The sequence below is a fragment of the Streptomyces griseochromogenes genome, assembly GCF_001542625.1.
GTDB lineage: Bacteria > Actinomycetota > Actinomycetes > Streptomycetales > Streptomycetaceae > Streptomyces > Streptomyces griseochromogenes.
On the sequence record NZ_CP016279.1, the window covers coordinates 7,600,656 to 7,658,326 of the forward strand.

48 protein-coding genes are annotated in these 57,671 nt (G+C 72.5%); 26 read left to right on the forward strand and 22 right to left on the reverse strand.

From position 1 onward, the window contains the following. Positions 1-238: 238 nt before the first annotated feature. The 10 genes from AVL59_RS32740 (at position 239) to AVL59_RS32785 (ending at position 6,742) form a co-directional block, all read left to right on the forward strand. Positions 239-640: a hypothetical protein gene (locus AVL59_RS32740; protein WP_067311882.1), complete on the forward strand. Its 402-nt coding sequence runs from the start codon at positions 239-241 to the stop codon at positions 638-640. 54 nt (positions 641-694) lie between these two features. Then, the gene (locus AVL59_RS32745; protein WP_067311885.1) at positions 695-1,333 is read left to right on the forward strand and encodes a hypothetical protein; all 639 of its coding nucleotides are present in this window, start codon (positions 695-697) and stop codon (positions 1,331-1,333) included. Between the two features lie 83 nt (positions 1,334-1,416). Beyond that, positions 1,417-3,024, forward strand: coding sequence for a ParB/RepB/Spo0J family partition protein (locus tag AVL59_RS32750; protein ID WP_067311887.1), 1,608 nt, complete (start codon positions 1,417-1,419; stop codon positions 3,022-3,024). Positions 3,025-3,151: 127 nt separating this feature from the next. Then, positions 3,152-3,574 carry a hypothetical protein gene (locus tag AVL59_RS32755; RefSeq protein ID WP_067311889.1) on the forward strand — a complete coding sequence of 141 codons (423 nt, stop codon included), beginning with the start codon at positions 3,152-3,154 and terminating at the stop codon, positions 3,572-3,574. A gap of 65 nt (positions 3,575-3,639) precedes the next feature. Further along, the gene (locus tag AVL59_RS32760) at positions 3,640-4,128 is read left to right on the forward strand and encodes a helix-turn-helix domain-containing protein (protein WP_067311891.1); all 489 of its coding nucleotides are present in this window, start codon (positions 3,640-3,642) and stop codon (positions 4,126-4,128) included. Then, positions 4,125-4,496, forward strand: a complete 372-nt coding sequence (locus AVL59_RS32765) for a hypothetical protein (RefSeq protein WP_067311892.1) — start codon at positions 4,125-4,127, stop codon at positions 4,494-4,496. The genes AVL59_RS32760 and AVL59_RS32765 overlap by 4 nt, the downstream gene beginning before the upstream one ends. 485 nt (positions 4,497-4,981) lie before the next feature. Continuing rightward, entirely contained in the window at positions 4,982-5,398 is a 417-nt protein-coding gene (locus AVL59_RS56750) for a DUF6283 family protein (RefSeq protein ID WP_372450413.1), read from the forward strand. Between the two features lie 98 nt (positions 5,399-5,496). Further along, positions 5,497-5,811 (forward strand): hypothetical protein, encoded by a 315-nt coding sequence (locus AVL59_RS32775; protein ID WP_067311897.1) that lies wholly within the window; start codon positions 5,497-5,499, stop codon positions 5,809-5,811. 103 nt (positions 5,812-5,914) lie between these two features. After that, positions 5,915-6,397, forward strand: a complete 483-nt coding sequence (locus AVL59_RS32780; protein ID WP_067311900.1) for a hypothetical protein — start codon at positions 5,915-5,917, stop codon at positions 6,395-6,397. A 60-nt stretch (positions 6,398-6,457) separates the two neighbouring features. Continuing rightward, positions 6,458-6,742, forward strand: a complete 285-nt coding sequence (locus AVL59_RS32785) for a hypothetical protein (RefSeq protein WP_159400174.1) — start codon at positions 6,458-6,460, stop codon at positions 6,740-6,742. An 822-nt stretch (positions 6,743-7,564) separates the two neighbouring features. On the opposite strand, the gene AVL59_RS32790 is transcribed toward AVL59_RS32785, so the two are convergent. Both AVL59_RS32790 and AVL59_RS32795 read right to left on the reverse strand, forming a co-directional pair. After that, positions 7,565-10,555, reverse strand: a complete 2,991-nt coding sequence (locus AVL59_RS32790; RefSeq protein WP_067311905.1) for an AAA family ATPase — start codon at positions 10,553-10,555, stop codon at positions 7,565-7,567. Beyond that, positions 10,552-11,715 carry an exonuclease SbcCD subunit D gene (locus AVL59_RS32795; RefSeq protein ID WP_067311908.1) on the reverse strand — a complete coding sequence of 388 codons (1,164 nt, stop codon included), beginning with the start codon at positions 11,713-11,715 and terminating at the stop codon, positions 10,552-10,554. Before AVL59_RS32795 ends, AVL59_RS32790 begins: the two co-directional genes overlap by 4 nt. A 290-nt stretch (positions 11,716-12,005) precedes the next feature. On the opposite strand from AVL59_RS32795, the gene AVL59_RS32800 reads away from it, so the two are divergent. The 8 genes from AVL59_RS32800 to AVL59_RS32835 all read left to right on the forward strand — a co-directional run bounded on the left by AVL59_RS32800 (position 12,006) and on the right by AVL59_RS32835 (position 21,335). After that, positions 12,006-12,404 carry a hypothetical protein gene (locus AVL59_RS32800; protein WP_067311910.1) on the forward strand — a complete coding sequence of 133 codons (399 nt, stop codon included), beginning with the start codon at positions 12,006-12,008 and terminating at the stop codon, positions 12,402-12,404. A 173-nt stretch (positions 12,405-12,577) separates the two neighbouring features. After that, positions 12,578-14,917: a hypothetical protein gene (locus AVL59_RS32805; protein ID WP_079147477.1), complete on the forward strand. Its 2,340-nt coding sequence runs from the start codon at positions 12,578-12,580 to the stop codon at positions 14,915-14,917. Positions 14,918-14,970: 53 nt separating this feature from the next. Continuing rightward, positions 14,971-16,437, forward strand: a complete 1,467-nt coding sequence (locus AVL59_RS32810; protein ID WP_067311916.1) for a hypothetical protein — start codon at positions 14,971-14,973, stop codon at positions 16,435-16,437. Beyond that, a complete protein-coding gene (locus tag AVL59_RS32815) occupies positions 16,434-17,720 on the forward strand; it encodes a PP2C family protein-serine/threonine phosphatase (RefSeq protein WP_237281758.1) in 1,287 nt (428 codons plus the stop codon). The genes AVL59_RS32810 and AVL59_RS32815 overlap by 4 nt, the downstream gene beginning before the upstream one ends. Beyond that, positions 17,717-18,907 carry a protein kinase domain-containing protein gene (locus AVL59_RS32820; RefSeq protein WP_067311919.1) on the forward strand — a complete coding sequence of 397 codons (1,191 nt, stop codon included), beginning with the start codon at positions 17,717-17,719 and terminating at the stop codon, positions 18,905-18,907. The genes AVL59_RS32815 and AVL59_RS32820 overlap by 4 nt, the downstream gene beginning before the upstream one ends. Positions 18,908-18,963: 56 nt before the next feature. After that, positions 18,964-19,668 (forward strand): vWA domain-containing protein, encoded by a 705-nt coding sequence (locus AVL59_RS32825; protein ID WP_067311921.1) that lies wholly within the window; start codon positions 18,964-18,966, stop codon positions 19,666-19,668. Beyond that, on the forward strand, positions 19,665-20,090 hold the full coding sequence (locus AVL59_RS32830; protein ID WP_067311924.1) for a hypothetical protein: 426 nt from the start codon (positions 19,665-19,667) through the stop codon (positions 20,088-20,090). Before AVL59_RS32825 ends, AVL59_RS32830 begins: the two co-directional genes overlap by 4 nt. Positions 20,091-20,915: 825 nt before the next feature. Beyond that, the gene (locus AVL59_RS32835; RefSeq protein WP_067311927.1) at positions 20,916-21,335 is read left to right on the forward strand and encodes a hypothetical protein; all 420 of its coding nucleotides are present in this window, start codon (positions 20,916-20,918) and stop codon (positions 21,333-21,335) included. 1 nt (position 21,336) lies between these two features. Here the strand turns inward: AVL59_RS32835 and AVL59_RS32840 are convergent, their stop codons facing one another. From AVL59_RS32840 to AVL59_RS32860, 4 genes are all read right to left on the reverse strand, one after another. Further along, entirely contained in the window at positions 21,337-21,963 is a 627-nt protein-coding gene (locus tag AVL59_RS32840) for a YigZ family protein (protein ID WP_067311929.1), read from the reverse strand. Positions 21,964-22,467: 504 nt separating this feature from the next. Then, on the reverse strand, positions 22,468-22,887 hold the full coding sequence (locus AVL59_RS50970; RefSeq protein WP_159400175.1) for a hypothetical protein: 420 nt from the start codon (positions 22,885-22,887) through the stop codon (positions 22,468-22,470). Between the two features lie 106 nt (positions 22,888-22,993). Continuing rightward, a complete protein-coding gene (locus tag AVL59_RS32855) occupies positions 22,994-23,554 on the reverse strand; it encodes a SixA phosphatase family protein (protein WP_067311937.1) in 561 nt (186 codons plus the stop codon). Next, the gene (locus AVL59_RS32860) at positions 23,551-24,327 is read right to left on the reverse strand and encodes a hypothetical protein (RefSeq protein ID WP_067318043.1); all 777 of its coding nucleotides are present in this window, start codon (positions 24,325-24,327) and stop codon (positions 23,551-23,553) included. The genes AVL59_RS32855 and AVL59_RS32860 overlap by 4 nt, the downstream gene beginning before the upstream one ends. A 147-nt stretch (positions 24,328-24,474) precedes the next feature. On the opposite strand from AVL59_RS32860, the gene AVL59_RS32865 reads away from it, so the two are divergent. Further along, positions 24,475-24,882: a CoA-binding protein gene (locus AVL59_RS32865; protein ID WP_067311940.1), complete on the forward strand. Its 408-nt coding sequence runs from the start codon at positions 24,475-24,477 to the stop codon at positions 24,880-24,882. A 202-nt stretch (positions 24,883-25,084) separates the two neighbouring features. Continuing rightward, a complete protein-coding gene (locus AVL59_RS32870) occupies positions 25,085-26,728 on the forward strand; it encodes an APC family permease (protein ID WP_067311943.1) in 1,644 nt (547 codons plus the stop codon). 150 nt (positions 26,729-26,878) lie between these two features. Here the strand turns inward: AVL59_RS32870 and AVL59_RS32875 are convergent, their stop codons facing one another. Both AVL59_RS32875 and AVL59_RS32880 read right to left on the reverse strand, forming a co-directional pair. Next, on the reverse strand, positions 26,879-27,436 hold the full coding sequence (locus AVL59_RS32875) for a YbaK/EbsC family protein (protein WP_067311946.1): 558 nt from the start codon (positions 27,434-27,436) through the stop codon (positions 26,879-26,881). 32 nt (positions 27,437-27,468) lie between these two features. Next, positions 27,469-28,041, reverse strand: a complete 573-nt coding sequence (locus tag AVL59_RS32880; protein WP_067311949.1) for a helix-turn-helix domain-containing protein — start codon at positions 28,039-28,041, stop codon at positions 27,469-27,471. A gap of 103 nt (positions 28,042-28,144) precedes the next feature. Here AVL59_RS32880 and AVL59_RS32885 point away from each other — a divergent pair, with 103 nt between their 5' ends. Next, positions 28,145-29,002, forward strand: a complete 858-nt coding sequence (locus AVL59_RS32885; protein ID WP_067311951.1) for a DMT family transporter — start codon at positions 28,145-28,147, stop codon at positions 29,000-29,002. Position 29,003: 1 nt separating this feature from the next. Here AVL59_RS32885 and AVL59_RS32890 read toward each other — a convergent pair whose 3' ends face one another. Continuing rightward, entirely contained in the window at positions 29,004-29,768 is a 765-nt protein-coding gene (locus AVL59_RS32890; protein WP_067311954.1) for an acyltransferase, read from the reverse strand. A gap of 109 nt (positions 29,769-29,877) precedes the next feature. Here AVL59_RS32890 and AVL59_RS32895 point away from each other — a divergent pair, with 109 nt between their 5' ends. Then, positions 29,878-30,405: a gamma carbonic anhydrase family protein gene (locus AVL59_RS32895; RefSeq protein WP_067311957.1), complete on the forward strand. Its 528-nt coding sequence runs from the start codon at positions 29,878-29,880 to the stop codon at positions 30,403-30,405. A gap of 64 nt (positions 30,406-30,469) precedes the next feature. On the opposite strand, the gene AVL59_RS32900 is transcribed toward AVL59_RS32895, so the two are convergent. After that, positions 30,470-31,114, reverse strand: coding sequence for a DedA family protein (locus tag AVL59_RS32900; protein ID WP_067311960.1), 645 nt, complete (start codon positions 31,112-31,114; stop codon positions 30,470-30,472). Positions 31,115-31,344: 230 nt separating this feature from the next. Here AVL59_RS32900 and AVL59_RS32905 point away from each other — a divergent pair, with 230 nt between their 5' ends. Beyond that, positions 31,345-32,397 carry a lysylphosphatidylglycerol synthase transmembrane domain-containing protein gene (locus AVL59_RS32905; RefSeq protein ID WP_067311963.1) on the forward strand — a complete coding sequence of 351 codons (1,053 nt, stop codon included), beginning with the start codon at positions 31,345-31,347 and terminating at the stop codon, positions 32,395-32,397. 7 nt (positions 32,398-32,404) lie between these two features. Here the strand turns inward: AVL59_RS32905 and AVL59_RS32910 are convergent, their stop codons facing one another. The 7 genes from AVL59_RS32910 to AVL59_RS32940 all read right to left on the reverse strand — a co-directional run bounded on the left by AVL59_RS32910 (position 32,405) and on the right by AVL59_RS32940 (position 49,720). Beyond that, positions 32,405-33,472, reverse strand: a complete 1,068-nt coding sequence (locus AVL59_RS32910) for a class I SAM-dependent methyltransferase (RefSeq protein ID WP_067311966.1) — start codon at positions 33,470-33,472, stop codon at positions 32,405-32,407. A gap of 10 nt (positions 33,473-33,482) precedes the next feature. Beyond that, on the reverse strand, positions 33,483-34,676 hold the full coding sequence (locus tag AVL59_RS32915) for a glycosyltransferase (protein WP_067311969.1): 1,194 nt from the start codon (positions 34,674-34,676) through the stop codon (positions 33,483-33,485). Then, entirely contained in the window at positions 34,673-35,479 is an 807-nt protein-coding gene (locus tag AVL59_RS32920; protein ID WP_067311972.1) for an alpha/beta fold hydrolase, read from the reverse strand. The genes AVL59_RS32915 and AVL59_RS32920 overlap by 4 nt, the downstream gene beginning before the upstream one ends. A gap of 3 nt (positions 35,480-35,482) precedes the next feature. Then, on the reverse strand, positions 35,483-35,803 hold the full coding sequence (locus tag AVL59_RS32925; RefSeq protein WP_067311974.1) for an acyl carrier protein: 321 nt from the start codon (positions 35,801-35,803) through the stop codon (positions 35,483-35,485). Further along, complete coding sequence (locus AVL59_RS32930; RefSeq protein ID WP_079147132.1) at positions 35,800-40,449, reverse strand: type I polyketide synthase; 4,650 nt, start codon at positions 40,447-40,449, stop codon at positions 35,800-35,802. Before AVL59_RS32930 ends, AVL59_RS32925 begins: the two co-directional genes overlap by 4 nt. Position 40,450: 1 nt before the next feature. Next, the gene (locus tag AVL59_RS32935) at positions 40,451-47,446 is read right to left on the reverse strand and encodes a type I polyketide synthase (RefSeq protein WP_067311977.1); all 6,996 of its coding nucleotides are present in this window, start codon (positions 47,444-47,446) and stop codon (positions 40,451-40,453) included. A gap of 432 nt (positions 47,447-47,878) precedes the next feature. Beyond that, positions 47,879-49,720: an RICIN domain-containing protein gene (locus AVL59_RS32940; protein WP_167549309.1), complete on the reverse strand. Its 1,842-nt coding sequence runs from the start codon at positions 49,718-49,720 to the stop codon at positions 47,879-47,881. Between the two features lie 332 nt (positions 49,721-50,052). On the opposite strand from AVL59_RS32940, the gene galU reads away from it, so the two are divergent. Beyond that, positions 50,053-51,015, forward strand: coding sequence for a UTP--glucose-1-phosphate uridylyltransferase GalU (gene galU, locus AVL59_RS32945; RefSeq protein WP_067311979.1), 963 nt, complete (start codon positions 50,053-50,055; stop codon positions 51,013-51,015). Between the two features lie 64 nt (positions 51,016-51,079). Here galU and AVL59_RS32950 read toward each other — a convergent pair whose 3' ends face one another. Beyond that, positions 51,080-51,532, reverse strand: coding sequence for a DUF4442 domain-containing protein (locus tag AVL59_RS32950; RefSeq protein WP_208870480.1), 453 nt, complete (start codon positions 51,530-51,532; stop codon positions 51,080-51,082). 116 nt (positions 51,533-51,648) lie between these two features. Here AVL59_RS32950 and AVL59_RS32955 point away from each other — a divergent pair, with 116 nt between their 5' ends. Further along, positions 51,649-52,653 carry a DUF8017 domain-containing protein gene (locus AVL59_RS32955; protein ID WP_067311986.1) on the forward strand — a complete coding sequence of 335 codons (1,005 nt, stop codon included), beginning with the start codon at positions 51,649-51,651 and terminating at the stop codon, positions 52,651-52,653. 55 nt (positions 52,654-52,708) lie between these two features. On the opposite strand, the gene AVL59_RS32960 is transcribed toward AVL59_RS32955, so the two are convergent. Further along, positions 52,709-53,050, reverse strand: a complete 342-nt coding sequence (locus AVL59_RS32960) for a hypothetical protein (protein WP_067311989.1) — start codon at positions 53,048-53,050, stop codon at positions 52,709-52,711. Between the two features lie 189 nt (positions 53,051-53,239). Between AVL59_RS32960 and AVL59_RS32965 the strand changes: the two genes are divergently transcribed. Next, complete coding sequence (locus AVL59_RS32965) at positions 53,240-54,532, forward strand: MFS transporter (protein ID WP_067311991.1); 1,293 nt, start codon at positions 53,240-53,242, stop codon at positions 54,530-54,532. Here the strand turns inward: AVL59_RS32965 and AVL59_RS32970 are convergent. From AVL59_RS32970 to AVL59_RS32980, 3 genes are all read right to left on the reverse strand, one after another. Next, on the reverse strand, positions 54,494-55,339 hold the full coding sequence (locus AVL59_RS32970) for a spermidine synthase (RefSeq protein ID WP_067311993.1): 846 nt from the start codon (positions 55,337-55,339) through the stop codon (positions 54,494-54,496). The two genes, AVL59_RS32965 and AVL59_RS32970, sit on opposite strands and share 39 nt — an antisense overlap. Before the next feature lie 113 nt (positions 55,340-55,452). Next, positions 55,453-56,625 (reverse strand): elongation factor Tu, encoded by a 1,173-nt coding sequence (gene tuf / locus AVL59_RS32975; protein ID WP_067311995.1) that lies wholly within the window; start codon positions 56,623-56,625, stop codon positions 55,453-55,455. 281 nt (positions 56,626-56,906) lie between these two features. Then, on the reverse strand, positions 56,907-57,629 hold the full coding sequence (locus AVL59_RS32980; RefSeq protein WP_067311997.1) for a DNA alkylation repair protein: 723 nt from the start codon (positions 57,627-57,629) through the stop codon (positions 56,907-56,909). Positions 57,630-57,671 lie beyond the last annotated feature (42 nt).

A 57,671-nucleotide genomic window follows, 5' to 3' on the forward strand; every position in this document is an offset into this window, starting at 1 on the left:
ACGCGCGTGCAGTAGTCGAGCACCGGGACGAGGTGGTCGGCAAGGCGCGGATCATCGCTGCCATGCGCCAGACCCAGCACCTGCTGGAGCGAGCTACAGCCGTCGCCGCCTAGCGACATCCCCACCCCACCTGACCTGCACTAACGCAGTTGACCCCACCCCGATAGATAGTAGAATAATTTCAAGAGCTGGGAGGGAAACCCACCACCCAGCCGACCGCAGACAGGAAGCAACCCTCGTGACCGACACCGTCCACGCCCTGCTCATCGACCCCACCGGCACCGTCAGCGACCTCCGCCTGAGCACCGATCCGCACACCCAGGCCCGGCAGGTCCACGATCTACTCGGAGACAACGCTGAGATCGTGGGCTACGCCCACCACGAAGGCGGCTCACACACCGTCGCCTTCGCCAGCGAACTCCGCGAGGACCTGCCGCCGAACCTGCCCGCGGCCCTCGCCCTGGTCCTCCTCACCGACACCTCCCTCATCATCGTCAACCTCAACGGGCCCGTCCTGTTCGCCGGCTTCGCCTCGTGCGGACACCTCACCGACCTGACCCCCACGGCGATCAGCCTGATCCGCACCGTCGAGCCCCGCATCCCCGGCACCTTGCCGAAAACCGGACACCCCCGCAGCTGACCCGCACACGAACTCGCCTACTGCCCACGCCTCTTGGCCAAAGGAACCACCCGCATGACCGCCACCGACACCGCGCCCACCGCCGAAGTCACGCACGAACCGACGCAGCACCTCCTCACCGAGATCGACCTGTACCTCCTGGCGAAGCCCATCGCGGATGCGCTCGGCGACGGCTGGAGCGAGGACGACGACGAGGCCCATGTGGACGTGGACAGAGCGATCAGGCTCCACCACACCGACGGCCGCGCGATCGGCATACGCCACCTGTGGCGTGGCCAGGCCGTGCAGACCTTCGCCATCGGCGCCCCGTCCCCCGAGTCCGGCGGCAAGACCGCCTCGCCCACCAGCAACAGGCTGCCTCCGGAAACCCGCTACAGCACCGGCGTCCGCTTCACCACCGACTCACCGCTCGACGAGATCCTCAACTCGATCCGCACCGTGCTGCTGCCCGCCTTCGACGGCAACCGCCCTCCCCTGAACGCCAACGGCACCCGCATCCTGCCCACCCCGGCAGGCGACCAGCAGACCGCCGCCAGCACCGACCCTTCCCCGAAGACCAAGGCGACCAAGGCGGCGCCCGCACCGGCGAACACCAAGAGCAGCACACGCCGGTCCACGGCACCGGCCAACCGGACAACGAAGTCCCCGGCCAACCGCAAGCCGCGCCGGGCTGCTGCCACAGCCGCCGCCTGACAAAGCCAGCCCATCGCAACCCGGGCGGGCACCGGCCAACCGGAACCCGTGCCCGCCCCGCGTACGAAAGAACCACACACCCCATGAGCACCACCGCCACGCGGCCGACCGCCGTCGAAGGCTTCACCGGCCGCTTCGCCTGGCTCGACCCCCACGACCTGGTCGTCGACCCGTACAACCACCGCAAGCACCGCGCCGATAAAGACACCACCCGACCCGATCCGGCTCTTCAGGCCAGCGTCGACGAACTCGGCGTCCTCACCCCGCTCATGGTGCGCCCCCAGACCGGCGACCGCGAAGGACAGCTCGGCATCATCTTCGGCCAGCGCCGCAACAACGCCGCCCTGGCCGCGGCGAAGAAGGCCAAGGCGAAGAAGAAGCCCTACCGGCTGGTCCCGGCGATCATCCGAGCGGACCTCGCCGGCGTCGACGACGAGGCCCTCGCCATGTCGTTCATCGAGAACAAGGACCGCGCGGCAGCGACGGTCCGCGACGACATCGAAGCCGCCCAGCAACTCGCCCTGATGGACGTCGCCAAGACCCGCAAGGCACGCCTCGCCCGCGCCATCGGCCTGAAGCCCACCGAACTCGCCGCCTCCATCAAGGCCGTCCAACTCACCGACGAGGGCCTCAAGGACGGGCTCGAATCCGACTTCAACTTGATCGAACTCGCCGAGTTCCAAGAGGTCGAGGACGTCGACGGCGCACTGTGGACCCTGAAGTGGGCCAAGCGCCGCGACCTGGGCGAAGACAACACCAAGCGCGGTCACTGGAAGCATGCCCTCGCCGAACTGCGGGCCAAGAAGGAGCTTCAGCGCGCACAGCACCAACTCGTCGAGGACCTCACCGCAGCCGAGATCCCGGTCCTCGAGTGGCGCTGGACCTGGACCGACACGACAACGCGCCCGCTCACCGACCTGCGCACCGCTGACGACGGGCCGATCACAGCCGACGAACACCGCGACTGCCCAGGGCACGCGGCGTGCATCTTCCCCCAGGAAGCCGAGGCGATATGGCTATGCACCGCATGGCGTCAGCACGGGCACGCCCTCAGCCCCGACGCCGCACCGGACAACACCAGCCAGACGGAAGACCAGGAAGCCGCTGCCCAGGCCCGCCGCGAGGTCATCGCGAACAACAAGGCATGGAGGCAGGCCCGCACCGTCCGCCACGAGTTCATCACTGACCTGTGCAGCCAGCCGGAGGCCAGCCTGCGCGTGTGGCCGCTGATTCTGACGACGATCACCGACACCAGCTACGCCTACTCCAACTACGTCAGCCGCTTCCGCACCGATCTGGTCGCCCAGTTCCTCGGCGTACCGGACCCCAACGAAGGCCACAGCAAGTTCAGCCGGGTCGACGATCCCTTCGCCGACGTCATCGCCCGCACCAGCCCGGCCCGTGCCTGGCACATCCTCCTCGCGCACGTCGCCGCCGCGCACGAAGTCGAGCACATGGACGACGCCGCATGGCGGGGCCGCATCGACCCGCAGACCGTCGGCTGGCTGTCGTTCCTCGAAGCGGAGGGCTACGTCCTCAGCGCCATCGAAGCGGCAACGGTTGCCGCCGGCCGCGCGCAGCAAGCCGAAGGCGAGCAGCAGGGTCAGGCGGAATCTGAAGCCGACCAGTCGTCCAAGAACACCGAGCGGCAGCCCGACCGGGCAGAAGGGGCTATGCCAGCCGCCGCCTGACCCATACCTGGTGGTCCGGCCACAGACGGGCCACCACCCACCACAGCTTTCAGCACGACCACAGATCGAGGATCACCATGCTCAGCACCGCCAGCGCCACCCACCTCGTCCCCGACCGGAACAGGTGATGGGCAGCTACATCTACGGCGCCTCAATCTCCGGGAAACCTCACCTGGTCAACCGCTCCGCATGGCCGACCATCCACAACCGGTTCGTCCTGGCACGCTGCGGCCGACCCACCATCCGAGAGGTCCCCGAGCCCACCACAGATGAACTGTGCGGAAACTGCCGCCTCCTTCATGAGGCCGACCAGCGCAAGGCCCAGCCCGACCCCGAGACCTGCGCACTCGAGACGGTGAGGCAGCAGATCGCGGACGAGATCACCCACCGCCGCCATCGCCTCACCTCCCCCACCGCAGCATCCTCCGCCGTCACCACGGAACGAGCCGCGATCATCGCCGGCCTCCTCATCGCCCTCACTATCGCGCTCGGCGCACCAGGCGATCAGCATGCCGCCGACCTTTACCTCCAGCAGCGCCTCGGCACCTGACCGGTCGCTGCCGCACACACCGTCACGTCCGGATCGGATGAGACGGCACTTCAAGGACACACCTCTTGCAATCCATCACCTGGCTTCGCCGCGAATACATCGGTCGCGAAGACGAACTGATCCACTTGGCCGCCGCAGCGAAGCTCGTCGGAGTCACTCGCTCCGCGGTCAGCAACTGGGCCAAACGCCATGACGACTTCCCGAAGGTCGCCCTCCTCACCGGCATCGGCCAGCGACGCAACAAGTACATCCCCCGAGAGGAGTTCCTCACCTGGGCCAACGAACAACTCGGCAAGAACCAGGGCGGCACACGGCCCGGCCCATGGCGGCCCACCACCGTCCGGCGCGCCGAAGAAGTCGCCTACCACACACGGCAGATAGCCCGCCTCACCGACATCGAGGCCCGTCAGACCGCGGCACTGAAGCGGACCAGAGCCTCGCTGCGCAAGCACCGAGCCGCACTGGAACGGGCACGCAAGGGCCTCTCAGCCGAAATCACTGCCGCCCGCGGCCTCGAAGACCCAATCGCACCGGACACGAGAACAACACCGTGATCACCTCGCATAACCCGCCCCACCCCAGCCCGCGTCAGGCCAAGGGCTTCCTCGTCACCATCTCGCTCCCGATGTCACTCCCTGCATCCCGTCTGCAGCAGCATGACGTCTTTGCTGTCCTCGAACAGGTTGACCTACCGTTCACTGTCGCCGACGTGACCCAGCACCCAGACCTCGAAGAACGCTTGGTGATCGCCCTTCAGGGCACGTCGGTACCGATCACCCTCCAGGCCAATGAGCCCGTCCGGCCCATCTCGATGCCCCGCCACATCGACATGAAGTGCCAACTGTGCGATGCCTCGACGACGACCGACATCGATCTCGTAGCGCACGGCGAACCGAAAACGTGGGTCTGCAATCGGCACTGAGCCGTCCACCACACGCCCGCCGGCCTCCATGAGCCGGTGACGGACTGTGACCGTTAGATAGTGGTGGCATGCCGAGATGCGTCCAAGCAGCACCCGACGCCGCCCTTCGCAGGCACCGAACGAAGCAGGGCGAAATTAGGCAAGACCCTAGCCCGGCGACGTTGGATCCGATGAGCAATGGCTGAAACTAGCCGCACCACACAGCACCACAAATACCGCATAAACAAATCAACCGAACAGGCACCCACCTCTGAGCCCCGCAGACCTCCACACACCCAGCCGCACGCCGACCAACCAAGCAGCCCCCTCAAGACCGAGGCCGCACCCGCCAAGGCCGACGCACCGGCGTCGGAGAATCTCCGATGCACAGGCGGCATGCTCGATCGCGCCTTCGGGGCAAATCGCGATTGGCCAGCGACCCACCCGAGCCATACTCGACTCATGCCCTCTTCGCTCCGCCCGCCAGCGCCGCGTCCTTGTAGCAGTTGCCCTTACCGGCGCGACGCCACCTCGGGAACTGGGCAAGCGAGGAGTACGAGAAGCTCCGCCGCTATGACGCTCCCACCCCTGACCAGCCGGCAGCCCTGTTCCAATGCCACCAAGCCGATGCCGACAGTGACGCTCGCCGCATCTGCGCAGGCTGGGCCGGATGCCACGACGGCGCACACCTGCTCGCACTCCGGCTGGCCCTGCTCGACGGCCACATCGACTCGTCAACCCACCAGGCCATACTCGAGTACGTATCCCCGATCCCGCTCTTCACCTCCGGCGGCGAAGCAGCCACTCACGGCCAGGCAGACGTCGATCTACCCAGCAACGAAGCCGTTCACCTGATCGCCAAGATCCGCCGAACACGCGGAGACCTTCGGCCCCACAGGCCGACCCAACAGCCCCACCAATAGCAAGCAACAGTCGTCGGAGTAATTTCACCCCACCCCTAGAGATAGTAGAATAATCTCAAGAGAAGGGTTCACCACCCACCAGCACCAGAAAGCAGACCATGACCAACCCCTGCCCCGACTGCTCCACCACCCCCGGCACCCTCCACGCCAACGGCTGCGACATCGCCCGCTGCGCCTACACCGGCCGACAGCGCGACAACTGCCACCCCACCAACCAGTGCAACACCATCTGGACCGGCCACCGGCCAGGAGAGGAGGAGTGCATCGAATACGGCTTCTATGCCCGCAGCGGTCCCAACGGCTACGAGCCGTGCAACGCAGACGACCCCGGCGCACTCCCCGACTACAACCGGCTCTACCGCGACTGCCAATGGGATATACGCACCCAGCGCATGATCCTCCGCACCACATGACCACCTGCACCCCGCTTCGGTGCAAGACCACGGTGATGTCACACCCGACGACTACCCTGGCCCCAGAACGCACCGACACGAGGCCACCAATACAGGGAAACCCATGACCACGCCCGATGCCCGCGCCGCCGGCCTCTTCCTGGCCGCCTTCAACGTCGCATTTGAAGACGACGAGCGCATGACGATCTCCGTCCACACCCAAGGCGGCACCGTCTCCGTCCACGGCCACCTCACCGACGGCATCATGACCTTCGTCCCCAAGGACGTCGCCTTCCTCCTCGACCGCCTCACCGACCTGCTCTCCCAGGACAAGCCACTGGGCACGATCACCGCCACCGTCCCCAACCACGAAGGCCGAGGAGCCCTCATCAGCGCATTCGCCTGGAGCCTCACCTCCGACGGCACCCAACCGCTCGATCCCGAACTCGCCGTCAGCCTCCTCCCGGAAAGCGCCGAGTTCCCCTGGCCCGACGGCGAACTCGGGGACGGTACCTTCACGAATCCCCCCTCCGCCGCCATGGACGACGCCACCTTGCAAGAACTACGCCGCAGGGGCCTGACCATCGAGGTCATCAACCTCGACTAGACGGCTGCCCTCGATCAACGCCAGCACGACTCCCAGAACCGGCGAAGGCCACCGACACACATGAAGATCCAAGTCCTGTCCCACAACTGCACCGGCCCCAACCCCCACTGCAAACGCGAAGCCCGCGACGGACGTCGAATCCACATGATCGCCCGCCTCGACTCCGGCTCCCTCGTCATGCCCTCCTACCACTACGCAACCGAAGAAGAGGGACGAGAAGCCCTTACCCGCGCATACGAGACCGCGCCCACCATCACCACGGACGCCGAACTCTACGCAGCCCGCGAGCAGGGCATCCCCCACAAACTCCCAGCAAGCTGGATCGACCCAAGCATGCGTCGCTAGGCACTCCCCAGCCGATCGGCACCCGAGTCACAGCCGAATCGACGGCAGCCGACCCTGCCCTGGAATGCGTACACTCCTCGCAGCACCGGCCAGCCACGACACTCACCCGCGAGCGCCCGCCGGACACAGATTGGCTCTAGGACCGGGATCAGCTTCGGTGCTTCATCCCACTACCTCGGCCTGGCCCGGGCCTTAAAACGGGCGGCGCCGCACCCCCTCACTGGCCAGGGGATCTTCGTCGTGAACGGGCCAGGCATGCGACCGATCCCCGCATCCGGAAGATGGCGGGCCGGGCGACGCTGGCGCCCAGCGTCCAGGTTCGCAGTTGCCGGGCTCCGACGGCCCGCTGGCGCACAACACGCCGCGGGTCCACGCTTACCGCGCTCCGGTCAATCCGGCCCCGCATCCGCGGCAGCCTGGACAGCACGACAACTGTCATGGCCGTCGGGGATGACGATCAAGAACCGTCTGCCATACACACTTGACGACATGGACCAGGCAGCGCAGCCCCGGGCCCGGCACAACGAGAGCCTGCCAAGCGCATAGCCCGCAAGTTCTTGCCTCAGCGATCGCTAGGCCGCGCTGCTCCCCCTGGATCGCGAACTCAAAGCGGTAGTCAATCGAATGCTTCACTGCTCGCTACCTGCGACGGCGGACACGCCCGCCGGTCCGACTCACGCGCCGGCTGGTCTCGGAGGCTCTCCGGGGGACACGCGGGGGACAGAAGGACAAAGAAGATCAAGGAAAGGGGCGGAAAGAGAGGGACAAATCCTCCTTGAGTGCTCACGATGTACTACCGGCGCCCGCAGTGTCTGATCGCCGTCAGACGCCCCGCTGCCGCAGCACCGACCCCGATCTGCCCTTCACGACCTCCAGTTGCGCGTGGATGCGGCGCCGCAGGTCAGGGACATGGCTGACGATGCCCACGCTCCGATCCCGCTCCCGGAGTGAGTCGAGGACGTCGAGGACCTCGTCGAGGGTCTGGTCGTCGAGGCTGCCGAAGCCCTCGTCGATGAAGAGGGTGTCGAGGCGGACTCCTCCGGCCTCGTCGGTGACGACGTCGGCGAGGCCGAGGGCGAGGGCGAGGGAGGCGAAGAAGGTCTCGCCGCCGGACAGCGTGGCCGTGTCCCGCTCGCGGCCGGTCCAGGCGTCCACGACGTGCAGCCCGAGGCCGCTGCGGCCGCGTCCGGTGCGGTCGTCGGAGTGGACGAGGGTGTAGCGGCCGGAGGACATGCGCCGCAGCCGTACGGTGGCGGCGGCCGCGACCTGTTCCAGGCGGGCCGCGAGCACATACGACTCCAGGCGCATCTTGCGTTCGTTGTCGGCCGAGGTGCCCGCGGTGAGGGCGGCCATGCGGGCCACGCGGTCGTACTCCTCGCGCAGCGGGGCGAGCAGGCGTACGCCCTCGGCGGCGCGGGCGGAGAGGCGGTCCAGCTCGGTGCAGCAGCGGGCGGCCGCGTCGCGCGCGGAGGCCGCCCCGCGCAGCCGCCGCTCCGCCTCGGCGGCGGTGAGCTCCGCCGCGGCGAGGTCGGCCCGCGGCCGCTGGGCGGCGGCCGCGGTGTCGGCCTCGGCCAGGACGGCCCGTACGGCCGCTTCCTCCGACTGCCGGTCGTCCAGGCGGTGTTGCAGCTCACGGTGGGCGGCGTCGTCCAGGAGGGCTGCGGCCGCGGCCTGCGGGGTGTCGAAGCCCGCGCGGTAGGCGGCGTCGGCGAGGCGGGCGTCGGCGTCCTTGAGCCGCTGGGCGGCGTCCTCGGCGGTGCGCGCGGCGTCGGCGGCGGCGCTGAGCAGCGCCGCCCGCCGCTCCAGCTGTGCGGCGCGGGCGGCCACACTGCCCGCGTCCCCGCGCGCCTTGGCCAACTCCTCTTCCAGCGCCGCCTGTTCATGTTCCAGGGTCTCGCGGCGGGTGAGCCGGGAGGCGGTCCGCACGGCTGCTTCCTGGCGGTCGGCCAGGCGCCGCTCGCGCTCGTGCTCGGCCCGTCGCAGCTCCTCGTGGGCGGTGTGCAGGGCGGAGGCGTCCCGGCGGGCGCGCGCGTACTCCTGCTCCAGTTCGTCGGCCTCGGCGGCGAGCCGGGCGGTGGGCGTGTCGCCGGCCTCGGCGGTGGCGGCGGCCAGGGCCTCGCGTACGACGCCTAGGCGCCGCTCGTCCTCGGAGTGCTGTTCGTCGGCCCGCTGGTGGGCGGCGAGGGCGCGTTCCTCTGCCTCGCGGTCGACGTGCCCGGCGATCTTCCGGGCGGGCGCGGGGTGTTCGGTGGCACCGCAGACGGCGCAGGGCTCGCCGTCGGTGAGGTGGGCCGCCAGTTCGGCGGCGATGCCGTTCAGGCGCTGTTCCTTGAGGTCGAGCCAGTGGGCGCGCGCGTCCAGTGCCCGCTGTCCGGAGGCGAGCGCCCGCCGCCGGGCCTCTTCCAGGTCGGCGGCCAGCTCGTCACGCGTGCGTGCGGCCTTGAGCCGCCGCCGGGCCGGTTCGCGCTGGACGGCGAGCTGTTCGGCGCGGGTGGCGGCCTCCTGGGCGGACTCGATCCGGGCCTGGAGGGCCGCGCGTGTGGTGTCCCAGTCGGCGAGCCAGGTGTCGGCCTCGCGCAGGACGTCCTCGTCGGCGCGCTCCTGCCGGTCGAGGCCGGCCCGCTCCTCCACGACCCCGGTGAGCCGCTGTTCGGCGCGCCGGGCCGATTCCAGGCCGCCCAGTTGCTCGGTGACGCCGCGCGCGGCGGCGGCGAGGCCCGCGGGACCGGCGTCGGCGAAGGAGCCGGGCAGCGTCCTGCGCGCGCGTGCCTCGCTCTCGGCCGCCGCGCGGTGTTCGGTCTCGACGGCGTCGCGCAGCTCCAGCGCGGGTGCCACGGTCTCCGCCTTGCGGGCGCGCTCCATGCGCTGCTGCGCCTCGCGGTGCGCGCCGGCCCGCTCCTCAAGCAGCTCGGCCCGCCGCCGCGCCTCGGCGAACCGGCCCTGCAGCCGGGCGAGTTCGCGTACGTCGTCCAGGGCGCGCTGGGCCGCGGCGTGGGCGGACTCGGCGGCCGAGAGGCGGCAGTGGGCGAGCGTGAGGCGTTCACGGGCGGTGCTGCGGGCGATCGCGGCGGTCTCCAGGACGGCCTCCGCGAGGCCCGGCTCGCCGGGGCTCAGCTCGGGCAGCTCCATGGCGTCGCCCGCCTCCTGCTGCATCCGGTGGGCGTCCGCGAGGAGCGTGGCGTCGCCTTCCCGTACCCGGGCCTCGGTCGCGCGCCGGCGCTCGGCGAGCCGCTTCTCGACGTCGGCGAAGCGCTGGGTGTCGAAGAGACGGCCCAGCAGGCGGCCGCGGGCCTCGGCGTCGGCGCGCAGGAAGCGGGCGAAGTCGCCCTGGGGCAGCAGGACGACCTGGCAGAACTGCTCGCGGCTCATGCCGAGCAGCTGGGTGATCTCCTCGCCGATCTCCTGGTGGGAGCGGCTGAGGTCCTTCCAGGCGGCGGCCGGGGCGTCGTACTCGCGCAGCCAGGTCTGGGCCTTGTCGACCGTCGTGCCCTTGCCCCGCAGCTTGGGCCGTTCCCACGGTGGCTGCCGGGTGATCTCCAACCGGCGTCCGGCGACGGTGAGTTCGAGCCGGACCTCGGTGCGGGTGCGCCGTTCGGCGTGGTCGCTGCGCAGGTTGATGCCCTGGCCGCTCTGCCGCGCGCCGGGCACGGAGCCGTAGAGGGCGTAGCAGACGGCGTCCAGGACGGAGGTCTTGCCCGCGCCGGTCGGGCCGTGCAGCAGGAACAGCCCGGCGGCGGTCAGCGCGTCGAAGTCCACCGTCCGGGAACCGCCGAAGGGCCCGAAGGCGGTGATGTCGAGCCGGTGCAGCCTCACCGCGCCACCTCCCGGACCGTGGCGTCGGCGCGCGCCGCGTCGAAGGCCTCGCGCAGTACGGCCGTCTCCCGCGGATCGGGCCCGGCGCCGCGCACGTGGGCCACGAAGTCCTGGGCGATCTGCTGGTCGCTGCGGCCCGCGAGCCGCCGGGCGTACGACACCTGGGGGTCGTCCTGGGCCCGCTCGGGGGCGAAGACGAGGCTGAGGGTGTGCGGGAAACGCTCGGCGAGCCGGGCCATGGGGTCGGCCGGGCGGACCGGGTCGGTGAGCGTCGCCTCGACCCAGGCGTCCTCGTGGCGGGCCAGACTGGGGTCGGCGAGGAGGTCGTCGAGGGTGCCCCGGACACGGGCCAGTGGCCGGGGCACCGGGCAGTCGACGGGCTCGGCGGTGACACGGCCGTCGGCGTCCAGGTCGACCAGCCACATGCTCTTGCGGTGGTCGGCCTCGGAGAAGGAGTACGCGAGCGGGGATCCCGAGTAGCGCACCCGCTCGGTGATGGTCTGGCAGCCGTGCAGATGTCCCAGTGCCACGTAGTCGACGCCGTCGAAGACGCCGGCCGGTACGGCGGCCACCCCGCCGACGGTGATGTCGCGCTCGCTGTCGCTGGCCTGGCCGCCGGTGACGAAGGCGTGGGCGAGGACGACGGAACGGGTGCCGCGCGCGCGTGTGGCGAGGTCGGCGCGGACGCGGTCCATGGCGGCGGCGAGCACGGCCTCGTGACCCGCCTTCTCCACCGTGAACTCGTCCCTGACCAGCGCGGGCTCAAGGTACGGCAGGCCGTAGAAGGCGACGTCGCCGTGGGCGTCCGGCAGCACGACCGGGGTGGCGACGGCGGAGGGCTCGGTGCGCAGATGGATGCCCGCGCGGTCGATGAGTCCGGCGCCGACGCCGAGACGGCGGGCCGAGTCGTGGTTGCCGGAGATCATCACGGTGGGCACGCCGAGGTCCGCCAGGCGGTGCAGGGCGTCGTCGAACAGCTCGACCGCGGCGAGCGGCGGCACCGCGCGGTCGTACACGTCTCCCGACACCACCAGCGCGTCCACCGCGTGCTCGCGCACGGTGGTGACGAGGTGACCGATGAACTCGGCCTGGGCCCCGAGCATGTTCACCCGGTGGAAGGCCCGGCCGAGATGCCAGTCGGACGTGTGCAGGAGTCTCATGATCCCCGAGACTAACGGCCGGGTCTGACATCACGGGCGGTTACTCCCGCGCCCGCCCCTTCATCCGTATCCTCTCGTGTCAGGGTTCCCGTCTCCCTCGGCCCGTCTTCTGCGGAGCCATCGCGTTCAAGCCACCGCTCCCGTACGGACCCAGAGAGAAGAAGCGGTCTCATCGCCCACGAACGCATAGAACTCGGCGCTTTTCGGCCAATGTGAGAAGAAGCACTCCGGAGGCCATACATGTCCCCTACATTGGCTGCCCTGTTCGAGCAGGATTTCGGGGGAACAGCATGGATCCGGTGACAGCCGTCGCAGCGGCGGGAGTGGCGCTCGTGGTGAAGGGAGCGCTGGAGACGGCAGGTCAGGAGGCCGGCCGTTCGGGCTGGGCCGGTGGCGCCCGCCTGGTCGAGCGGATCCGCGCCCGGTTCCGCGGCAACGCTGAGGCGGAGAACGCCCTGGACCTGGTCGCCGGCTCCCCGGACGACGAGGGCGCGCAGCAGGCCCTGGAGCGGCAGCTCGCCGCCCACATGCTGCTGGACCCGAACTTCGAGACGGAGGTCCGACGGCTGGTCGACGAGGCCGTTGCCGCGCAGGGCCGGTCCGGGGCGCAGATCAGCGCGGCTCTCATCAAGAACGCCCAGGTGTTCAACGGCAAGGTCGAAGTGCAGGGGGACTGGAAGACGTCATAGGGACGGCTCCGCCGCCGCGCGGGCCGGCCCCGGCCGTCCTCTCGCACGGCACATCCGTTGTGCTCCCCTTCCGATGACTCGTGCCCGGGCACGGGCACACGCGCGAGCGCGCGCCGCACCCGACGGTCACCGCACCGATCGCACCGCTGATTCGAAGGTCGAAGAACCAGATCATGAGCGAGGACAGCTCCTTGGAGGGACTCCGGCCCGCAGCCGCAGCCTCGGACCGCACGGAGGATCCGCCCCGGCTCAAGGAAAAGGAGCCCGCCAAGCGCGGCCCGGGCGTCGACACGGACGCGGCGGAGCCCACGAAGGACGACAAGGCGCGGGACGCAGAGCCGCCCAGGCATGCCGAGGAGCACGACGGCCCGGTCAGCGAGAGGGACGCGCTGCGCTCCCTGGCGGACGGCAGCGGGCGTGACGACACCGAGCGGTCCGAGGCACTGCGCGCCGGAGCCATCGCCGACGAGATCGCCCGACGGCTGAACGCGGACGCCTCCGGCACCCGCATCGGCACCCTCGCGCTGTTCAACGCGGACGTGAGCTTCGGCGGCGGCTTCCACACCGGCGGCTCCGGAACCGGCGGGTCACGGTCGGGCGGAGTGTCCGTGTCGGCCATGGACGCGACCGACATCGCGGATCACACCGAGCTCTTCGTCGCACCCGAGGGTTACGGCGATGCGCTGGACGCCCTGTGCGACCGGCGGCTGCTCGTGCTCACCGCCGCGCCCGGCAGTGGCCGTGAGGCGGTCGCCGTGAACCTGCTCGGTGAGGCACTGGCCATGGACGGCGGCGGCGAGGGCTGCCACCGGCTGCTGACGCCCTCGACCGTGCTCGGGGCGGGGTGGGAACCTCCGGTGAAGAACTCGGGCTACCTGGCCGCCCTCGACGACGGGTCGGCCGTCGTCGAGAAGTTCACCTCCGACTTCCTCGGCGGATCCGCGCACGGTACGGCCCAGTGGGCCGCCGTCGTCGCCACGCTGCGCGCCTCCGGCTGCTTCCTGATCCTGACCGGCGGACGCGACCTGGAGGTGCTCGCGGCCGGACCGGGCGGCGACCAGGTGGCCCGGCACACGCTCGTCCCCGTCGACCCGCTGGCCGTCGTCGAACGGCGAGTGCTCGGCCACGGCGGCAGCGCGGACGCGTGTGCCGATCTGCGCGGCCTGCTGGAGCGCACCGGGGCCGCGGCAGCACTGCGGGAGCAGCCCGCGGCCCGTAACGCGGCCCGCCTGGCGTCCGTGATCCGCGCGGACGGCGACGTGACCGCCGCGGTGGCACAGCTGCGAGACCCGAGCGAGCAGGTGCGCGCCTGGTTCAATCGGTACCGCGCGCCGGAGGCGGTGGCCTTCGCGCTGGCGGCGGCCGTGCTGGAGGAGTGCGGCTATCTCACCGTGGCCGAGGCCGCGGTGAAGCTGCGCGCGGCTCTCACCGAACCGGAACTCGCCCCGCCCGATCTGCGGTTCGGGGACCGACTCGGGCACGAGCAACAATGGATCCGGCTCGATCTGCCCGAAAAGGGTGGTTTCGGCGCGCCGCGCGTACGGTTCCGCAACACGCTTCTGGGCCAGGTCATTCTCACCTACGCCTGGAATCTGCTGGACGGGCGCCGCGACGCCGTACTCGCATGGCTGCGCGGCCTGCTGAGCCATCGTGACCTGGAAGTGCGCGCCCGCGCCGCGGTCGCGGCCGGGGTGCTGGCGCTCGCCGATCCGCACTACGCGGTGCACCGTTTCCTGACGGCGTGGGCGGGGAGCACCTCCTGGCCGCTGCGGCAGGCCGCCGCCACCGCCCTCGGCGTGGCGGGAAGCCGCCCGGAGACGGCCGAGGCGGTATGGAATCTGCTCGACCGCTGGGCACGTGGCGACGCGTCCGCCCACCAGCGCCGCCTGGCCGGCACGGCGGCGAACGCAGTGGGCGGGCTGCTCGGCCGGACGGAGCCGGACCGGGCGGTCGCCGTACTGCGCGGCGCGCTGGACCGGGAGGACGACTGGGGCACGCTCGCATCGGTGGCGTGGGGTGGGGTCCACCTCATCCACCAGGGACAGACCGCAGCGGTGTTGGATGCCTATCTGGACTGGTCCGAGCCACAGGACCTCTCCCCCATGGTCGTCAAGTCGCTGTCGGCGTTCGTGTTCGCCGTGTCCCAGCCGTACGAGGAGCCGGTCATCGACACCGCCGACGAGCGTGGCCACGCGCGCGTACCGGGCGTACCGGTCCTGCTCAGCGAACTGCCGTGGCACCACGACCGGCTCGCCGAGTTGTGGGTACGTGCGCTGGCCCGCCGACCGGTGCAGGACTCCGCGCTGCACGCCCTGCACGCGTGGATCGACGACTACGCCGGCAAGTGCCCCGGCTCCCTCGACGCCATCGGCGAGCTGCTGGTGTCCGTCGCCCGACAGCCCGGACGGCACCGCGAGCGGCTGACGTGGTGGCTGGAGAAGTGGGCCCGCGATCACGAGAAGCCTTCGGCGGGCGCCACCCGCCTGCTCCGCACACTCGGCCACGCCCGGTGAGGTCCACCGCGCCGACGGGGTCCCCGACAGCATTGGAAAGGAGAGGGGGAGACATGGAGGAGCAGACCTACGACCCGGTCCTGAGCAGCGACGACGTGCCCAAGTGGCGGTTGGTCAACCCGTTGCGGCCGCCGGCACCCGGCCGGGCCCTGGTCCTCGTCCGGGACAGCGGCCCCTCGCTGACGATCCGCAGCGGCGAGGAGATCCCCTCGTCCCGGTTCGGGGCGTACCGCACTGTGTTCACCATCGACATGACCGAGCACCGGCTGATCCTGGACATCCCACTGCTCAGCCGCGACCCCACGTTCTCCTTCCGCAGCCGGGTGGACCTCGTGTGCCGGGTCGCCGCCCCCGCCGAGGTGGTCGCGCGCGGCATCAGGGACATGAGCGGCGCGCTCTACGGCTATCTGCGCAAGACGCTGCGCTCGGTCGCCCGGGACTACGACATCGCCGAGTTCCACGAGGCCGAGATGGCGCTGAACGCCGCCCTGGCCGGGTTCAGCGGCGACGACGCGGTCCGGTTGCGCAACATCCAGATAGAACTCCTCGTCGACGAGGACGAGATCGCGGCCAGCGGGCGCGAGTTCCGGGACGTCGTGCGCGAGACCCGGCTGGAGGGCATGCGCCGCAAGCGGCACCGGGACATGATCCGCGAGGAGGGCATCGACGGTCTGATCGCCGGGATCATGGAGAAGGAGGGACCCCGTGCCGCCCTCGCCTGGATCGAGAAGCGCGAGGCGGAGAAGCACGAGATACGGCGCGAGGTCATGCGCATGGTCCTCGAACGGGGCGACGCCGACCGGGAGCCCTTCGAGCAGGCGGAGCTCGAGCGCGCCGTCCTGGAGGAGGTGCTCCGCGACGGCGACGGCCTGTTCGAGACCGCCACCCGGCGCGGACGGCTCCGCGGCACCCTCGCGCGCGCCCTGGAGCCGGGCTCCGACGACCGCGACGCCGCCCCGGACGGGCACGAGGACGAACGCGCGCCGCTCAGGGGAGAGGTACTGCGGGACCGGTACGGCGACGGTGCCGACCGGCCCCCGACCGGTGCCCGCCCGCGGGATGAGGACAGCACGCCCCGCTCGCGACTGTCCGGCTCCGGCAGTCGTCTGTCCGGTTCGGCGGCCCCTGCCGAACCGCCGGAGGACGAACCGCTGCCGGGCAGTCGGGACGGATGGGCCACCACCGGGTCCACCGAGCCCCGCTCCGGCGGCGCGGCCGGCCACGGGGACGGCCGAGGCCCGGCGCACCCCTGGCGGAAGTCGGCAGCCGGCCCGAGCGCCGACGGCGCCCGGCGGGTAGACGACGGCGACGGCGGCCCGGACGACGGCCATCGCACCGGGGGGCGTCCCGGCGACCGGGAAACCGGGGACCGGGCGGTCGGCGGCCGCACCGGCAGCCCCGCCGACGACGACCGCACCGAGCGACGTACGGGCGACACCGCCCCGAGGGTGAGCCGCGTGCGCGGGACCGCCAAGAAGTACCGACCGGACACATCCGGCAGCGACGGGGAGCGACGATGACCGGCCACTACGACCACGCGGCGCAGCCCCCGGCCCCGACCGGCACCCCGCCGGGGTACGTGCCCGCACCGCCTCCGCAGCCGGCCCGCGCCATCCTGCAGCCGCCGCGCCCGTCCACCCGCGCGGAGACCCCGGCCCCGGCCGCCCCACCGGACGGCCCGCGCCTCGTACCGGACGGCGGTCCGGCGGGCCGAGCGGTGCCGCAGCGGATCTGGTGTGTCGACCGGGACCGGATGGGACTGCTGGCGATGTCCGTGTGGACCGAGCGAGTGGCGGGCCGCGGCGAGGACGCGGAGCCGTTCGTCGCCCATCACATGGACAGCCACCAGGGCCTGCTCGCGGTCTTCGACGGATCGGGCGGCGCCGGCGCGGCGCCTGTGTGGCAGGCGGCCGACCGCGAGAGCCGCACCGGCGCCTGGGTGGGCTCTCGGGTGGCCCGGCTGGCCACGGACGTCTGGTTCCACGACGTCGCGGCGGAAGGCGAACCGGCCACGTCGGAGACGCTGCACGACTATCTCCAGTTCTTCCTCGGCCACGCCCCGCAGCGCCGCAGCAAGATCAGCGGCACCATGCGACGCCAGCTCCCCACCACTCTCGCCGCCGTGCACTACCGCCTGGTGCGTACGCAGGGCGAGGCGGGGCTGGAACTGACGCCGCTGTGGGCCGGTGACTCGCGCGCGTACGTCCTGCGTCCGGGAACCGGGCTGCAGGTGCTCACCCGCGACCACACCCGGGAGAGCGACGCCCTGGAGTTGCTGCGCTCGGACCCACCGATGACCAACCTGGTGTGCGCCGACCGGGAGTTCGAGATCGACGGCCAGCGGCTGGCGTATCCGCTCCCGTGTGTGCTGCTGGCCGCGACCGACGGGTTCTTCGGCTATGTGCACACCCCGGCCGACTTCGAGGCGTTGCTGCTGCGCACCCTGCACGAGGCCGGCACCGTCGACGAGTGGGCCGACCGGGTCCGCCGTGAGGTGCAGGCCTACACGGCAGACGACGCCTCCCTCGCCGTAGTGGCACTCGGCTACCACGGCTTCACGGACCTGCGGGACCAGTTCGCGGTCCGGCTGGCCGAGGTGACCGACCGCTATGTGCGCACCCGGCCGCGCGGTCTGGACCGCCCGTCCCCGGACGCCGGCGGGGCGGTACCCGTCCCGGCAGCCGCGCCGGAGGATCCCGCGGATCTGCCGGCCCGGGTCCGCGCCTGGCAGGACAGCACCTGGCACGCCTACCGCGCCGGCTACGAGACCCACATGCCCCTGGCACCCGAGGAGCGCGCATGAAGCAGGGCGATGTCATCGGGGGCTACCGCATCATCAGCGAGCCCACGAACGCCAACGGCGGCAAATGCATATGGGCGTTCGCGGAAAAGGGCGGCAGCCAGTACTTCGTCAAGCGGTTCCTGGAGCCCAAGCGGCCACGCGACGACGCGACCGACTCGCCGAGCCTGCGGATCCGGCGGCAGCTGGCCCGCGAGTTCGAGGACCGCCACCGTACGATCATGGAGCGGCTGCGCCCGGACGCGCGCGGCGGCGGCAATCTGGTGCTGGCCACCGACTTCTTCCACGAGGGCAGCACGTATTACAAGGTCACCGAACGGATCGACACCTCCAGTCTGGAGAAGCCGCAGAGCCTGGAGCCCCGCCACAAGATGGTGCTGCTCAAGACCCTCGGCAACAGCCTGAAGCAGCTGCACGACATCGACATCGTGCACGGCGACCTCAAACCGCTGAACGTGCTGGTGCAGAAGCGGGACGGCGCTGCCTTCCACACGGCGAAGCTGATCGACTTCGACGACTCCTACGTCTCCGGCAAGCCGCCGGAGCCCGATGACATCGCGGGCGACTCGGTGTACGGCGCGCCGGAGTGGCGTCGCTACATGCAGCGTGACGGCTCGGCCGGCCCGGAGCACCTGACCTGCGCAGTGGACGTGTTCGCGCTCGGACTGATGACCCATCTGTACCTGACGGGCGAACTGCCGCACCACGACGGGAGATACGGTTCCCCGGCCGACGCCGTCAACGCGGGAGTGCCCCTCGACCTGGACACGCGGCTGTCGGACGAGATGCTCGGCCTGCTGCGTGCCATGACCGCCCGCGCCCCGGGCAGCCGTCCGCGGATCGCGACGTTCCTCAAGGCACTGTCCGACCCGAAAGTGTGCACTTTGCAGCATCGGCGCCCGGGAACGGCAAAGGGCGATTCCAAGTCGCCGGCGGGGAAGCCCGCTTCCGCCCCGAAACCCGCGAAGCCGTCCGGCACCGGACCGCGCGCCAGCCGGATCAAGGCCAACCTCTCGTCGGCGCCGCGCCCACGTGCCGGCACGCCCCCGCCGGAGCCGCCACGCCCGGCTCCCGCGGACGACACACCCGCACCCCCCGCGACACCTCCGGCCGCCGAGGCCCCCGCGGAACGCTCGTCCCGCGTCCGCATCAACCTCGGCGACCGGCGCCCGCCCCGCGGCTCGTCATGACCCCGGTTCCATCAGCGACCGACGTACCTCACCCGCACCACCCAGGAGACTCCGTAATGAGCAACATCGAGCAGTACCAGGGGAATCTGCAGTACGCCGTGGACATCGTGCTGTGCGTCGACGCGACGGGCAGCATGTTCCCCGTCCTCGACAACGTGAAGTCGAGCGCGCTGCAGTTCCACGACCGGCTCAACGACGTGATGGCGAAGAAGGGAAAGGCGATCAGCCAGCTGCGTCTGAAGGTGATCGCCTTCCGTGACTTCGGCGACGATCCGTCGAGCGCCATCCAGCAGACGGGGTTCCTCCAGCTGCCCGAACAGGCCAAGGACTTCCAGGAGTTCGTGCGCGGGATCGACGCCTCCGGTGGCGGCGACATTCCCGAATCGGGTCTGGAGGCGCTCGCGCTGGCCATCAATGCGCCCTGGGAGCAGGGTCTGGACCGCAGGCGCCATGTCATCGTGATGTTCACCGATGCGCCGGCCCACCCGCTGGGCACGCATGCCTCCGCCCAGTCGTATCCGGCGGGCATCCCGCGCAGCCTGGACGAGCTGTTCGAGCAGTGGGGGTATGCCCGCAGCCAGACCTCGGTGATGGAGCAGTCGGCGAAGCGGCTGGTGCTGTTCGCGCCCGAACAGGCGCCCTGGTCGGATCCGATCGCCGAGGAGTGGGACCTCACTCTGCACTTCGCCTCCAAAGCCGGTGAGGGGCTGGAGGAGTTCGAGATGGACGAGATCATCGAGACGATCGCGAACAGTCTGTGAAGCTCGACTGGCCGGACTTCGAGCTGACGTGCGACGGAAACGGCTCCCTGACGTTCCTGTGGCGCCGCCACAGCCGCATCGAGTCGCACGTGGGCCTTTGCTCCGGCGTGCGGCTGCTCCCGCAGGGTTCGGACGGGCTGTCCCAATGGGTCTTCCATCTGCGTTTCCCCAAGGGGCCCACACCCGGCCTCCTCGTGGTACGGGTGGACGTTCCACCGGACCGGCTGGAGGAGGCGCAGCAGTACACGGACCTGCTGCGGCGGCGCTTCGGCGTCCCGGAGCACGCGACGAACCACGCCGAGGAGGCCGGGTTCCAGCGAGTGCCCCTCGACGGGCCGGAATGGATCGCCGCACCCGCGTCGGCCGCGTCGGAGGAGCTGTTCGACGCCGTGACGGCCCGCGCCGAGAGCGACGCGGGCTGACGCACAGCCGCACGGAGACGAGAAGGAGGGCAGCACGAGGTGGCGGCATCGGCCAACTGGCGCTGCACGGACTGCGACACGTACAACGGGCCCGCGGAGACGTCCTGCACGGTCTGCGGAGGGACCCGGCGCGGGACCGCGTCACCCGCGGCGCCGGGCGCGAAGCCTGGGCCGAAACCCGCCACGAAGCCGGGGCCCAAGCCCGGTACGAAGTCGGGCGCGAAGGCGACCGGCTCCGGCGGAGGTGCCGCCCGGCCCTCCGCCAAACGGCCCGGGGGCGCCGGACGCCCGTCCGCCCCCTGGCGTTGCTCGGAGTGCGACACGAACAACGCGCGCACGGATCTGTCCTGCATCGCGTGCGGCACACACTGGAAGTCGGCGAGGAAGAGCGCCCCGAAGCCGCCGCCCGCGGACAAGGGCGCCAAGAAGCCCGCCGCCCCGCGCAAGACGCCGCCGAGGAAGTCCACGCCGCGCAGCACACCCTCGACGCCCAGGACGACGCCACGAAGCACGCCCTCGTCCTCCTCGACGCCCTGGGCCCCGCCGCGGAGCACGCCGTCGTCGTCCTCGACGCCTCGGACCACCCCGCGGACCTCGCGCCCCGGGGCGTCCAGTACTCCGGGCCGGTCGGCGAGCACCGCGGCGGGCAGGGCTGGGCCGCATGCCGAGGAAGGCGTCTTCTTCCCGTCGTCCGCCTCCACGGGCTACCGACCTGCCACGCCGCGCACCCCGGCCTCCGCACCGCCGCGCCCGAAACCGATCTACACGCCGAGCCCGAGGCCTCGCTACACCGCGCCGCCCAAGAGCTCCAGGAGCACCGGCTGCATGAGCAGCTGCCTCGGGGTCGCGGTGCTGGTCTTCCTGCTGGGGCTGGTCGCCAAGGGGTGCGACATCGGCTCGTCGGACTCGGACAGCTCGGCCCCCACCGGAACCGCGCCGGCCTGTCCGGGCCGGATCGCCGCCGAGCTGCCGGACGGGGACGGTGCCGAGCTGGTCCAGGCGTTCCGCACGAAGAACAAGCAGATCACCCTGTGCCGTACGGCTTCGGGATCGCTGTATTACTACGGCGAGTTCAGCGACGGCCGGGAAAAGGGCATCGCCATGAAGGCCAGGACCACAGGAGGCGGTTACGAGGCCCGCAACGGCGAGTACCGCTATGTCATCCACGGCGGCGTCGTGAAGGTCTACCAGTCGGATCGGCAGATCGGCGAGGAGGACCTGAGCCCGGAGCCGTCACCGTCCTGACTCAGGCGTCCCCGTACGCCTCCCCGCCCAGTTCGAACCCGGCCGCGCCCGCCGTCGCATCGGCGAGCCAGGCGCGGAAGGCGTTCACGTCGGCGTCCGGCAGACCGATCTCGATGGTGACGGCCTCGCCGTAGCGCACGTCGCGGACCTCCCGCCCGGTGGAGCGCAGATCGTTGTGGACCTTGCCCGCGCGCTGGTGGTCGACGGTCACCGTGGCCAGCCGGAACCGGCGCCGGGTGAGCGTGCCAAGTGCGTCCAGGGCTTCGCCGACCGCTCCGCCGTAGGCCCGGATGAGCCCGCCCGCGCCGAGCTTGATCCCGCCGTAGTAGCGGGTGACGACGGCGACGACGTACCGCATGTCGCGGCGCAGCAGCATCTGGAGCATCGGGACGCCCGCCGTACCGCCGGGTTCGCCGTCGTCGCTGGCCTTCTGCACGGCCGCGTCGGCGCCGATGACGTACGCCCAGCAGTTGTGCGTGGCGTCGGCGTGCTCCTTGCGGACGGCCGCGATGAACTCCTGGGCCTCCTGCTCGGTGGCCGCCGGGGCGAGGGCGCACAGGAAGCGGGAGCGGTTGATCTCGGTCTCGTGCACGCCCGCGCGGGCGACTGTGCGGTACTCGTCCTGCATCCCGCCAGCCTAATCCGTGGTCAAGGAAGAGCCGATGGAGCGGGTGCCTCATGGGACGTTCGAGTACGGGAACGCCTTGATCACTCGTTGGTGTCAGTGGTGCGAGCCCGTCGCACGGTGACCTCTTGACACGCCTGAGCCTCTTGAGCTCCTGCGCAGACCGAAGCTCGTGGGGTGCGCTGGTACGTCAGTGGCCGAGCGGCACATCGCCGACGGTCCGACCGGTTATCAGATCCTGCCGGAGCGGCTCGCCGAGCACGGCGGCACCGACCGTGGCCGGGCCGTCACCGTTCTGGCTCGCGCTCAGCAGCGCGTGCCGGTCGCAAGCACCGAATCGAGCAGAGGCCGACCGCATTCGCGACGTCTTCCGGGCCGACTGGGCCCGCCGGCCGCCGCCGGTCGAGGACGCGCTCGGCAAGCGGATGCTTGCCCTCCTCTCATCCGGTCGGAGGCCGCCTGTACCGCGGCCGACGACCTCGCGAAGGCGGCGGAAGAGGCGCTCCTTCAGCATCCGGACGCTGAGACCCTGCTGAGCTTCCCGGGGCTCGGCATCCGGTGCCGTCGGCCCGCGCCGACTTCGGCAAGCATCCGGCGGGCTGCCTCGCGGCCGTCAGGACGCGGTGCCGACACCCTCGGGCCGGCCAGATCGTGGCCGGTGAGCGACCGAGCCGGGACCGCGGCCCAGTCGCCTCGACGCACCACCGCGAGGTGCCCCTCCACAAGGGCTCGTCCATCCTGCCAGTCGTCGGGCGGGGCCATCAGGACCCGCAGGGCGTGCTCGTCGATCCACTCCAGCTCCAGGACCTGCCGGCCGATCTCGTGCTCGATGAGCGATCGGGTCCCGCCGGTCTCGGCACACTCGTCCCGCACGGCCAAAGCGGGTGCCGCCACCGCGCGGAAGGGATGAGGGCTGGATACAGTCACGCTCATGATCTTCGCAGGCGTGGAGGCGGCTGGGAAGCGTCTCGGCAAAGTGAGGTGTCTATGCGGACCACCGCGACCCCTCGTGCCACTCCCCTGTTCCCTGTGACTACTCCTGGTCCTGGTCGCCGTCCTTCTTCCCGCGCGGCACGGTGAACGACGTCAGCAGGGCCGTGCCCGGAGCGAGGGCCGGCCAGCCGGTGCCGCGCCAGGCCAGCACGGCGATCGCGGAGGTCGGGAACTTCACCCGCACCTCGTCGAGCGCGTCGTCCAGCGCGTCCCCGGCCAGCTCCACGACCAGTTCCTCGAGCCCCGGGTTGTGCCCGACGAGCAGCAGCGTCTCCACCTCGCGCGGCGCCTCGCGCACGACCTCCAGCAGGTCCGGTACATCGGCCGCGTACAGCCTCCGGTCGTAACGCACCGGCGGCGGTGTGCCCCACTGGCCGGAGGCCAGCTCCCAGGTGCGGCGGGCGCGCACGGCGGTGGAGCACAGGGCGAGGTCGGGCAGGCAGTCGGCCTCCGCGAGGGCCCGGCCGGCGGCCGGGGCGTCCCGCAGACCGCGCGGCGCCAGCGGACGCCGGTGATCCTCGACACCCTCGGGCCAGGCGGACTTGGCGTGCCGCAGCACGACCAGCCGGCGCAGCGGGCCCGTGCCCGCACGCTCGATCATGCGAGGCTCCCGAGGTCACGGGCCAGGTCGAGGGCGAGCAGACGGTCCGCGTAGACGTAGGTCTCGAACCGGGCCCCGTCGGGCAGCCCCCGCGCACGCTCCACATCCCGCAGCACGTCCAGCACCCCGGGCAGATCCAGATCGTCCTCCCAGGCGGCCCGCAGGCGTGCCCGCACCTCGTCGGGCACCGGCCGCGAGGGCTGCCGCGCCCATCCGGCGACGGCGCGCCGCCAGCGGGCAAGCATCCGCGCGGCTTCCCCCAGCCGTCCGGCGTCCAGCCGTACCGCCGTGTTCCGCGGGACGGAGAGGAGGGCCAGGCGCAGGGAGGTGGGGTCGGAGAGCAGGGCCGTGAGATCGGGAGCGGGGTCATCGGCGGGCGAGCGGGGCGCGGGGGCGGGACTCGCCCCGGAGATCACCGGGGCGACGGCCAGCAGGGGGCCCTCGCCCGGGGGATTCTCGATGTTCTCGGCCACCACGTGGATCACCTGTGCCTCGCCGAGCCCGGACGCCAGGTCGCGGCCGTCCTCGAAGGGGCGGATGGCCAGGGCCGTCGCGGCCGTACGCAGCTCCGCGTGCCTGCGGGGCGCGGTGAGCATGGTCCAGACGGGGGTGCCGCCGAGTTCCAGGGCGCGCACGAGGAGGTCGGCGGTGAGCAGCACGCGCAAGGCGGTCGGATCCAGCTCCGAGGCGTAGGCCTCGATGCGGGTCAGGCCGCGCCGGGCGGGCGCGGCGGCGACGGGCTCACCGGTTCGGGCGTCGAGGATGCGCAGCACGGCCCGAGCGTAGGCGCGCGGACGGCCGTACGCGGGCACCTTGCGCCGATTCCGGACACCGTGGCGGGCTCCGGGACGGGGAATCCGCAGCTGGTGGGCGCTGTTGCCCGGTCGGGAGTTTCCCCCCGCAGCCCGAGGAGGCGTGCCGTGTACGACGACGAAGCCACGATCCGCAGGATCCTGAACGAGCTGGGCGACACGTGGGCCGTGGTCGGCCTGTCCGCCAACAGCCGGCGGGCCGCGTACGGCGTGGCGCAGGTGCTGCAGCAGTACGGCAAGCGGATCGTGCCGGTGCACCCCAGGGCGGAGACAGTACACGGCGAGCGGGGCTACGCGTCCCTCGCGGACGTCCCCTTCGACGTCGACGTGGTGGACGTCTTCGTCAACAGCGCGCTGGCGGGCTCGGTGGCCGACGCGGCCGTGGCGAAGGGCGCGCAGGCGGTCTGGTTCCAGCTCGGAGTCGTGGACGCGGCCGCCTGCGCACGGACCCGGGCGGCGGGCCTGGACATGGTCATGGACCGGTGCCCGGCGATCGAAATTCCCCTCTTGACCTAGTGTCACTCCTTCTTCATCACAATCCGGCTCTGAATATTGACATTCGGGTTAGGTATCTGACCTGTGCAAAGTCCGTCCCCAAGATGGGTAAGATCCTGGGTCAAGATTTGGTAATCAGTCTTTTGCCGACGCGGAAAGCGTTCCTAGCCTGTGGCCTCATTCCCCGTTAAACCTGCGTTTACGATCTGAGAGGCCACTTGACATGGCGAAAGTCGACCAGGCTGCACCGGTAGCCACGAGCGATACCGGTGGCCTGCGCCGCGATGTCGGACTCATCGGTCTGATGTGGGCCTCGGTGGGCTCCATCATCGGCTCCGGATGGCTGTACGGCGCCGAGAAGGCGGTCGTCGTGGCCGGCCCCGCGGCGATCATCTCGTGGGTGATCGGCGCCGTAGCCATCGTCCTGCTGGCGCTCGTGCACGCCGAGCTCGGCGGCATGTTCCCGGTGGCGGGCGGTACGGCCCGGTACCCGCACTACGCGTTCGGCGGCCTCGCCGGTATGTCCTTCGGCTGGTTCGCCTGGCTGCAGGCGGCCACCGTGGCCCCGATCGAGGTCGAGGCCATGATCGGCTACGCCGGTCACTGGAAGTGGGCCCAGGGTCTGCAGCACGCCGACGGAACGCTGACCGTCAGCGGAATCGTTACCGCCGTCGTCCTCATGGCCGTCTTCGTCGGTGTCAACTTCTTCGGTGTCCGGGCCCTCGCCCACACCAACAGCGCCGCCACGTGGTGGAAGATCGCCGTCCCGCTCGGTGCGATCTTCATCATCGCCGCGACCAACTTCCACGGAAGCAACTTCACCTCGGAGGGCTTCGCCCCGTTCGGCGCCAAGGGCATCCTCGGTGCCATCAGCTCCAGCGGCATCATCTTCGCGCTGCTCGGCTTCGAGCAGGCCATCCAGCTGGCGGGCGAGAGCCGCAACCCCAAGCGTGACCTGCCGCGGGCGACCCTCGGCTCGGTCGCGATCGGCGCCGTGATCTACATCCTGCTGCAGGTCGTGTTCATCGGCGCGCTGCCCCACGCCTCCTTCGCGCACGGCTGGGCCAAGCTCGACTTCGTGGGCATCAGCGGTCCCTGGGCGGGCCTGGCGACCCTGGTCGGCCTGGGCTGGCTGGGCTGGGTGCTCTACGTGGACGCGATCATCTCCCCCGCCGGCACCGGCCTGATCTACACCACCGCCACCTCCCGCGTCTCCTACGGTCTGGCCAAGAACGGCTACGCGCCGAAGGCGTTCTCCAAGACCGACAAGCGCGGTGTGCCGTGGTTCGGTCTGATCATGTCCTTCGTCACCGGTGTGGTCTGCTTCCTTCCGTTCCCGAGCTGGCAGGAGCTGGTCGGCTTCATCACCTCGGCGAGTGTCCTGATGTACGCGGGCGCGCCGCTGGCCTACGGTGTCTTCGCCGACCGTCTGCCGAACTTCGAGCGCCCCTACCGACTGCCTTTCGGCAAGCTCATCTCCCCGCTGTCCTTCGTGGTCGCCAACCTGATCATCTACTGGGCCGGCTGGAACACCCTGTGGCGGCTGGGCTTCGCCATCCTGCTCGGCTACCTGCTGCTCGGCTCCTACGCCTGGTGGGCCAACGCCACGAACAAGCCCGACGCGCCCCGGATGGACTTCAAGGCGGCGCAGTGGCTGCCCGCCTACCTGCTGGGCATCGGCCTGATCTCCTGGCAGGGCGGCTTCGGTGACGGCAGCCAGGGCAACATCCCGCTGTGGTGGGACATCCTCGTCGTCGCGGCCTTCTCCCTCGGCATCTACTACTGGGCCAAGGCCGTCGCGTCGAAGCCCGAGGCGATCGAGCGCAGCATCGAGGAGGTCGTGGTCACCGACGCCCCGGCGCACTGACCCTTCCTCTCCTGGTGTCCCGTCGGCCCGATCCGGGCTGACGGGACACCGTCATAATGCGGGGGTGATTCTCCCTTGACGCCGACCCCGCACCGGTGCCCGGCGAGGCGGGCGCGCAACTGGCGCCGGCCCATCGCCTGACGGCCTGAGCTAACCGACCCCGAGCCCCTCCAGCACCACCGCTCCGGGCAGTTCCGCGAGCGCCTTGCCCGGCACCAGCAGCTTGCCGCGCCGGCGTCCGCTGCCGACCAGGACGTAGGGCAGGTCGGCCACGGCCGCGTCCACCAGCACCGGCCAGCCGGCCGGCAGCCCGACCGGGGTGATGCCGCCGTACTCCATGCCGGTCTCGCCGGTCGCGGTGTCCATGGCGGCGAACGAGGCCTTGCGGGCGCCGAGTTGGCGGCGCACCACGCCGTTGACGTCGACCCGGGTGGTGGAGAGCACCAGGCACGCCGCGAGCGTGGTCCCGCCGCCCCGCTTGCCCGCGACCACCACGCAGTTCGCCGACTGTTCGAGCAGGTCGCGGCCATAGTGCTCCACGAAGACGGCCGTGTCGGCCCAGCGCGGGTCGGTGTCGACGTAGACGATCCGGTCGGCGGGAACGCTGCCCTGCCACTGGCGCACGGCCTCGGCGACCGGAGCGGTCAGCTCGTCCAGGCAGTCCGGGGCGGGGGTGGCGGCGTCGAAGTCTCCGATGGGTGCGCGCATGGCCGCACGCTAACAGTCCGTGTGCCGGGCGTTCAGCGCACGGGCGGGACCGAAACCGCCATCACCATGTCCAAGGGGACGTCCCCTTCGTTGCCGTAGGTGTGCGGGGTGTCGGCCTCGAAGGTGGCGCTCGCTCCCGCCGGGACGACGTGCGGGACACCGTCCACGGTGAGGGTGAGTTCGCCCGTGGTGACATGGACGAGTTCCACTGTGCCGGTCGGATGCGGGTCGGACGGGCTGCGGTCGCCGGGCATCAGGCGCCAGTCCCACATCTCCAGCGGCCCGGGGGCCTCGGTGCCCGCCAGGAGCCGGTTGTAGCTTCCCGCCTCCGTGTGCCACAACCGTACGGCCTGGTCGGCGGGGACGACGCGGACCTTGGGTCCCTGTTCGTAGTCGAGCAGCGTGGTGATGCTGATGCCCAGCGCGTCGCCGATCTTGACCACGGTGCCGATGCTGGGGTTGGTGCGGGCCTGCTCGATCTGGATGAGCATGCCACGACTGACTCCCGCGCGGGCGGCCAGCGCGTCCAGGGTGAAGCCGCGCTCGGTCCGCCAGCGTTTGACGTTCCGCGCCAGGGACTGGGTCAGCAGGTCGAGGTCCGACACATCACATCCATGAGGGTTCACTATATTGAATTCCACAGTCCAGCTTGTTGAACTATGCTGTGGTGTACCTACTTGTTCATTGCACTGTACTGCGAGGTGGCCCGTGACAGCATTCTTCGCGCTGACCACCAGTCTCCTGTGGGGCCTGGCAGACTTCGGCGGCGGGCTGCTGACGCGACGCACGCCCGCACTGACCGTGGTGGTGGCTTCCCAGGCGATCGCCGCGGTCGTGCTGGGCGTGATCGTGATGGCGACCGGCGGCTGGGGCGAGGCCGGCCCGCGGCTGTGGTTCGCGGTCGGGGCCGGCGTGGCCGGCCCGGTGGCCGTGTTCTCCTTCTACAAAGCCCTCGCGCTGGGCCCGATGGGCGTGGTCTCCCCGCTGGCCACGCTGAGCGTGGCCGTCCCGGTCGGCGTCGGCCTGGTCCTCGGCGAACGTCCGGGGGCCCTGCAGCTCGCGGGCATCGCCGTCGCCGTCACCGGAGTCGTCCTCGCGGGCGGCCCGCAGCTGCGCGGCGCGCCCGTGCAACGGCAGACGATCCTGCTCACGCTGGTCGCCGCGCTGGGTTTCGGCACGGTGTTCGCGCTGATCACGGAGGCCTCGACCAATGTCACCGGCCTGTTCCTGTCGCTGTTCGCGCAGCGCCTGACGAGCGTCGCCGTGGGCGGTGCGGCGCTGTACGCGTCGGTCCGGCGGGGCGCCCCCGCCCTGCCCGAGGACGGTCTGCCCCGGGCCGCGCTGCCGGCGCTGGGCTTCGTCGGCCTCGCGGACGTGGCGGCCAACGGCACCTACGCCCTCGCCGCCCAGCACGGCCCGATCACCGTGGCCGCCGTCCTCGCCTCGCTGTACCCCGTGGTCACCGCGCTGGCCGCGCGTGGCTTCCTCAGTGAGCGGCTGCGCGCGATCCAGGCCGCGGGCGCGGGCCTGGCCCTGGTGGGGACGCTGCTGCTGGCGACCGGCTGAGTCAGCCGTCGGCCTCGAGCCGGGCCAGCCGCTCGACCGCTTCCTCGTCCAGGCCGGCCAGCGCCTGCAGCTGCTCCGGCGTGATCCCTTCCGGGATCGGCACGGGCGGCGGAGTCCGCAGCGGCGGCTGCCAGCCCTCGTCGGGCGTCCAGCGGCGTACGACGCGGGCGGGCGCTCCCGCCACCACGGCGTGGTCGGGCACCGCGCCCCGGACCACCGCACCGGCGGCCACGACCACGTTCCGGCCGATCCGCGCCCCCGGCAGGATCACCGCACCGGTGCCGATCCAGCAGCCCGGGCCGATCTCCACCGGCTCCATGCGCGGCCACTGCTTGCCGATGGGCTGGTGCGGGTCGTCGTAGGAGTGGTTGGTGGAGGTGACGTAGACGTACGGGCCGAAGTAACAGTCGCTGCCGATGGTGACCGTGGTGTCGGCGATGACATGGCTGCCGCGGCCGAGGACGACTCCGTCGCCGATGCGCAGGATCGGGTCCGGGCCGAGATCCAGGTCCGGCATCAGGCCGGCCGTGAGGGTGACCTGCTCACCGATGATGCAGTGGGACCCGAGGTGGATCCAGGGCTCGCCGAAGACCGTGCCGAGCGGGAAGGCCAGCCGGGTGGCTTCGCCGATCGAGCCGAAGCGGAGGCGACCGGGGTTCTCGGCCGTCACCGAACCCGTGCGCTGCACCCAGGACCAGCCCGTGTGCACCGCGCGCTGCACCAGTCGGCGTCGCCAGGATGAGAACGTGTTCTTGCGCTTCGGCACGGGCTCACGTTACTCATCGGTTGCCATCGGCAAGAGGGCGGGCTGCTGTGATCTTCACCCCACCTGGTGTCGTACCGTTCGGGCACACGACGGACACGAGGAGACGGTGATGACGCAGAAGGCGCTGATCGCGGGCATAGGGGGCAAGGAGCCTCGGGTCGATCCGGAGGCGTTCGTGGCGCCGACGGCCTCGGTGATCGGGGATGTCACGCTGGGTGCGGGGGCGAGTGTCTGGTACGGGGCGGTCGTGCGGGGTGATGTCGAGACGATCACCGTCGGGGCGGACGCGAATGTGCAGGACAACGTGACGCTGCATGCGGACCCCGGGTTTCCGGTGAGCGTCGGGGAGCGGGTGTCCATCGGTCACAACGCGGTGGTGCACGGGGCGACCGTGGAGGACGACTGCCTCATCGGGATGGGGGCGACCGTGCTGAACGGGGCCGTGATCGGGGCGGGGTCGCTGGTCGCCGCTCAGGCGTTGGTGCCGCAGGGGATGCTGGTTCCGCCCGGGTCGCTGGTGGCGGGGGTGCCGGCGAAGGTTCGGCGGGAGCTGTCCGAGGAGGAGCGGCAGGGGGTCACCCTCAACGGGACCATGTACGCGGAGTTGGCCAAGGCGCACAAGGATGTGCATCGCTAGGGGCGTGCGCGGGTGCGGGTGCGTGGGGGTTGCCAGGGCAGTTCCCCGCGCCCCTTGGGGGGTTCTATTCCCCGGCGTTTGCAGGCTCGGCCTCTTGTTGGGCCGGCTGGGCCTTCTTCGCCCGGCGCTTGACGATCAGCATCGACGCCAGGCCGATCAGGACGGCTGCCGCAAGGCCCAGGTACGAGAAGCGCTTCAGCCAGTCCTCGGCGACGACGCCCACGTAGTAGATGACGGCCGTGGTGCCGCCCGCCCAGCAGATGCCGCCGAGGACGTTGGCGGTCAGGAACTTCCAGTACGGCATGTGGAGCACGCCCGCGAGGGGGCCGGCGAAGATGCGGAGCAGGGCGACGAAGCGGCCGAAGAAGACGGCCCACATGCCCCACTTCTCGAAGGACCGCTCCGCGGTGGCGACATGGCCCTCGCTGAAGTGTTTCGGGAACTTCCTGCCCAGCCAGGCCAGCAGCGGCCGTCCGCCCTTGCGGCCGATCGCGTAGCCGATGGAGTCCCCGATGACGGCACCGGCGGTGGCGCACGCGCCGAGGACGATCGGGTTGATGCCGGAGTGATGGGAGGACATGAGCGCCGCCGAGATCAGGACGATCTCGCCCGGCAGCGGGATGCCCAGGCTCTCCAGGCCGATCACCAGGGCCACGACGGCGTAGACGGCGGCCGGTGGCACCGTGTCGAGCCATTCCTGGACGTGCACCGCCGGTTCCTCCCCTGTCGTCGTCTTTGTGTGCCGGGGCGTGGCTTGTGCGGCGCGCCCCATGGGAAGGCTACCTGGTCGGCGGTGGAGGACGGCTCCCGTGCGTGCCCGGCGGCACCGTCCCGCCCTCCCGCCTTCGGTTTTCGGACATCCCGGTGTCATACGGGACGGGAAAACTCCCCGCGGTTTCGCCGCCCCGCCTCCCCCAGGCCCCACCACCGTGGAGCCCGATGCGGAAGGACGACGTCCCCGTGTCCTCACTGTCCCCGCTGTCCCCGCCCACCTCACTCTCCCCGCCCGTCCCGCCTCCCCTTCCCCCCTCCGAGGCTCCGGTGCGCCGTGTCTCCTTCATGGCCGCCCGGCCGGTCCGGCTCGCCCTCGTGCTGGCGCCGCTGCTGCTCGCCGCGGGCTGGGCCCTGGCCAACCGGCCCCTGGCACACGAGGGTGCCGCCCGGCTGGTGGCCGCCGACCCCTGGTGGCTGTTGGCCGGGGGCGGATTCACCTGTCTGACCTGGGTGGCGGCTTCCTGCGTGCGGCAGGGTGCCCTGCCGGACCGGGTGCCGCCGGGGCTGCTGCTGGCCTCGCAGTTCGCCGCCGGTGCCGCGAACCACGCACTGCCCGGCGGCCTCGGCGCGCACGCCGTCACGGTCCGTTTCCTGCGCACCCAGGGCGTGCCGCTCGCTCGGGCGACCGCCTCGGTCGGCCTGTACTCGCTGGCCAAGTCGGGGGCGAAGACGGTGGTGCTGCTCGTGTTCCTGGCCGTCTCGCCCGCCTGGCGGCGGCTCGGGGACCTGGTCCCGGACGGACGGATCCTGGTGCCCGTCGGCGCCGCGGCGGGCGGTGCGCTCGCGGTGGCGGGGGTGCTCCTGACCGTCGTACGGCCGCTGCGGCGCCCGGTGACGGGGCTGGTGCGCTCCGCTCTCGCCGATGCGCGCGTGGTGCACGGCCGGCCCTGCCGGGTGCTGGCCCTGTGGGGCGGGGCGGCCGCGATGCCGCTGGTGCAGGGCGGTGCGCTCGTGTGTGTCGGGGCCTCGCTCGGCCTCGGGCTGCCCTGGGAGCAGGTGGTCCTCGCCTATCTGGCGGCGGGCACCGCCGTGGGAGCCGTGCCGGCGCCCGGGGGCCTGGCGGTGGACGCGGCGCTGGTGTGGACGCTCGTCGCGTTCGGTGCCACGCCGGCGGTGGCCACCGCGACCGTGATCGGCTACCGGGTGCTGACCGACTGGCTGCCGCTGCTGCCGGGCGCCCTGGTGCTGTCGGCGCTGGTCCGCGCGAAGGTGCTGTGAGCGCCGGTCACTCGCGGCGGGCGACCAGACGGTAGGCGTTGGACAGGCCGAGACGGTGGGACAGGGGGCGGATCGCGAGGCGGTCGAGGAGGGTGGCCGTGAGCAGGGCGGGCACACCGGCGAGGAGAAGCGCGGTGCGCAGGGTGCGCCTCAGGGCGCCGGGCGGCTCGGGCAGCCAGGGGGCGTCGTCGCGCGGGGCGGTGTGGTCGAGGGTCAGCCAGACGGCGGCGAGCAGGTCCACCGGGTCGTGCGGCTCCGCGTGCTGCTCGGCGACCACCGTGAAGCCGAGTTCGGTCAGCCGTCGGCGCAGGTTGGCGACCGGCATGAAGTGCAGGTGCTGCGGCTGGAGCCAGGGCAGCCACCAGCGGCCGAGGAGACGGGCGTAGCGGCTCTCCGGGTCCGGTACCTCGATGAGCAGGTGGCCGCCGGGGCGTACGGCCTCGTGGGCGGCGCGCAGTTCGCGGTCGGGGTCGGTGCTGTGCTCCAGGTAGTGGAACATGCTCACCACGTCGTAGCGGGCGGCGAGGTCGGGCGCGAGGTCGGGGAAGGCACCGCGGTAGGCGTGCTCCACACGGCCCTCGCGGGCGGCGAGGTCGACGCCGTCGGTGAAGTCCAGCCCGTCGAAGCAGGTGCCGGGCAGCACGGTGCGGGCGGCCTCGCAGAAGTGGCCGTGTCCGGTACCGACGTCCAGCCAGTTCTTCGGGGTGGGGTCGTGCGGCACCATCGCCTCGGCGCGGTCCCGGTACATCGCGGTGCGGCCGCCGAAGGTGCCGCTCATACGCTGCTCACCGAGGCCGTCGTAGAAGTCGCGGTAGTAGAACTCCAGGCCTTCGGCGGTCAGTTGGGGGTTCTGGAAGGTGTGGCCGCAGTCGGTGCAGCGGTCGAGGCTGAAGCGGCCGGGCTTGTGCTGGAGCAGGTCGGTGGTGTGCAGCCGGGTCGTCAGGCCGTCGGACTCGCACCAGGGGCAGGTGGTGCGCCGGGGTGCGAAGAAGCGGTCCGTGCCGTCGGCCAGGTCTGCCTGGTAGGCGGGGCGCAGGGCGGCGACGCGCTCGCTGTTCTTGCTCTTGTCGCTCATCGGCTCTCCCTCATGGGGTGCTGTGTGACGCCAGTCGTTCCAGGTGGCCCGCTGCCGCGCGGGCGCCGCCGGCCGCGCGGAAGGCCGTGCGGACGCGGGCCGCGGCGGCCCGGTGGGCACGGTCGTTCAGGACGGTGTCGAGGGCCGCGCCGAGCCGGGGCGCGGTGACCCGGCCGAAGCGGACCCGCACTCCGGCGCCCGCGTCCACGACCTGCGAGGCCACCACCGGCTGGTCGTCCCGGATGGGGGCCACGACGAGCGGGACGCCGTGCCAGAGCGCCTCGCAGACGGTGTTGTGCCCGGCGTGGCAGACGACCGCGTCCATCCGCTCCAGGAGCGGGAGCTGGGGAACGGACGGCAGGATCAGCACGTCCTTGCCGAAGCGGTCCGCGGGGGCGGCCGGCAGGGTGCCGCCCGGGTCCACGAGCACCGCCTGCACCCGGTCGGCGCGTTCGCGCAGCACGGCGAGGCACTCGGCGAGGAAGCGCTGTCCGGCGTCGGCGTTGGCGGTGCCCAGGGTCACCAGGACCTTCGCCCGGCCGGGGTCCAGCCACTCCCAGGGGAAGCCGGGTCCGGCCGGGCGGTCGGCGAGGGACGGCCCGACGTAGTGGATCCGCTGCCCCAACGGGGCCTGGGGACCGATGAGTTCGGGTGTACTGAAGACGAGAAGCAGGTGGGGCGAGTAGCGCGGGTCGGCGGCCTGGGCCGGGTCGCCGATCCGGGTGCGCAGCTCGGTGAGGCGCTCGCGCAGCCACTCGGCGACCTTGGGCAGGCCGTCGTAGGCGCCGGTGAACTCGGCCGAGGTGGTGGCGGAGGTCGCCCACGGCAGGCCGAGGCGCTCGGCCACCAGGGCGCCGGCGAAGGCCTGCTGGTCGGCGACGACCACATCGGGGCGGAACGCCTCGGCGGCCGCACGGACGCCCGGGGCCATCGCGTCGGCGAGCGGTACCAGGTACCACTCCCAAAGGAACTTCAGCGCCTCCGCACCCCGCAGATCGGGCGGCCGTACGGCACCCTCCGCGCCCGGCACCGGACCGGCGCACGCGTACACCCGCGCGTCCTGGCCCGCGAGGCGGTGCAGCAGCGCGGGATCGGCACAGACCCAGGCCACGCGGTGGCCGCGCTCGGCGAGCCGGGCGGCGACCCCGACGGCGGGGTTGATGTGCCCGACCAGCGGCGGGACGACGAACAGGAACCCGCTCACCGGACCCCCGCGCCTGCCACGTCGCGGATCAGGCCGAGGATGTGGGCGCCGACGGTTCCGGCGGCCTCGACCAGCACCGAATGCTCGTGTCCGGGCAGCACGACGGACCGGAAGTCCGTGAGCAGCGCCCGCTTCAGCGGCACCAGCTCCACCAGGTCCGAGTCGCCGCCGTACACACCGAGGACCGGGCAGCGTACGGCCCTGATCTGCTCCTCGGTCAGCACCCGGCTGGCGGGGATGTCCCGGCCGAGGGTGGTCTCGCGGGCGAGCCGGGCGGCGCCCTTGGCCAGGCGGGCGGTGTTGTGGCCGCGGTTCGCGGTGATCCAGGCGAGGGCGTCCGGCTCGTTGTGGGCGAGTTCGGCCACCACCCGGCGCAGGATGCCGCCCAGCTTGGACGCCCAGGCGGCGGTGGCGGGTTCGGACTCGATCAGGGTGAGGCCGGCCGTGCGGTCAGGGTGGCGGGCCGCGTAGCCGAAGGCGATCGTGCCGCCGTAGGAGTTGCCGACCAGGTGCACGGGTCCGGTGATCCCGAGCCGGTCGAGGACCGCCTCCAGGTCGTCGATGTTGTGGTCGAGGGTGTAGCCGTCCCGTGGGCGCTCGCTGCGGCCGTGCCCGCGCAGGTCGTACATGACGACGTCGAGGCCGGCCGCCGCGAAGGCCGGGGCGACGGTGAAGTAGTAGCTGGCCAGGCTGTCGGTGAGCAGCCCGTGCACGAGGACGACCGTGGCGTCGGGGGTGCGGCCGTCCGGTGGGCCCATGCGCTGGACGTGCAGCCGGATTCCGGCGGCGTCGATCATCGCCATGGCTCAGCCCGCCTCCGTGGCCTTCAGGCTCCACACCACGTACTCGACGAGCCGGCCCACGGTCAGCTCGATGATCTCGTCGAACTCCATGCCGGCCAGGAACTCGGCGAGGTTGACCCGCCGTCCGTACCGCTCCTCCAGCAGACCCGCGAGGGTGACGAGGTCGATGCTCTCCAGTTCCAGATCGCGGTTGAAGGTGGTGGACATGCCGATCACCACGTCGTCCTCGCCGTACTCCGCGAGGAGCGTGCGGAGCATGCCGGTGATCTCGGCGAGCACCGTGTCCGTGGTGGGCTGCGCCGGGACCGGCGGGGTGGGGTTCATCGGGTGTACTCCTCGGCTGCTCGGTCGTCTTGTCCGTGGCCCTGTCCGTCGTCCGGTCCCTCGCCGGGCTCGTATCCCGTCGTCCAGGCCACCACGTAGGCGCGTTGCCGCAGGGTGGGCGGGTTGCTCGCGGGTGCGCAGCGCACGGTGTACGCGCGTTCCAGCCGCCCGGAGACCACCAGCCGGCCCCCGTCCGGAGCGGCCTCCCGCACGGCGAAGTCCCTGGGGCGGCCGCCGAATCCGACGCCCTCGGCCTTGGCGACGGCTTCCTTGGCCGCCCAGAAGCGGGTGAACCACAGGGCCTCGTCGTCCGGGCCGTCGGCGCGAAGCGTGCGCAGAAGGCGCAGTTCGTCCGTGCCGAGCGCGGTGGTGAGGGTCGCGGGGTCGCGTGCGGTGACCTCCTCGATGTCGATGCCGGGCCCGGGACCGGGGCGGTGCGGCCGTACGATCGCCACGCCCGCCTCGGCCCGGTGGGCGAGGGACACGTCCAGCGGGGGCAGGGTGCGGCCGTGCACGCCGGTGACGTACGGGCGGCCGAGTTCGTCGTTGTGCACCCGGATCTCCGCCGGGAAGACGGGACCCTCTCCGTGCTGCCAGAGCCACTGCCGTACCGCGTCCTTGACCGCGATCCGGCCGAGCAGCCACTGCCGGCGGCCCCGCGGCGGGCGTTCGGTGTACTGGGTGCGCTCCGCGCCGCCGAGCGCGTTGCGCATGATCAGCTCGCGCGAGGCGAGGTCCGGCCACCGCTCGTGCACCAGCGCCCAGCCGCCGGGCCGCGCCTCGGAGAGGGTGTGGCGCTCGGGGAAGCGTTCGACGGGCCTGGTCCGCGGGTCGTTGTCGAAGCGGCGGTCCTGCCAGCCGCCGAGCACGGCCCACACCCGGCCGTCGACGGACAGCTCCGCGTCCGCCTCCAGGACCGTGTCGGTGAGCGAGGTGATCCGCAGCAGACAGCCGACCCTCGTCCCGGGCACCGGGTGGGGCCCGTGGAACCGCATGTGCCGCATCTGCACCGGGAAGACGACGGTCCGCTCGGTGCGGGTCGCCATGATCCAGTAGCCGAGGAGCTGGCCCACGTTGTCGAGCAGGGCTCCGGGCGCCCCGGGCGCGGTGATCACTCCGCGGATGTGCCGGTCGCCGATCGCGGTCAGCTCGGTGAGGCCCTGGAACGCCGGGCCGTGGAACATCCACCGCTCGCGGTAGATCTGGGCGGCGGTGTGCTCGGGGGCGCGTTCGGGGGTGTCGGGCAGGGGGATCGGCGGGGGCGGTGCGGGGTGGTGCGGGGCGAGTTCGACCACGGCGCGGGCCGTGGGACCGAAGGTGACGGCGACGCGGTCCGGGCGGCCGGGCTCGGGGGTGACGGTGACCGGCACGTCGAGCGGGGGTGTGGCGGTGAGCCACCGGTCGAACCGGGCTCCGTGCACGGCGACCGCCCGCAGCCCGGGGGCCGCCTCCTCCGCCGCGTCCATCATGTGCCGCACCAGTGTGGTGGCGGGGACGACCGGCCACCGGTCCTCCACGTCGGGCCAGCCGGGGCGCTGCGGGAAGAAGCAGTGGTCCAGGAGGTGGGGCATGGTGTCGGGCGACACCCGCACGGTTGTCGTGGTGGTGGCGGGGGGTCGAGTGGCCGTCGCGGGGGGCGGGGCGACGGGGGTGGGCGCGGGTGCCTGGCGTACGGCCGCCGATGCGGCGGTTCGGCGGTCGCTCGCCGCGATCAGCTCGGCCGCGGTGTCCGCGGTGTCCCGCAGCAGGGCGGTCAGCTCGGCGGCGGCCGGGAACCGGGTGACGAGGTCGTCCAGGGGGGACGCGCCGGGGCGGGACGGTGGCGAGGGGTGCGCCGCCGGCCGGCTCGGGCGGAGCTCCGACCGCAGTGCGTCCAGGGCCGGCCCGGCCAGGGAGACCAGGGCGCCGTCCAGGTCGAGGCGGACGGCGGGGCGGGCCGGTGCCCCGGCCCCGGCTGCCGGAGCGAGCGTCTCGGCCCGGCCCGCCGCATCGACCGGCCGGGCGGGTGCCGGCGCCGGCGCCACCCGCGCCCCGGCCGTCCACAACGCCGTTGCCACACGCCGGAGTTGGGACATCCCGGAGCGGTGGGGCGAGTTGGCGGCGACGGTGAGGTGGTCGCGTTCGGCGAGGGTGTCGGTGATGAGGGAGGCCAGCTGGCCGGCACCGGTCTGGACGAAGGCGCGGTGGCCCGCCGAGTACAGGGCCTCGATCAGCTCGCGGAAGCGCACGGGCTCCAGCAGGTGCCGTACGAACAGTTCGCGTACCGCCGCCTCCTGGCCCGGGAAGGGCGCGGCGGTCGTCCCGGACCACACCGGGACGGTCGGCGGGTGGAGCCGGAAACGCTCCGCGGCCTCCTTGATGGGCGCCAGGTACGGCTCCAGCATCGGCGTGTGGAAGCCGGACCGGAAGGGCAGCACCTGGCACAGCACGCCCTCGGCGCGGAAGGTCCGGACGAAGTCCCGGACCGCCGCGTCGGGCCCGCACACCATCGACTGGCGGGGCGCGTTGTCGTGGGACAGCACGATCCCGGAGCCCTTCCACGCCTCGGCGAGAGCGCCGCGGACGCGGTCGGCCGAGGCGCCCACCGCGGCGAAGGCGAGGCCCGGCACGGTCAGCGCGTCCGGGTCGAACTCGGCCATGAACGCGTCCACTTCGGCGCCCGAGTACAGGCCGGCCGCCACCATGGCCGTCCACTCGCCGACGCTGTGCCCGGCGACCGCGTCGGGTACGACCCCCATGCGGCGCAGCGCGGCGTCCAGCAGCCGGCCCACGCCGACGACGGAGAAGCCGTGCCGTCCGATGTCGCCGACCTGGACGTCCGCGCCGGTGCCGGTGAGCGGGGTCAGGCCGAAGTACGCGGCGATGTCGTCGGCGCGGGGCGCGAAGTCGCTCTCCAGGCCGGGGAAGACGAAGGCCAGCCCGCCGCCCGCGGGCCCGAGCAGAGGGGTGGGCCGGAACCAGAGGTCGCTGCGGCCCTGCCAGGCCCGGCCCTTGCCGGTCACCCGCCGGGCCAGCGCGAGCCGCTTGGCGGTGGGGTCGACGATGCCGAGGCGTACGGGGCCTGCGTCGGGGTGCGGCCGGGCGGGGTCGAGGCCGGCGGCGAGCACGGCCGAGTCGCCGGTGTCGAGGAGGGCGGAGAGCCGGTCGATGCCGTCGGTCGCGAGCAGCAGGACGCGTTCGGGCTCGGCCACCACGGTCCGGGCCCGTCCGGACCTCGGTCGCGGGCCCGGCGCCTCCTCCAGCACCACATGGGCGTTGATCCCGCCGAACCCGAAGGCGTTCACGGCGGCCCGCCGGACCGGCTGCCGCGGCCCGGTCTCCCAGGGGCGGGCCTGATCCAGAGTGCGGAAGCGGGTGGCCGCGAGGGCGGGGTGGGGATCGTCGCAGTGCAGGGTGGGCAGCAGGGTGCCGTGGTGCAGGGCGAGGACGGCCTTGACCAGGCCGGCGACCCCGGCGGCCGGCATGGTGTGCCCGATCATCGACTTCACCGAACCGAGGACGGGCCGCTCGTCTCCGTAGGCCGTGCCCGGCCCGAACACCTCGGTCAGCGTGGCGAGTTCGGCCTCGTCCCCGGCCGGGGTGGCGGTGCCGTGCGCCTCCAGCAGGCCGATCGAGTGCGGCGCGGCCGGGTCGAGGCCCGCCGCCTGCCAGGCCTGGCGCACGGCTCGGGTCTGGCCGCCGGGGTCGGGGGTGACCAGACCGGCGGTACGGCCGTCGCTGGCCACGCCGGTCCCGCGGATCACCGCGTACACGCGGTCCGAGTCGCGTTCGGCGTCCGCGAGCCGTTTGAGGACGACGACGCCGGTGCCCTCCCCGATGAGGAGGCCGTCGGCATCGCGGTGGAAGGGGCGGCTGCGCTGGGTCGGGGACAGGGCGCGCAGCTGGGAGAAGACGCTCCACAGGGTGATGTCGTGGCAGTGGTGCACTCCCCCGGCCAGCATCATGTCGCAGCGTCCGGTGGTGAGTTCGGTGACCGCCTGGTCGACGGCGACCAGCGAGGAGGCGCAGGCCGCGTCCACGGTGTAGGCGGGGCCGCGCAGATCGAGCCGGTTGGCTATGCGGGAGGCGGCGAGGTTGGGGACGAGCCCGATCGCGGACTCCGGGCTGTCCGGGCCGAGCCGCTCGGTGAACGCCGCCCGCACCCGCTCCAGTTGCGCGGACGACAGCTCGGGCAGCAACTCGCCGAGGGTGCGAACGAGTTGCCCGGCCGTCCGCACCCGCTGGTCGAGCCGGACCAGGCCGGGGGTGAGATAGCCGCCGCGGCCCAGGGCCACGCCGATCCGGTGCCGCTCGGGCAGCCGGCCCTCGCCGCCCGCGTCGGCGAGGGCGGTGGCGGCCACGTCGAGGGCGATCAGCTGGTCGGGCTCGGTGCCGGGCACGGAGGCGGGCATGATGCCGTACCGGGTCACCTCCACCTCGGCCAGGCCGTCCACGAATCCGCCCCGCCGGCAGTAGATCCGGTCGGCCCGGGCGGGCCCGGCCGCCGGGTCCGGGCGGTAGTAGCCGGCGTCCCAGCGGCCCTCGGGGACGTCCCCGATCGCGTCCACGCCGTCGCGCAGATTGCGCCAGTAGGCGTCGAGACCGGCGGCACCGGGCAGCAGCACCGCCATCCCGACGACGGCGACGGCTGTCTGACGTTGCGTCATCTCACCAGCCCGAGGCGGTGTAGACGACCGCGCGGGCCGAGGGGTCGCCCCAGGCCAGCTCCCGGAGCAGGGCCGCGGTGCCCTCGTCCGGGTCGATCAGCTTCACCCCGCGCCGGGCGTACTCCCGGCCGAGTTCCTCACCGACCATGCCGTTGTGGCTGCCGGTCGGCGCCCAGGGACCCCAGTGGACGGTGAGCGCGCGATGGCCCGTGCGGTCGGCCCAGTCGGCACCGAGGAGCTCCAGGGCGTCGTTCGCGGCGGCGTAGTCGGCCTGGCCGCGGTTGCCGAGGACGGCGGCGATGCTGCCGAACAGCACGGTGAACGCCGGTCCGCGCGGGAGGTCCTCCAGAGCGGCGAGCAGGGCGGCGGCCCCGGCGGTCTTCGTCCCGTACACGCGCCGGAAGGACTCGGTGCTCTTCTCGGCGATCAGCCGGTCCTCGATCACCCCGGCGGCGAAGACGACTCCGTCGAGCCTGCCCTGTTCGGCGTGGATCTCCTTGACCGCCTGCAGTGCGGCGTCCCGCTCGCGGAAGTCCACCGAACGGTAGCGGGCCTCGCTGCCGAGGGCGGTGAGTTCGGCGAGGGTACCGGTGATCTCCCGCTGGGCGAGGATCAGCTCGGCCGCCCGGTTGAGTTCCGCCGGTTTCAGCGTGCCGTCGGCGGCGAGGGCGGCGCGCAGTTCGACGGCGGTGCGGGCGGCGGCGGTGTGCGCGGGTTCGGGCGCGGTGGGGGCGGGGGTGCGGCCGAGCAGTTCGATACGGCAGCGGCTCGCGGAGGCCAGCGCGGTCGCGAACCTCGCGGTGATGCCCCGGGCGCCGCCGACCAGCAGCACCACGGAGTCCCGGTCGAGGCCCAGCGCGGCGGCCTCGGCGGCGCCGTCCCCGGCGGGGCCCGCTCCGGTGCTGCCGAGCGGCCCGAGGGGCGCGGGCACCAGCTCGAACCCGTGCCGTACGCCGGCGGCCGTGCGCAGCACAACGGGGGCCGGCTCCGGGGTGAGCAGTTCGGCGAGCACGACGTCGGCGACGGCCGCCGGAGCGGTGACGGGGACGGTGACGATCCGGGCGAGGGTGTCGGGGTACTCCCGGGCGACGCTGCGGAAGAAGCCGTGGAGGCCGGCCGACCGCGGCGCCTCGCCGCCGTCGGCCGGACGGACGGCCAGCAGACTGCGCGGGGCGCACGCCAGGGCCGCCCGCAGCACCGGGAAGACCTCGGGCAGCACCGGCGGCTCGGAGCCGTCGAGCGCGCCCAGGTGGAGGACGCCGTCGACCGTGCCGTCGGCCTCGCCGAGCAGGTGGTCGTGGCCGGCGGTCACCGCCTCGGCGCCGTGGGCGGTGAGCCGGGCGGCGACCTCGGCCGCGGTGCCCGAGCCGTCACCGAGGAGGACGAAGCGCAGACCGGACAGGACGGATGCGGGGTCCGCCGCGGTCTGTGCGTGCGGGAGGGGCACCGGGCGCAGCTCACAGCGCTCGGGGGCCTCGCCGACGGCCGGGGAGGCCGGCGCCGCGGGCACAGCCGGTGTCGCCGGTCGTTCCTCGGCCTCCCGGCCGTCGCCCCGCGCCGTTCCGTCGCCGCCGGTCCGTGCCGTCAGCCAGTCCGTCACGGCTGCGGCCGTACGTGCCTTGGTGAGTTCCTCCAGTTCCGCGTCGTCCAGGAGCTCCGCCCCGCCGGCGATCCCCAGGCGTCTGGCGAGTTCGCCCGCTATCTCGGCCCGTTTGATCGAGTCGATGCTCAGGTCGGCTTCCAGGTCGAGGTCGGGCTCGATCATGTCGACGGGGTAGCCGGTGCGCTCGCTGATGATCTCCAGGACGGCGCGTGCGACGTCCTGGCCGGATGCGGCCGGCTCGGGCGACGACGGCTCCGGCCGGTCGAGCGGGCCGGGCTCGGGCGGGATCGCCGCGGCGACGGCGGGCCGGCCCGGTTCGGGGAGCGCGACCTGCGGGAGGGCGGCGGGAGCGGCGGGTGCCGGCGGGGTCGCTCCGGGTGCCGCGCCGAAGTAGGTGAGCAGCACATCGCGCTGGGCGGCGATCATCTCCCGGCTGGTGCGCAGGTATTCGGAGATCAGCGCGTCCCGGCCGACCGGTTCGCCGTACGGCGGGTTCGTCGTCACTGTCGCCTCCACGACTCGTCGGGCCGGTGCGAGGGCACCGGGCAGAAGTGCTCCGTCGGCGGTGCGGACGAGGTGCCCGTCGACCGTCCAGCCGGGTCGCCGCGGCACCGGTGTCCGGATCGCGTCGACGGCGTCGCGGCCCCGGAAGAGCCAGGCGGTGCGCACCGCGAGCCCGGCGACGGCCAGCCGGGCGAGTGCGTCGAGCCAGCCGGCCAGACCACTGTCGGCGCGGGGCTCGCAGGCGACGGTGCGGTGCGGGCGGTCGCCGAGGATCTGGCCGACGAGCCGGGTCAGGACCCGGCCGGGCCCGGCCTCGACGAAGATCCGCGCTCCCGCCTCGTACATCGCCTCGATCTGGTCGGCGAAGGCGACCGGCGCGCCGATCTGGGCGGCGAGTTCCGCGCGGACGGCCTCGGCGTCCAGGGGGTACGGCGCGGCCGTGCGGTTGGCCCAGACGGGGAACTCGGGAGCTCGTACCGCCTTGTCCGCGAGGACCTTGGCGAACCGGTCCCCCGCGGCGGCCACCACCGGGCTGTGGAAGGCGCAGGCGACGGGGATGCTCCGCGCCGCGAGACCGGCCTCGCGCAACAGCCGTACGGCGGCCTCGACGTCCGCCGTGGGGCCCGAGATCACCGACTGTTCGGGCGAGTTGCGATTGGCCACGACGACCGTTGCGGGTGTCCGGGCGGCGCGCAGGGCCCGCTCGACGTCCTCGGCCGGGGCTCCGACGGCTGCCATGGTGCCGGGGGCGTCGCCCGCGGCCGCCAGGATGGCGCTCGCGCGCTCGGTGCTCAGCTCCAGGAGGGTCTGCGGGTCGAGGGCTCCGGCCGCGCCCAGGGCGACCAGTTCCCCGTAGCTGTGTCCGGCCGCGAGGTCCGGGTGGACACCGGCGGAGGTGAGGAAGGCGTGGGCGGCGAGGCCCGTGATGCCGAGCGCGGGCTGAGCGGCCCGGGTGTCGGTGAGTGCGGCCCGGCGGCGCTCGACGGCGGCTTCGTCGAACGCGGCCGGCGGGTAGAGCCGGTCGGCGTGGGCGCGGCCGAGCTCCAGATAGTGCCGCAGCCCTGGCAGGGCGACCAGCAGGTCGGCGAGCATGCCGGGCCGCTGGCTGCCCTGGCCGGGGAAGAGGAAGGCGACCTTGGCGTCGCCCGTCGGCCCGGCCGGGTCGCTCAGGTGGATGCCGGCGGCGGGATCGTGCTCCCCGGCCAGGACCCGGCGGAGCTGACCGGTCAGCTCCGCCACGTCACGGGCCACGACCGCCGCCCGCACCGGTTCGTGGGAGGTGTCCGCGCGGCGGGCCGCCGCGAGGGCGAGGTCGCGCAGGCGCCAGGGGTGGCCGTCGGTCTCGGCGGCCCCGAGGATCCGCTCGACGTCGCGGTGGGCCGCGGCGGTGTCCTTCCCCCGGAACAGGAACAGCTCCGCGGGCCAGGCGTCCAGGGTCTGCGCCGGCGCCACCGCGTCGCCGTACGCCCCGACGACCACATGGAAGTTGGTCCCGCCGAAGCCGAACGCGCTGACCCCGGCGAGGCGTTCGGCGGCCGCTGCCGCCCAGGGCTGGGCGCGGGTGTGGAAGGCGAACGGGCTGTCCTCCTCCGACCAGCCGTCGCCCGGCCGCTCCAGGTGCAGGGTGGGCGGCTTGACGCCGGTGTACAGGGCGAGCGTGGTCTTGATGAGGCCCGCCAGTCCGGCGGCGCACTTGGTGTGCCCGATCTGCGACTTGACCGAGCCGAGCGCGCAGGAGCCGGTCCCGGCGCCCGCCTCGGTGAACACCTCGCTGAGCACGGTGAGTTCGGTGCGGTCGCCGACCACCGTGCCGGTGCCGTGCGCCTCGACGAGTCCGACCTCGGCGGGTGAGACACCGGCGTTGCGGTAGGCACGCTCCAGCGCGGCCCGCTGTCCTTCGGGGCGGGGTGCGGTCAGGCCGAGGGAGCGGCCGTCGCTGGCGGAGCCGACGCCCTTGATCACTCCGTAGACGCGGTCGCCGTCGCGTTCGGCGTCCGCGAGCCGCTTGAGGACCACGCAGGCCACGCCCTCGCCGAGGGCTATGCCGTCGGCGGAGCTGTCGAAGGCGCGGGAGCGGCCGGTCGGCGAGAGGGCGTGCACGGAGGAGAACAGGACGAAGTCGTTGATGCCGTTGTGCAGGTCGGCGCCGCCGCACAGGACGATGTCGCTGCTGCCGGTGACGAGTTCCTTGCAGGCCACGTCGAGGGCGGCGAGGGAGGAGGCGCAGGCCGCGTCGACGGTGTAGTTGGCGCCGCCGAGGTCCAGGCGGTTGGCTATGCGGCCGGAGATGACGTTGGCGAGCATGCCGGGGAAGGAATCCTCGGTCAGCCGGGGCAGCTGGTCCTCCAGGCCGTCGGGGACCTTGCCGTAGTACGACGGGAGGACGGCGCGCAAGGTGACGGCGTTGGACAGGTCGCTGCCCGCCTCGGCGCCGAAGACGACGGAGGTGCGGGAGCGGTCGAACGCGCGCCCCCGGGCACCGTATCCGGCGTCCTCCAGGGCACGCCGGGCCGCCTCCAGGGACAGCAGCTGGACCGGCTCGATGCTGCCGAGGGAGGCGGGCGGGATGCCGTAGCTCAGCGGGTCGAAGGGGATGCGGGGCAGGAAGCCGCCCCATCGGGAGGCCGTGCTGCCGGCGGTGTGGTGCACGTCGGGGTCCCAGCGGTCGGGCGGGACCTCGGTGACCGCGTCGTGTCCGGCGATGATGTTCGCCCAGAAGGTGGCGAGGTCGGGGGCCTGCGGGAACATGCAGGCCATGCCGACGACGGCGACGTCGAGCGGCGCGGGGGGCTCCGGTTCGGCGGCCGGCCGGGGGGTGGGCCGTGCGGCCCGGGCGGTGAGGAAGTCGGCGGCGCCGTCGGTGACCGAGTGGTGCAGGGCCGCGACGGTGGTGGTCGACGAGCGCAGTACGGCGACCTCGCCGGCCATGAACATCCCGTCAGTGAGCTGGCGTTGCTCCTCCACACCGGACAACTCGCCCCGCGCGGAGCGCTCGACGCCCTTGCTGGCGATGCGCAGCCGCCCGACGTTCAGCCGCTCCAGCGCCTCCCACACCTCACGGTCGGGCAGGCCGGACGCGCGCAGCCGGGCCTCGTGGTCGTGGTAGCCGACGGTGAAGGGGCTCGGGACGCAGCGGGTGGCGTGGCCGGGCGCGGTCTCCAGCAGGGCGGTCGTGGTGGCGGTCAGCACCTGCCGCTGGAACAGCGGCAGGATCGCGCCGTGCGCCACGGCCTCCTCGGTGAAGAGGTAGGCGGTGCCCATCAGGACGCCGACGGCGGCGCCCCGGGCGGTGAGCGGCGCGGCGAGGGCGGCGGCCATCGCGGCGGACCGCTCGTCGTGGATGCCCCCGGCGAAGAACACCTCCAGCTGTCGCGCGGCCCCGGCGTCGGCCTCCGCCAGGAAGTCCTCCAGTACGGCGAGTTGGGCCTCCCACAGCGGGAAGGAGGCGCGCGGTCCGACGTGCCCGCCGCACTCGGAGCCCTCGAACACGAACCTGCGGGCACCGGCCCGCAGGAACTGTCCGAGCAGCCCTGGCGAGGGCACGTGCAGGAAGGTGCGGATCCCGGCGCGCTCCAGCGTCTCGGCCTGGGCGGGGCGTCCGCCCGCGATGATCGCGTGCGTGGGCCGCAGTTCCCGTACGGCCTCCAGCTGGGCGTTCCTGATGTTCTCGGGCGCGAAGCCGAGGACGCCCACGCCCCAGGGCCGGCCGTCGAGCACGGCACGCGCCTCGGTCAGCATCGCCCGGGTCCGTTCGCCGTCGGCGAGGGCGAGCGCCAGGAAGGGCAGGGCGCCGTCCCCGGCGACGGCCGCGGCGAAGGCCGCCTGGTCGCTGACCCGCGTCATGGGTCCCTGAGCGACCGGGAGCCGGGTTCCGAGCGCCCGGCTCATGGCCGAGCCGGGGCGCAGCGCCCGGCCGGACCCGCCACCGACCGCCTCCACGGGCTCAACGTCGACCGCCTTCACGGACCCGCCACCAGCCGCCTCCACGGGCTCAACGCCGGCTGTCTCCACGGGCTCACCGTCGGCCGGCTCCACCGGCCCCACGACCGCCGTGATCGCCGCCCGCACTTCACGCACCGTGCGCCGCACATCCCCCCACCGCTCGGCGAACCGTGCGGCGAGGAAGCCGTCCTGGCCCACCGGGAGGAGTTGGCGGCGCAGGTCCCGGGCGCCGAGCAGGGAAGCGACGGCCGCGGGGTCGTCGACGGGCGCGGGCGGGGTGCCGGGGCCGCGCCTGCGCAGGACCCGGTGTCCGGCCAGGACTACGGTCTCGGAGCCGTCCAGGGACCGCAGCGCGGCCCGGGTCGCCTCGGGCAGTGCCGATTCGGCCAGCAGCGCCAGCTGGCTGTCCAGGACCACACCGGCCGCGCCGCCGGCCACGGCGGCCGCCGCCGCGCGCGGGCCGATGCCTCCGCAGGCCCACACCGGAACGCCCGACTCGGTGTCGGCGAGGAGCAGTTGCAGCAGGACGAAGGTGCTCAGACCGCCGATCCGGCCACCGCTCTCGGCACCGCGGGCGATCAGCCCGTGCGCTCCGGCGCGGACCGCCTCCCGCGCCTCGGCCGGATCGGTGACTTCGGCCAGCACCCGATAGGACGCGGCCACTTCGCCCACGCCCCAGGGAGCGTCGGGGGCGAGGACCACGGTGTCGGGCGCCTGGTCCAGGTCGGCGGGGCGCAGGGTGCAGCGCCCGGCCACCCGGACCCCGAAGGGCCCGGGCGAGGCTCGTTCGAGCCGGTTCAGCTCCTCGCGGGACCGGCGGTCGCCGTCGCCCAGGTCGAGGACGCCGAGCGCGCCGGCACCGCAGGCGGCCGCGGCGAGCCCGGCGTCGGGCTCACCGAAGGGGGTGAGACACAGGATCAGGTCGTGGGCGCGCACAGGGGAGGTCATGTTGCTCCGAAGAAACAGCGAGACAGCACGGTGGGGGGTTTGTGCGGCGAGGCGCTGGTACGAGGCCACCGGAACCTAGCGAGCTGTTACTCACGGGTCAATAACGATGCGGCCCTTTTGTCGGCCGTGGCATCGATCCGGCCAGCCCGCCGAATTCCCCGCAAGCAATTGAAAATCCGATCAATCCCTGTCGCCGATACGGAGGCGCGGATTTCTCTTACCGCTCGGCACACCCGCACAAGTCCGGCAAAGCGCCAGGCGGATTCACCGCTCACACACCAGGCGGCAACACGCAGGGGCAGGGAAGCGGCTTCTGTAAATTCCGCATGACTTCGCCCCGGTGGCTCGATCCGGGCACGCCGCCCACCAGGGCCTGGCAGGACCCCACGGCAGCGGGCGAGGGCCACCCGCCGGGTGGCCCTCAGATGTCGCTCAGCCGAGCAGAGAACCCACGGCGGTCGAAGCGGAGGCGACCGCTCCGGAGACCGGGGGCGCGAGCGCGCCCACGAGGTCCCGGGGAGCCGCGGGCACGACCGGAGCGGGGGCGTCACCGGCGCCGACCTGGGCGATCCGGGGCTTGTACCGCCGTCCCGTCCCGGGCACCCGGGTCCCTGGCCCGGGCTTCTCCCCCGTGGCGCCCCCGCCGGGCCGCCCGACGGAAGGCCGCGCGGGACCGGACCGTCCCGCATCCGATGTGCCCGGAGCGTCCGGTGCGTCCCGTGCGTCCGGTGCGTCGGACGCGTGCGGCATCGCGACCGTTTCCGGTTCCAGGACCCACCGCTGCCTGCCGCCCCCGTCCCGGGCAGCCACCACCACGTGGCCGGAGGAGTCCCCGAGTCCGGGGGAAAGGGCGAGGCCCCTGGGCCCGCGGAGCAGGAGTTCGCCGCGGACCGTGAGGTCGTACGCCACCTCTCCGGCATGCACGACACAGCCGGACACCACGACCGCGCGCGTCCCGGGATCGGCGGCCAGGCACAGGGTGGGGTCGGCGGCACTGCGCAGCAGCCCGTCGTCCTGGTACGACCACTGCTGCGAACCGGCGGACGAACACCCGGCCAGCAGGACGGCGGCGCCCGGCTCGGCCCGGCCCCCGCGCACGTCCAGACAGCGCCCGGAGGCGGCACTGCGCAGCCGGCCGTGGGCGACCTCGACGGGCTCGCCGACCGAGGCGGTGGACGGGGAGGCCGCGGGTGGCCGCCCGCCGGTGGCGCCAGGGCGGGCGGACCGGCCGACCGGGGCGCCCCAGGTGGCGCCCGGTCCGGGGACACCGTTGTCGTCGGACCAGCTCCTGACCACGAGCACCGTGGCGAGCAGCGCGAGCGAGACGAGGCCGACGCCCACCGCCAGCGCGGTACGGCGCCTGCCCTCGGGTGCCGTGCGGCGCCTGCCGCCCGCCGCCGGGTGTACCGCCCGGGATTCGGACGGCCACTCGTCGACGGCGCCGCGGCCGGGCCGGGAGCCGAGGTAGCGGCGGGCGCCCCAGCCGAGCACGGTCTCGGCGAGCAGGACGTCCAGACCGCCCTCGACATGGCCGAGCTGCTCGGCGGCGTGGCGGCAGTGGCGACAGGCCGTCAGGTGCTGCTGCACATCGGGGAGCAGAGCGCCACCGCGGCGAATGGGGATGTCCAGGAGGCGGTTGTGGAAGCGGCATTCCCTGGAGGGCGCGAGTTCCCGGTGGGCGCGTACGCAGCCTGCCCGGAATTGCTCGCGGGCCCGCTCCAGGGCGGCCGTCGCGGTGGCCACGTCGATGCCCAGCAGACCAGCGGGTATGTTTATGGGCTCCGCCTCGACCTCGGTATGCCACAGAAGGCATTGGGAGGCGCCGGGCAGGGCCTGGAATGCGCGTTCGGCGAGTTGCCGCCTTTCGGGCGTGCCGGGCATTGTCGCGCGTAGACCACGGCCGCCGGTGGGCTTGCGCAATTCCGGCATGACCACGCAGGCCGCCTCGTCGCCGGCCCAGGCGCGGACGGTGTCACGAACGGCCGCCAGGAGCTGCGGGCGCAGAGCGCCGCCGGCCGCCCCGCCCGACATTCGGGCGAGTGCCCGCTGGAAGGCGGCGGTGGCCACCAGCTGGGCCGATGGTTCGGCGGCGGCCAGACAGACGACGGCGTAGTCGCGCGTGGCCCGCCAGTGCCGGGCCAGCAACAGGGCTACGGCGTGATGGCGGCCGGCGTCCGGACCGGCCAGCTGGGCGACGAGATCGCGGTCGGACTCTCCCGGCAGTGGACCGGGGCGCGGCGGGAACGGTGGGCGTGGGGGGTGGGGGGAGTGCACGAAACCAATTCCTTTCCAGCCGAAGGACGGCATGCGAAAGGGCGTCCTGTCGGAAAGCGGTGCCGGATTGGTGCATACCTAAAGGGCCGGCCTCGGTGTTCGGTCATGGCCTTTGCCCTCCCGTGGGGAGGCTCACCTTCGCACACGCGACTCTCAGGAAACAAGAAGTTCGATTGACTCGATCTCAGAATCCGGGAAATACACAATAGTTACCGGCGGTATCCACACACGGGATCTCCAACTTCCCGGCGACCGCCGCACGGTGGCCCGCCCACAGCCGGTTCCCACGTTTCTCTGGGTGCGCTCCCATCCGCGTGCACCAGCATGACCGCATGACCGCCCCCCGCTCCACAGCGACCCCCGCCTCCCCCCGTCCGGTGCGCAAGGCGGTCGTCCCGGCCGCCGGGCTCGGCACCCGGTTCCTGCCCGCGACCAAGGCGACGCCGAAGGAGATGCTCCCGGTCGTCGACAAGCCGGCCATCCAGTACGTCGTCGAGGAGGCCACCGCGGCCGGTCTCGACGACGTCCTGATGGTGACCGGCCGGCACAAGCGGGCCATCGAGGACCACTTCGACCACGCCTTCGAGCTGGAACAGGCACTGGCGGCCAAGGGCGACACCGTGCGCCTGGACGCCGTGCGCGATCCCGCGCGGCTCGCCGACATCCACCACATCCGCCAAGGCGACCCGCTGGGCCTCGGGCACGCCGTCCTCTGCGCCCGCCGCCACGTAGGGAACGAGCCCTTCGCCGTCCTGCTCGGCGACGACCTGATCGATCCGCGCGAGACCCTGCTCAGCCGCATGCTGGAGGTCCGCGACCGGTACGCGGGCAGCGTGGTCGCGCTGATGGAGGTCGACCCGGCGCAGATCCACCTCTACGGATGCGCGGCGGTGGAACCGACCGGCGAGAAGGGCGTCGTACGCGTCACCGGTCTCGTGGAGAAGCCGTCGGCGCACGCGGCGCCGAGCCGCTACGCGGTCATCGGCCGCTACGTCCTCGACCCCGCCGTCTTCGGCGTCCTGGAGCGCACCCCGCCCGGGCGCGGCGGCGAGATCCAGCTGACCGACGCCCTCCAGGACCTGGCCGCGGCCGGCACGGTGCACGGGGTCGTCTTCGACGGCCTGCGCTACGACACCGGCGACAAGGCCGACTATCTGCGCACGGTGGTCCGCATGGCCTGCGCCCGTCCGGATCTCGGCCCCGAATTCACCGGCTGGCTCAGGGAGTTCGTGGCGCGCCTGGAGGACGGCGCGGGCCGCGGGGCGGACACCCGGGACCGCCGCCCGGCCGCCTGAACGGGTACGGCAAGAAAAGGAGAGGGGCCCGGCCGGGCCCCTCTCCCACGTTCCGCGTCAGTCCTTAGTTGTTGGGCCGCAGCGTCCACACGACCTGCATCTCGCCCGTCACCGCGCCGTCCGCGCGCCGGATCTCGATCGACACCGGGAACTCGGGACGCTGTCCCGCGTCCAGCTCGGCCACGACGTCGGCGGCCGGGCGGCCCAGGGTCGCGGTCGCGGTGACGGCGCCCATCGCCAGCTTCTTGTAGCCGATCTCGGCCCGCACGGCGAGCGGCACGGCACGTGAGAGCTGGTCGCCGAAGGCGGCGAGGACGATGGCGCCGCTGGCCGATTCGCCGAGGGTGAACATCGCACCGGCGTGCGGGCCGCCCACATGGTTGTGGTACGCGCCCTGGTCCGGCAGGGACACCACGGCCTTGTCCGCGGAGGTCTCCACGAACTCCAGGTTCAGCGTCCGCGCCATGGGCACGGTGGCGGCGAGCATCTCGCCGATCGACATCTGGTCTGTGCTCATACGGTCATGTTACTCACGAGTAGCAGGGCCTGACCAGAGTGGAGCCCCACTTCGCTACAACCTCGGCAAGGGGTGGTGACCGAATCGTGTCCCTGACGCCGCTAGGGTGGGCGCCCATGTGGCCAGGACAGCAGCAGCCGCCCGGGGGCGAGCAGAACCCGCAGAACAACCCGTACCAGCAGCCGGGGTACCAGCAGCCGAATCCGTACCAACAGCCCGGCTACCAGCAGCCCGGACCCTATGCGCAGCAGCCGCAGTGGGGGGCTCCGGCACCCGCGGGCGCCCCGCAGCCCGCGCCGGGCGGCGGGGGTGGCGGGAACCGCACGAAGCTCGTGGCGATCGTGGCGGCCGCGGCCGTGGTGGTGGCCGCCGGCGTGACCGCGTTCCTGGTCCTGGGCGACAAGGACAAGAAGAAGGACGAGGCCCACAAGCCGAGCGGCCCGGCCACGTCGTCGTCGTCCGACCCGAGCGCGTCCGCGTCGGGTTCGAGCGACGACCCGCGCGGCGACCAGACCGAGAAGCCGACGATCGCCGGCTGGAAGGTCGTGGTGAACCCCAAGTGGGGCGTCGCCTTCGACGTGCCGTCGGACTGGGAGGTCCAGGAGCCCGGCCGCTTCGTCAACTTCGACTTCCCGAAGAGCGAGAAGGACAAGGGCATCACCATGTCGGGCCTCGCCGAGTACAAGTCCAAGTGGTGCACGTCCGACGACGACAGGGACGGCCGCACCGAGTCCACCCCGCTGGCGGTCGTGGGCTCCAAGGGCGCGAGCGGCGCCAAGGACTCGGACCAGATCGCGATCAACACACCGCCCTGGTGGGTCTACGGCGGCTACACCATGCCGGACAAGAAGAGCATCTCGTGGGACAAGAAGCCCACTCCCTTCAAGTCCGCTTCGGGCGTCGAGGGCAGCTACGCGTGGGCCCAGTCGACCCACACCCCGCGCAAGGGCAAGTGCGTGACCGACGGCAAGGCGCTCACGTTCGGCTTCCAGAACTCGGCCCACGACTATGTGTCGTTCGACTTCTACGGGGCCACGGGCGTGAAGGACGAGATCCCCAAGGCGACCGTCCTGAAGATCCTCAGCACCATCCGGCTGCACGGGTCCCCGGAGTCCGACTGAGCCCGCGGGGCGTTCCGGCCCGCCGTGTCGCGGCGGGCCGGAACGCCGTGGAGGCTCAGCCCTGCCGCAGGTAGCCGCGGTAGATCCAGTGGCCGTACAGCGTGGGCGCACCGTTGTCGGAGACCTGGCAGTTGGAGATGCACTCCCAGGTGCCGTTGCTGTTGTCGCACTCGTAGTAGGAGACGACGTGGTGGCCCTTGCCCGCGTGACCGATCACCGTGCCACGGGGGCTCGGCGTCTTGTGGATGGGGGCCTGGTCCTTGGTCACGACGTAGTGGCGACCGACGGGCTGGCAGCGGATCGAGGAGGAGGCCGAGGCGGGCGTCGCGACGACGGCCGGCACGGCCGCACCGATGAGCGCGGCCGTGCCGATGAGGGCTGCAACATGCTTGCGCATGAAGATCCTTTCTTCTTTTGTCACACATTTCCGTCACATTCACCACAAATAGTCATGAACATGACGCAATCAGCTTAAAAGACTCCCTCGGAACAGTCAAAAAAGCGCCACGCACGGCGAGTTGGCCGGATCGGCCGCGCCTACGGAAACCCGTTTGATGCCGGGTCGCACGCGAGCGATAGTCACCCGGTGAATCCAGCCGTTCCACGCCACCCGACCAGGCCTTCATGGGCGGGCCGCAACTACTCCCTCCTGACCACGGGGGCCGTCGTCACCGGCCTCGGCGCCAACGGTTCGCTCATCGCCGCCGCGTTCGCCGTCCTGGACGCGGGCGGCGACGGCGCGGACGTGGGTCTGGTGGCCGCCTCCCGCACCCTGCCGCTGGTGGTGTTCCTGCTCATCGGCGGCGCGATCGCGGACCGGGGGCCCCGGCACCGGGTGATGGTCGCCGCGAACGCCCTCAACTGCCTCTCCCAGGCGGCCTTCGCTCTGCTCGTGCTGGCCGGCGAGCCCCGGCTGTGGCAGATGATGCTGCTCAGCGCGCTGGGAGGCACCGGGCAGGCGTTCTTCGGCCCGGCCGCCGAGGGCATGCTGCTGTCGTCCGTGGAGGGGGAACAGGCGGCTCGGGCGTTCGCCTTCTTCCGCATGGCCACCCAGGGGGCGGCCCTCGGCGGCGCCGCGCTGGGCGGCGCACTGGTCGCGGCGGTCGGCCCCGGCTGGGTCCTCGCGATCGACGCGGCGGCCTTCGCCGTCGCCGGAGCCCTGCGCTCCTTCCTCGACGTCGGTCACATCCCGCCGCGCGAGCCGGGCGAAGGCATGCTGGCCGATCTCCACGAGGGCTGGCGGGAGTTCATCGGCCGGCCCTGGTTGTGGGGCATCGTCGTGCAGTTCTCGATCGCCAACGCGGTGGTCGGCGCGGCCGACGCCGTCTTCGGCCCGCTCGTCGCCCGCGACAGCCTGGGCGGGGCGGGCCCCTGGGGGCTGGCGCTGGGCGCGTTCGGCGCGGGCACGGTGGCCGGCGCCCTGCTGATGACCCGCTGGAAACCCCGCCGTCTGCTCCTCGCCGGCACCCTGTGCGTCTTCCCGCTGGCCCTGCCCTCGGCCGCCCTGGCCGTGCCGGTGCCGGTGGGTGTCCTCTATGCGGTCATGTTCGTCGCCGGTACGACGGTGGAGGTGTTCGGCGTCTCCTGGATGACCGCGCTGCACCAGGAGATCCCCGAGGACAAACTCTCCCGGGTCTCGGCCTACGACTGGTTCGGCTCGGTCTCCCTCATGCCGCTGGCCACGGCCCTGGCCGGCCCCACCGAGACCGCGTTCGGCCGCACGGCCGCCCTGTGGGGCTGCGCGGGCCTGGTCGTGCTGGTCACCGCCCTGGTCCTGCTGGTCCCGGACGTCCGCACCCTGCCCCGCCGCGGCGAGCCCACGACCACCGCCCGGCTCCCCTCAGCCGATGCCGAAAGCCCCGTCGGGGGGCTCGGGTGAGGGCACGGCGTCGGCGTCGCGCACCGGCCGGGCGGCACCGATGAAATCCCGCAGCGCGGGCCCGTGTTCGACCCGGGCGGGGAAGGCGTCGGCGGCGGTACGACGGGCGAGGGCGGCCGTGTCGACACCGCGGTGCGAGGCGACGAGCACCGCGTTGCCGAACCGCCGGCCGCGCAGCACGCCGGGCTCGGCGATCAGCGCCAGCTCCTCGAACACGGCGGCGAAGTTGGCCAGTTGGGAGCGCAGGAAGCCGAACGGCGCCGCGTCGGCGAGGTTGGCCAGATAGACCCCGCCGGGACGCAGCACGCGCTCGGCCTCGCGGGCATAGGCGAGCGAGGTGAGATGGGCCGGGACGCGTGAGCCGCCGAACACGTCGGCGATCAGCACGTCGGCCGAGTCGTCCGGGGCGGCCTCCAGCCAGGCCCGGGCGTCGGCGGCGTGCAGCGCGACACCCGAGCCCTCGGGCAGCGGCAGATGCTCGACGACCAGCTCCAGCAGAGCGTGGTCGGCCTCGACGACGTCCTGCCGGGAGCCGGGCCGGGTGGCGGCCACATAGCGCGGCAGCGTCAGCGCCCCTCCGCCGAGGTGCAGCACATCCAGCGGGCCCCCCTCGCCGGCGACGCCGTCCAGGACATACCCGAGCCGCCGCGCGTACTCGAACTCCAGATACGCGGGATCGTCCAGATCGACGTACGACTGCGGCGCCCCGTCCACGGTGAGCAGCCAGGCACGCTCCCGGTCGACGTCGGGCATCAGCTTGGCGGTGCCGTGATCGACGGCTCTGGTGACGGGTATGGCTTCACTCACGAAACCATTGTCGCGGCTAGCTGGAAAACACCGGCACAGGGACGTACCTCAGGGGCGCGGGGAACTGCGCGACCAGCCACGACGGACTCGCAGTCCCCCACGCTCCCCACCCCCTACGAACCGACGGAGACAACCGTCCCGGCGCCCACGGTCCTCCCACCCTCACGGATGGCAAACCCGAGCCCCGGCTCCAACGGCACCTCCCGCCCCAGCTCCACCGTCATCTCCACCGTCTCCCCGGGCCGGACCACCGCCACCTCCCCGAGGTCGATGTCCCCGACCACATCCGCCGTACGGATGTAGAACTGCGGCCGATACCCCGTGGACACCGGCGTCGTACGACCCCCCTCGCGCCCCGACAGCACATACACCCGCGCCGTGAAGCGGCGACTGGGCACCACACTGCCCGGCGCCGCCACCACGTGCCCTCGCCGCACGGTGTCCCGCGGCACCCCCCGCAACAGCAACGCCACGTTGTCCCCGGCCTCCGCCTCGTGCATCGGCTTGCCGAAGGTCTCGAGACCCGTGACGACGGTCTCCACGTCGGCGCCGAGCACCGACACCCGGTCCCCCACGCGGAGCTTCCCGCGCTCGACGGCGCCGGTGACGACCGTCCCCCGGCCGGTGATGGTGAGGACGTTCTCGACGGACAACAGGAACGGCGCGTCCAGATACCGCTCCGGCATCGGCACATACGTGTCCACCGCGTCGAGCAGCGCCTCGACCGACGCCGTCCAGCGCGGGTCGCCCTCCAGGGCCTTCAGCCCGGAGACGCGTACGACGGGTACGGCGTCCCCCGGATACCCCTGCGCGGTGAGCAGCTCGCGGACCTCCAGCTCGACCAGGTCGGCCAGTTCCTCGTCGCCCGCGTCGGCCTTGTTGAGGGCGACGACGATGTGGTCGACGCCCACCTGCCGGGCGAGCAGCACATGCTCGGCGGTCTGCGGCATGATCCCGTCGAGCGCGGAGACGACGAGGATCGCCCCGTCGAGCTGCGCGGCTCCGGTGACCATGTTCTTGACGTAGTCGGCGTGGCCCGGCATGTCGACGTGGGCGTAGTGCCGGGTGTCGGTCTCGTACTCGACGTGCGCGATGTTGATGGTGATGCCGCGGGCGGCCTCCTCGGGGGCCCGGTCGATGCGGTCGAACGGGACGAACGTGCCGGTGCCGCGCTCGGCCAGGACCTTGGTGATGGCGGCGGTCAGGGTGGTCTTGCCGTGGTCGACGTGGCCCATCGTGCCGATGTTCAGGTGCGGCTTGGTGCGCACGTATGCCGTTTTGGACATGGCTGTACCTCGAAGCCTCTCAGGCGTGCGGAAGATGCGGGACCCCGAGGACTGGCCGACCCTCCCCCTGCGGGGTCCGCCGGACGTTCCGGAGAGGGTCAGCTTCGGGCGCCGTCGACAGCGGCCACGAGGAGCGGGACGGCAGCCTTCGGCGCATCCGCGACGGCGGATGCTGCGAGGAGGAAGGCGTACCGGAACATGACGACGATCATCGCCGACGGTTTGTCCGGCGTCGAATGGTTTTTCGCGGTACGCGAGTCGAGGACGCCCGGCGAGGACGCTCAGGCGCCGATGTTCTTCAGCGCCTCACGGACCGTCAGCGGGGCGAACCGGCCCCGCTCCCGCGCCAGGAAGCCGCGCACGGCCTCCGGGTCGGTCTTGGCGTACTCGCGCAGGGACCATCCGATGGCCTTGCGGATGAAGAAGTCGGGATGCCCGGACTGGAGCAGGCAGTAGCCGAACAGCCGCTCGGTGTCGGTGCGTTCCTTGTGGCGGAGCTGGTGCAACAGGGCGGCGCGCGCCACCCAGAGGTCGTCGTCGGTGATCCAGGCGTCCATGTCCACGGTGAGCGCCGGGTCGGCCGCGACCAGGGTTCCGACGACGTGCGCGGCGAGCGCGTCGACGGTGTCCCACCAGGGGACGGTGGTCAGGAGGTACCGGGCGACGGGCAGGAACGCGGAGGAGCAGCGGGCCGCGTACCGGCGCAGGTAGTCCACCGCGAAGTAGTGGTACTCGCGCTCGGGCAGGCTCCAGCAGCGCAGGGCGATCGCGGTGCAGTCGGCCTCGTCGGGGCGGGCCGTGCCGGCCAGCACGGTGCGGGACAGGGCGCGGCGCTCCGGGGTGGGGATGCCGAGGAAGGGTGCCACGTCCTTCATGTACGCCCGCATCTGCGCGGCCCTGTCCGGATCGGCCGCGCCCGCGTACGTGGCGGTGAGCCGCGTGAGGACGGCGTCGGCGAGAGCGCTGTGCGGTGCCTCGGGCGGGGCCGCACCTGTGACGGTCATGAGACGAACCATACGGCGATCACACACGTGGGTCGGCTAGTG

Excerpts from the sequence above, each read along its gene's own strand:
- AVL59_RS32810 (WP_067311916.1), top strand. The coding sequence starts at position 14,971 with ATGGAGGAGCAGACCTACGACCCGGTCCTGAGCAGCGACGACGTGCCC.
- AVL59_RS32775 (WP_067311897.1), top strand. The coding sequence starts at position 5,497 with ATGACCAACCCCTGCCCCGACTGCTCCACCACCCCCGGCACCCTCCAC.
- AVL59_RS32920 (WP_067311972.1), bottom strand. The coding sequence starts at position 35,479 with ATGGCGATGATCGACGCCGCCGGAATCCGGCTGCACGTCCAGCGCATG.
- AVL59_RS32870 (WP_067311943.1), top strand. The coding sequence starts at position 25,085 with ATGGCGAAAGTCGACCAGGCTGCACCGGTAGCCACGAGCGATACCGGT.
- AVL59_RS32825 (WP_067311921.1), top strand. The coding sequence starts at position 18,964 with ATGAGCAACATCGAGCAGTACCAGGGGAATCTGCAGTACGCCGTGGAC.
- AVL59_RS32795 (WP_067311908.1), bottom strand. The coding sequence starts at position 11,715 with ATGAGACTCCTGCACACGTCCGACTGGCATCTCGGCCGGGCCTTCCAC.
- AVL59_RS32875 (WP_067311946.1), bottom strand. The coding sequence starts at position 27,436 with ATGCGCGCACCCATCGGAGACTTCGACGCCGCCACCCCCGCCCCGGAC.
- AVL59_RS32745 (WP_067311885.1), top strand. The coding sequence starts at position 695 with ATGACCGCCACCGACACCGCGCCCACCGCCGAAGTCACGCACGAACCG.
- AVL59_RS32785 (WP_159400174.1), top strand. The coding sequence starts at position 6,458 with ATGAAGATCCAAGTCCTGTCCCACAACTGCACCGGCCCCAACCCCCAC.
- AVL59_RS32815 (WP_237281758.1), top strand. The coding sequence starts at position 16,434 with ATGACCGGCCACTACGACCACGCGGCGCAGCCCCCGGCCCCGACCGGC.
- AVL59_RS32935 (WP_067311977.1), bottom strand. The coding sequence starts at position 47,446 with ATGACCTCCCCTGTGCGCGCCCACGACCTGATCCTGTGTCTCACCCCC.
- AVL59_RS32910 (WP_067311966.1), bottom strand. The coding sequence starts at position 33,472 with ATGAGCGACAAGAGCAAGAACAGCGAGCGCGTCGCCGCCCTGCGCCCC.
- AVL59_RS32895 (WP_067311957.1), top strand. The coding sequence starts at position 29,878 with ATGACGCAGAAGGCGCTGATCGCGGGCATAGGGGGCAAGGAGCCTCGG.
- AVL59_RS32960 (WP_067311989.1), bottom strand. The coding sequence starts at position 53,050 with ATGCGCAAGCATGTTGCAGCCCTCATCGGCACGGCCGCGCTCATCGGT.
- AVL59_RS32930 (WP_079147132.1), bottom strand. The coding sequence starts at position 40,449 with ATGACGCAACGTCAGACAGCCGTCGCCGTCGTCGGGATGGCGGTGCTG.
- AVL59_RS32855 (WP_067311937.1), bottom strand. The coding sequence starts at position 23,554 with ATGATCGAGCGTGCGGGCACGGGCCCGCTGCGCCGGCTGGTCGTGCTG.
- AVL59_RS32750 (WP_067311887.1), top strand. The coding sequence starts at position 1,417 with ATGAGCACCACCGCCACGCGGCCGACCGCCGTCGAAGGCTTCACCGGC.
- AVL59_RS32950 (WP_208870480.1), bottom strand. The coding sequence starts at position 51,532 with ATGAGCACAGACCAGATGTCGATCGGCGAGATGCTCGCCGCCACCGTG.
- AVL59_RS32840 (WP_067311929.1), bottom strand. The coding sequence starts at position 21,963 with ATGCAGGACGAGTACCGCACAGTCGCCCGCGCGGGCGTGCACGAGACC.
- AVL59_RS32955 (WP_067311986.1), top strand. The coding sequence starts at position 51,649 with ATGTGGCCAGGACAGCAGCAGCCGCCCGGGGGCGAGCAGAACCCGCAG.
- AVL59_RS32755 (WP_067311889.1), top strand. The coding sequence starts at position 3,152 with ATGGGCAGCTACATCTACGGCGCCTCAATCTCCGGGAAACCTCACCTG.
- AVL59_RS32905 (WP_067311963.1), top strand. The coding sequence starts at position 31,345 with ATGCGGAAGGACGACGTCCCCGTGTCCTCACTGTCCCCGCTGTCCCCG.
- AVL59_RS32925 (WP_067311974.1), bottom strand. The coding sequence starts at position 35,803 with ATGAACCCCACCCCGCCGGTCCCGGCGCAGCCCACCACGGACACGGTG.
- AVL59_RS32820 (WP_067311919.1), top strand. The coding sequence starts at position 17,717 with ATGAAGCAGGGCGATGTCATCGGGGGCTACCGCATCATCAGCGAGCCC.
- AVL59_RS32835 (WP_067311927.1), top strand. The coding sequence starts at position 20,916 with ATGAGCAGCTGCCTCGGGGTCGCGGTGCTGGTCTTCCTGCTGGGGCTG.
- AVL59_RS32980 (WP_067311997.1), bottom strand. The coding sequence starts at position 57,629 with ATGACCGTCACAGGTGCGGCCCCGCCCGAGGCACCGCACAGCGCTCTC.
- galU (WP_067311979.1), top strand. The coding sequence starts at position 50,053 with ATGACCGCCCCCCGCTCCACAGCGACCCCCGCCTCCCCCCGTCCGGTG.
- AVL59_RS32780 (WP_067311900.1), top strand. The coding sequence starts at position 5,915 with ATGACCACGCCCGATGCCCGCGCCGCCGGCCTCTTCCTGGCCGCCTTC.
- AVL59_RS32800 (WP_067311910.1), top strand. The coding sequence starts at position 12,006 with ATGGATCCGGTGACAGCCGTCGCAGCGGCGGGAGTGGCGCTCGTGGTG.
- tuf (WP_067311995.1), bottom strand. The coding sequence starts at position 56,625 with ATGTCCAAAACGGCATACGTGCGCACCAAGCCGCACCTGAACATCGGC.
- AVL59_RS32805 (WP_079147477.1), top strand. The coding sequence starts at position 12,578 with ATGAGCGAGGACAGCTCCTTGGAGGGACTCCGGCCCGCAGCCGCAGCC.